54 protein-coding genes (1 of these 54 running past the window's edge) are annotated in these 57671 nt (G+C 59.3%); 10 read left to right on the top strand and 44 right to left on the bottom strand.

The genetic code is table 11. From position 1 onward, the window contains the following. From GSQ93_RS06490 to GSQ93_RS06345, 30 genes are all read right to left on the bottom strand, one after another. Window positions 1-463, bottom strand: partial view of an NAD(P)-dependent oxidoreductase gene (locus GSQ93_RS06490; RefSeq protein ID WP_158934801.1) — the 5' portion only. The gene continues 437 nt to the left of window position 1, outside the view; only the first 463 of its 900 coding nucleotides appear in the window; it begins with the start codon at window positions 461-463; its stop codon lies beyond the left edge, outside the window. 56 nt (window positions 464-519) lie between these two features. After that, window positions 520-1863 carry an MmgE/PrpD family protein gene (locus GSQ93_RS06485; RefSeq protein ID WP_158934800.1) on the bottom strand — a complete coding sequence of 448 codons (1344 nt, stop codon included), beginning with the start codon at window positions 1861-1863 and terminating at the stop codon, window positions 520-522. Window positions 1864-1892: 29 nt separating this feature from the next. Further along, window positions 1893-2672, bottom strand: coding sequence for a 3-hydroxybutyrate dehydrogenase (locus GSQ93_RS06480; protein WP_158934799.1), 780 nt, complete (start codon window positions 2670-2672; stop codon window positions 1893-1895). Window positions 2673-2753: 81 nt separating this feature from the next. After that, entirely contained in the window at window positions 2754-3428 is a 675-nt protein-coding gene (locus GSQ93_RS06475) for a GntR family transcriptional regulator (protein ID WP_158934798.1), read from the bottom strand. Between the two features lie 97 nt (window positions 3429-3525). Next, the gene (locus GSQ93_RS06470) at window positions 3526-4299 is read right to left on the bottom strand and encodes a carboxymuconolactone decarboxylase family protein (protein WP_158934797.1); all 774 of its coding nucleotides are present in this window, start codon (window positions 4297-4299) and stop codon (window positions 3526-3528) included. A 4-nt stretch (window positions 4300-4303) separates the two neighbouring features. Continuing rightward, a complete protein-coding gene (locus GSQ93_RS06465; protein WP_089161573.1) occupies window positions 4304-4693 on the bottom strand; it encodes a cupin domain-containing protein in 390 nt (129 codons plus the stop codon). Next, window positions 4693-5610 carry an NAD(P)-dependent oxidoreductase gene (locus GSQ93_RS06460; RefSeq protein ID WP_158934796.1) on the bottom strand — a complete coding sequence of 306 codons (918 nt, stop codon included), beginning with the start codon at window positions 5608-5610 and terminating at the stop codon, window positions 4693-4695. The genes GSQ93_RS06465 and GSQ93_RS06460 overlap by 1 nt, the downstream gene beginning before the upstream one ends. Window positions 5611-5627: 17 nt before the next feature. After that, window positions 5628-6971, bottom strand: a complete 1344-nt coding sequence (locus GSQ93_RS06455; RefSeq protein ID WP_158934795.1) for an MFS transporter — start codon at window positions 6969-6971, stop codon at window positions 5628-5630. Between the two features lie 74 nt (window positions 6972-7045). Next, window positions 7046-7441 carry a carboxymuconolactone decarboxylase family protein gene (locus tag GSQ93_RS06450; protein ID WP_158934794.1) on the bottom strand — a complete coding sequence of 132 codons (396 nt, stop codon included), beginning with the start codon at window positions 7439-7441 and terminating at the stop codon, window positions 7046-7048. A gap of 40 nt (window positions 7442-7481) precedes the next feature. Then, the gene (locus GSQ93_RS06445; protein ID WP_158934793.1) at window positions 7482-8912 is read right to left on the bottom strand and encodes an aldehyde dehydrogenase family protein; all 1431 of its coding nucleotides are present in this window, start codon (window positions 8910-8912) and stop codon (window positions 7482-7484) included. Window positions 8913-8946: 34 nt separating this feature from the next. Then, entirely contained in the window at window positions 8947-9831 is an 885-nt protein-coding gene (locus GSQ93_RS06440; protein WP_158934792.1) for an NAD(P)-dependent oxidoreductase, read from the bottom strand. Window positions 9832-9956: 125 nt separating this feature from the next. Further along, entirely contained in the window at window positions 9957-10283 is a 327-nt protein-coding gene (locus GSQ93_RS06435; RefSeq protein WP_158934791.1) for an NIPSNAP family protein, read from the bottom strand. Between the two features lie 41 nt (window positions 10284-10324). Continuing rightward, window positions 10325-11122, bottom strand: a complete 798-nt coding sequence (locus tag GSQ93_RS06430) for an N-acyl homoserine lactonase family protein (protein WP_158934790.1) — start codon at window positions 11120-11122, stop codon at window positions 10325-10327. A 41-nt stretch (window positions 11123-11163) separates the two neighbouring features. Then, on the bottom strand, window positions 11164-12576 hold the full coding sequence (locus tag GSQ93_RS06425) for an MFS transporter (RefSeq protein ID WP_158934789.1): 1413 nt from the start codon (window positions 12574-12576) through the stop codon (window positions 11164-11166). A gap of 1103 nt (window positions 12577-13679) precedes the next feature. Then, entirely contained in the window at window positions 13680-14261 is a 582-nt protein-coding gene (locus GSQ93_RS06420; RefSeq protein WP_158934788.1) for a DUF3501 family protein, read from the bottom strand. 24 nt (window positions 14262-14285) lie between these two features. Continuing rightward, entirely contained in the window at window positions 14286-15623 is a 1338-nt protein-coding gene (locus GSQ93_RS06415; protein ID WP_158934787.1) for a heterodisulfide reductase-related iron-sulfur binding cluster, read from the bottom strand. A gap of 208 nt (window positions 15624-15831) precedes the next feature. Then, entirely contained in the window at window positions 15832-16254 is a 423-nt protein-coding gene (locus GSQ93_RS06410) for a rubrerythrin family protein (protein ID WP_047897154.1), read from the bottom strand. 197 nt (window positions 16255-16451) lie between these two features. Further along, on the bottom strand, window positions 16452-18527 hold the full coding sequence (locus tag GSQ93_RS06405) for a sigma-54-dependent Fis family transcriptional regulator (protein WP_367889737.1): 2076 nt from the start codon (window positions 18525-18527) through the stop codon (window positions 16452-16454). A gap of 492 nt (window positions 18528-19019) precedes the next feature. Next, window positions 19020-20657 carry a molecular chaperone GroEL gene (locus GSQ93_RS06400; protein WP_158934786.1) on the bottom strand — a complete coding sequence of 546 codons (1638 nt, stop codon included), beginning with the start codon at window positions 20655-20657 and terminating at the stop codon, window positions 19020-19022. Between the two features lie 44 nt (window positions 20658-20701). Further along, window positions 20702-21484: a metal-sulfur cluster assembly factor gene (locus tag GSQ93_RS06395; protein WP_158934785.1), complete on the bottom strand. Its 783-nt coding sequence runs from the start codon at window positions 21482-21484 to the stop codon at window positions 20702-20704. Continuing rightward, window positions 21481-22500, bottom strand: coding sequence for an amidohydrolase family protein (locus tag GSQ93_RS06390; protein WP_158934784.1), 1020 nt, complete (start codon window positions 22498-22500; stop codon window positions 21481-21483). Before GSQ93_RS06390 ends, GSQ93_RS06395 begins: the two co-directional genes overlap by 4 nt. Before the next feature lie 83 nt (window positions 22501-22583). Further along, window positions 22584-22937 (bottom strand): MmoB/DmpM family protein, encoded by a 354-nt coding sequence (locus GSQ93_RS06385; RefSeq protein ID WP_158934783.1) that lies wholly within the window; start codon window positions 22935-22937, stop codon window positions 22584-22586. Between the two features lie 44 nt (window positions 22938-22981). Further along, window positions 22982-24067, bottom strand: coding sequence for a toluene hydroxylase (locus tag GSQ93_RS06380; protein ID WP_158934782.1), 1086 nt, complete (start codon window positions 24065-24067; stop codon window positions 22982-22984). A 62-nt stretch (window positions 24068-24129) separates the two neighbouring features. Continuing rightward, window positions 24130-25191, bottom strand: coding sequence for an FAD-binding oxidoreductase (locus tag GSQ93_RS06375; RefSeq protein ID WP_254073796.1), 1062 nt, complete (start codon window positions 25189-25191; stop codon window positions 24130-24132). A gap of 119 nt (window positions 25192-25310) precedes the next feature. After that, window positions 25311-26981: an aromatic/alkene/methane monooxygenase hydroxylase/oxygenase subunit alpha gene (locus GSQ93_RS06370; protein WP_158934781.1), complete on the bottom strand. Its 1671-nt coding sequence runs from the start codon at window positions 26979-26981 to the stop codon at window positions 25311-25313. Window positions 26982-27511: 530 nt separating this feature from the next. Further along, window positions 27512-27715 carry a hypothetical protein gene (locus tag GSQ93_RS06365; RefSeq protein WP_158934780.1) on the bottom strand — a complete coding sequence of 68 codons (204 nt, stop codon included), beginning with the start codon at window positions 27713-27715 and terminating at the stop codon, window positions 27512-27514. Window positions 27716-27758: 43 nt separating this feature from the next. Continuing rightward, window positions 27759-28859 carry a WD40 repeat domain-containing protein gene (locus tag GSQ93_RS06360; protein ID WP_158934779.1) on the bottom strand — a complete coding sequence of 367 codons (1101 nt, stop codon included), beginning with the start codon at window positions 28857-28859 and terminating at the stop codon, window positions 27759-27761. Next, window positions 28856-29860, bottom strand: a complete 1005-nt coding sequence (locus GSQ93_RS06355) for a GTP-binding protein (protein ID WP_158934778.1) — start codon at window positions 29858-29860, stop codon at window positions 28856-28858. Before GSQ93_RS06355 ends, GSQ93_RS06360 begins: the two co-directional genes overlap by 4 nt. Further along, the gene (locus GSQ93_RS06350) at window positions 29857-30174 is read right to left on the bottom strand and encodes a hypothetical protein (protein ID WP_254073777.1); all 318 of its coding nucleotides are present in this window, start codon (window positions 30172-30174) and stop codon (window positions 29857-29859) included. Before GSQ93_RS06350 ends, GSQ93_RS06355 begins: the two co-directional genes overlap by 4 nt. Before the next feature lie 25 nt (window positions 30175-30199). After that, entirely contained in the window at window positions 30200-31243 is a 1044-nt protein-coding gene (locus GSQ93_RS06345; protein WP_158934777.1) for an NAD(P)-dependent alcohol dehydrogenase, read from the bottom strand. Between the two features lie 543 nt (window positions 31244-31786). Here GSQ93_RS06345 and GSQ93_RS06340 point away from each other — a divergent pair. Continuing rightward, entirely contained in the window at window positions 31787-32428 is a 642-nt protein-coding gene (locus GSQ93_RS06340) for a hypothetical protein (RefSeq protein WP_158934776.1), read from the top strand. 196 nt (window positions 32429-32624) lie between these two features. On the opposite strand, the gene GSQ93_RS06335 is transcribed toward GSQ93_RS06340, so the two are convergent. The 3 genes from GSQ93_RS06335 to GSQ93_RS06325 form a co-directional block, all read right to left on the bottom strand. Continuing rightward, the gene (locus tag GSQ93_RS06335; RefSeq protein WP_158934775.1) at window positions 32625-33185 is read right to left on the bottom strand and encodes a carbonic anhydrase; all 561 of its coding nucleotides are present in this window, start codon (window positions 33183-33185) and stop codon (window positions 32625-32627) included. Window positions 33186-33226: 41 nt separating this feature from the next. Beyond that, a complete protein-coding gene (locus tag GSQ93_RS06330; protein WP_158934774.1) occupies window positions 33227-33973 on the bottom strand; it encodes an SDR family oxidoreductase in 747 nt (248 codons plus the stop codon). A 75-nt stretch (window positions 33974-34048) separates the two neighbouring features. Continuing rightward, window positions 34049-34927 (bottom strand): NAD(P)H-binding protein, encoded by an 879-nt coding sequence (locus GSQ93_RS06325; RefSeq protein WP_158934773.1) that lies wholly within the window; start codon window positions 34925-34927, stop codon window positions 34049-34051. A gap of 437 nt (window positions 34928-35364) precedes the next feature. On the opposite strand from GSQ93_RS06325, the gene GSQ93_RS06320 reads away from it, so the two are divergent. Beyond that, window positions 35365-36273, top strand: coding sequence for a LysR family transcriptional regulator (locus GSQ93_RS06320; protein ID WP_158934772.1), 909 nt, complete (start codon window positions 35365-35367; stop codon window positions 36271-36273). Window positions 36274-36311: 38 nt separating this feature from the next. On the opposite strand, the gene GSQ93_RS06315 is transcribed toward GSQ93_RS06320, so the two are convergent. The 6 genes from GSQ93_RS06315 to GSQ93_RS06290 form a co-directional block, all read right to left on the bottom strand. Then, entirely contained in the window at window positions 36312-37955 is a 1644-nt protein-coding gene (locus GSQ93_RS06315) for an FGGY-family carbohydrate kinase (protein ID WP_158934771.1), read from the bottom strand. 105 nt (window positions 37956-38060) lie between these two features. Next, window positions 38061-38789: an SDR family oxidoreductase gene (locus tag GSQ93_RS06310; protein ID WP_158934770.1), complete on the bottom strand. Its 729-nt coding sequence runs from the start codon at window positions 38787-38789 to the stop codon at window positions 38061-38063. Between the two features lie 25 nt (window positions 38790-38814). After that, window positions 38815-40074 (bottom strand): sugar ABC transporter permease, encoded by a 1260-nt coding sequence (locus GSQ93_RS06305; protein ID WP_158934769.1) that lies wholly within the window; start codon window positions 40072-40074, stop codon window positions 38815-38817. A gap of 15 nt (window positions 40075-40089) precedes the next feature. Continuing rightward, window positions 40090-40893 (bottom strand): ATP-binding cassette domain-containing protein, encoded by an 804-nt coding sequence (locus GSQ93_RS06300; protein ID WP_158934768.1) that lies wholly within the window; start codon window positions 40891-40893, stop codon window positions 40090-40092. Window positions 40894-40977: 84 nt separating this feature from the next. Beyond that, complete coding sequence (locus GSQ93_RS06295) at window positions 40978-42048, bottom strand: sugar ABC transporter substrate-binding protein (RefSeq protein WP_158934767.1); 1071 nt, start codon at window positions 42046-42048, stop codon at window positions 40978-40980. 253 nt (window positions 42049-42301) lie between these two features. Continuing rightward, window positions 42302-43306, bottom strand: a complete 1005-nt coding sequence (locus GSQ93_RS06290; protein ID WP_158934766.1) for an AraC family transcriptional regulator — start codon at window positions 43304-43306, stop codon at window positions 42302-42304. A 540-nt stretch (window positions 43307-43846) separates the two neighbouring features. On the opposite strand from GSQ93_RS06290, the gene GSQ93_RS06285 reads away from it, so the two are divergent. The 4 genes from GSQ93_RS06285 to GSQ93_RS06270 all read left to right on the top strand — a co-directional run bounded on the left by GSQ93_RS06285 (window position 43847) and on the right by GSQ93_RS06270 (window position 48411). Further along, window positions 43847-45262 (top strand): PLP-dependent aminotransferase family protein, encoded by a 1416-nt coding sequence (locus GSQ93_RS06285; protein ID WP_158934765.1) that lies wholly within the window; start codon window positions 43847-43849, stop codon window positions 45260-45262. A gap of 92 nt (window positions 45263-45354) precedes the next feature. Beyond that, a complete protein-coding gene (locus GSQ93_RS06280; protein ID WP_158934764.1) occupies window positions 45355-46389 on the top strand; it encodes a carbon-nitrogen hydrolase family protein in 1035 nt (344 codons plus the stop codon). A gap of 12 nt (window positions 46390-46401) precedes the next feature. Continuing rightward, entirely contained in the window at window positions 46402-47469 is a 1068-nt protein-coding gene (locus GSQ93_RS06275; protein WP_216857579.1) for a low specificity L-threonine aldolase, read from the top strand. Window positions 47470-47520: 51 nt separating this feature from the next. Beyond that, complete coding sequence (locus tag GSQ93_RS06270) at window positions 47521-48411, top strand: PhzF family phenazine biosynthesis protein (RefSeq protein WP_158934763.1); 891 nt, start codon at window positions 47521-47523, stop codon at window positions 48409-48411. A 143-nt stretch (window positions 48412-48554) separates the two neighbouring features. Here GSQ93_RS06270 and GSQ93_RS06265 read toward each other — a convergent pair whose 3' ends face one another. The 3 genes from GSQ93_RS06265 to GSQ93_RS06255 are packed head-to-tail and all read right to left on the bottom strand — an operon-like array spanning window position 48555 to window position 52423. Continuing rightward, a complete protein-coding gene (locus GSQ93_RS06265) occupies window positions 48555-49967 on the bottom strand; it encodes an aspartate ammonia-lyase (RefSeq protein ID WP_158934762.1) in 1413 nt (470 codons plus the stop codon). After that, window positions 49960-50991, bottom strand: coding sequence for a LysR family transcriptional regulator (locus GSQ93_RS06260; RefSeq protein ID WP_216857578.1), 1032 nt, complete (start codon window positions 50989-50991; stop codon window positions 49960-49962). The genes GSQ93_RS06265 and GSQ93_RS06260 overlap by 8 nt, the downstream gene beginning before the upstream one ends. A gap of 43 nt (window positions 50992-51034) precedes the next feature. After that, window positions 51035-52423, bottom strand: a complete 1389-nt coding sequence (locus GSQ93_RS06255; RefSeq protein WP_158934761.1) for an MFS transporter — start codon at window positions 52421-52423, stop codon at window positions 51035-51037. Between the two features lie 309 nt (window positions 52424-52732). Here GSQ93_RS06255 and GSQ93_RS06250 point away from each other — a divergent pair, with 309 nt between their 5' ends. The 3 genes from GSQ93_RS06250 to GSQ93_RS06240 all read left to right on the top strand — a co-directional run bounded on the left by GSQ93_RS06250 (window position 52733) and on the right by GSQ93_RS06240 (window position 55945). Beyond that, window positions 52733-53560, top strand: coding sequence for an AraC family transcriptional regulator (locus GSQ93_RS06250; protein ID WP_158934760.1), 828 nt, complete (start codon window positions 52733-52735; stop codon window positions 53558-53560). 75 nt (window positions 53561-53635) lie between these two features. Further along, complete coding sequence (locus tag GSQ93_RS06245; RefSeq protein WP_158934759.1) at window positions 53636-54085, top strand: cupin domain-containing protein; 450 nt, start codon at window positions 53636-53638, stop codon at window positions 54083-54085. Between the two features lie 249 nt (window positions 54086-54334). Beyond that, complete coding sequence (locus GSQ93_RS06240; protein WP_158934758.1) at window positions 54335-55945, top strand: MFS transporter; 1611 nt, start codon at window positions 54335-54337, stop codon at window positions 55943-55945. Between the two features lie 90 nt (window positions 55946-56035). On the opposite strand, the gene GSQ93_RS06235 is transcribed toward GSQ93_RS06240, so the two are convergent. Beyond that, a complete protein-coding gene (locus GSQ93_RS06235) occupies window positions 56036-56362 on the bottom strand; it encodes a hypothetical protein (RefSeq protein ID WP_158934757.1) in 327 nt (108 codons plus the stop codon). A gap of 253 nt (window positions 56363-56615) precedes the next feature. Between GSQ93_RS06235 and GSQ93_RS06230 the strand changes: the two genes are divergently transcribed. Further along, on the top strand, window positions 56616-57044 hold the full coding sequence (locus GSQ93_RS06230; RefSeq protein WP_158934756.1) for a MarR family winged helix-turn-helix transcriptional regulator: 429 nt from the start codon (window positions 56616-56618) through the stop codon (window positions 57042-57044). 136 nt (window positions 57045-57180) lie between these two features. Here GSQ93_RS06230 and GSQ93_RS06225 read toward each other — a convergent pair whose 3' ends face one another. After that, window positions 57181-57654: a VOC family protein gene (locus GSQ93_RS06225; protein WP_158934755.1), complete on the bottom strand. Its 474-nt coding sequence runs from the start codon at window positions 57652-57654 to the stop codon at window positions 57181-57183. Window positions 57655-57671: the final 17 nt, after the last annotated feature.

The following is a 57671-nucleotide window of genomic DNA, read 5'->3' as shown; positions in this document are numbered from 1 at the left end:
TATCGAATAGTTCGCGTACCTGAGCAACGGCTTCCGGCTTGCCCGCGGCCATGACGGCGAGCGTGCCTTTTTGCGCGCCAGCCGCGCCGCCGCTGATGGGGGCGTCGACGGTTTCGATGCCTTTTTCAAGCAGTCCGGCCGCTACTTCCTGTTCCGTGCGCGAGCCGACGGTGGACAGGTCGACCAGGATCTTGATTGTCTTGCCGTGTACCAGTCCATGCGCACCCAATGCGACTTCCTTGAAGATAGCGGGCGTGGGCAGGCTCGTGAAAACGACTTGCACGCTATCGGCAACTTCGCGCGCACTGCTCGCCACCTTGGCGCCAATCTCCGACAACTCCGCCAGCGCATGCTCGTCGCGATCGTAGATCACCAGGGAATGACCGTGCTCGATCAGGCGACGCGCCATGGGACGTCCCATGACGCCGATACCCACAAAGCCCAACTTCATATGCTCCGACATGATGTTTCCTCGACAGTGATGAATGGTGTGCGTGCGACATGCGTACGCTTATAGACTTACGAACAGGCGAGCTGCATGGGCAAGGACGAATCAGGCGCGCTGTCCAGCGTCCATAGCGCGGCGATCAATGGAGCAGGTTTGCAACCAGACCCGCCATATTCGGCCAACGCCCTGAGCTTGTTTTCCAGATCAATATCCGTAAGCGGCGCTTGCAGGCTGCCACGCGCTGCATCGATACGACGTGACATGGTCTCGCCCGACCGCAAGGTGAGCGTCACCTGCGCCGCTTCGACGGAATACGCGGGGTCATCGACGAACTCAAGGCGGCTCGCGAAGGCTCGCAACAGCGGATCATTCACCTCTGCATCGGTGAACTCAGCAAGACCCGCTCGACCTCTGGCCAATGCGACCGCGACGCTGTGTTGCGCGCTGACCTGCGCTTCGCGGCCGAGCGTGATGTTCGACCGGTCTGTACGCGCGCGCAGCAAAGGGTGACCCCGGAGTGTTACGCGCTCGACATCGGCGAAAGAGAAACCCGGTGTCGACGATAGTTCAAGGCACGCCTCGATGACCGGATTGAGCACGACGCCGCACGGATACGGCTTGTACGTATTCGATAAGAGCGCCCATTCACTGCCGAGCGTGGCGAATACGGAGGCGATAGCAGCGTCGGTGGCGTCGCTCATCACGTGCAGGAAGCCGCGCTCGCCTTCGATGGGCCGCTCGGGTCCAGCGAAACCTTCTTGCGCCAGCAACGCCGAGAGCAGGCCATTACGGGCCGCGTTGCCTACGCTAATGCTCTTCGACATGCTGCCCAGCGTTTCAACCAGCCCGGACGATTGCGCCGATGCATTGCCGAATGCCCAGCCGATTTGGTCAGTGTCCAAATTCAGCGCCTTCGCAATGGCCGCCGCCGCGCCGAACACGCCGCACGTGGAGGTGATGTGCCAGCCGCGCTGATAGTGCCCGGGCGACACCGCATTGCCCAGCCGGCACTCGATTTCCACGCCCAGTACAAACGCCAGCAACCATTGCCTGCCGCTCAACAGCGACTTCTGCGCGAGCGCGAACAACGGCGCGGCGACCGGCGCGGTAGGGTGAATGATGGTGGGCAAGTGGGTATCGTCGAAATCGAAGACGTTCGCGCTCATCGCGTTCAGCGCGGCCGCATTCAAAATGTCGGTCTTCTCGCCGCGCCCGACCAGCCCTGCTTCACGCGCCGAACTGAAGCGACCGTACACGCTTACGGCTTTACAGATGCCTGGATCCGAGCAACCCGCGAGCGCTACTGCGAAGTAATTCACCAGCGCGCGCTTCGCCTCATGGCGCACCTTCGGCGGAATGTCTTCCCACTGCGTCTGCCCGACAAACGAGGCCAGCGTACGCGTGATGTCTTTCATAAACGTCTCCTGCGTATCACCGGATGCGTTCAGCCCGCGAGCCAGCCGCCTTCCATCGGCATCATGGCCCCGGTTATCTGACTGCCCGCGTCGGAGCAAAGGAACACAACGAGTTCTGCTACATGTGCCGCGCTGACAAATTTGCCGGTAGGTTGCTTGCCCGTCAGGAACTGCTTGACCGCGTCACTATGGCCGAGGCCTTTCTCCTCCATCAACTTCTCGATCCTACTTTCTATATTCGGTGTCTTCACCGTTCCCGGACAGATCGCATTGCACGTAATACCTTGATGAACCGTCTCGACTGCAACCGCACGCGTCAACCCGAGCAACGCCGTCTTGGTCGTCACATAATCCACGCGGTTTGGCGTGGCGCGTGATCCATACACCGATGTCATGTTGAAAATGCGACCCCAGCCACGCGCACGCATGTCGGGCAGGACCTTCTGGATGGCGTGAAACGCAGCCGTCAGGTTAACTGCCAGCGCCTGGTTCCATCGGTCGGCGGGAAAATCCTCAATCGACGCAAAGTGCCGGACAACCGCGTTGTTGATCAGGATATCGACGCCACCTGTGCGTTCGCGAGCCGTGTTCATCAAGGTCGAGACCGCAGCAGGGTCGGTCAGGTCCGCTTGAACATACGCTGCCTTGACCCCGTATTCCTGCTCGATCCGCGCCAGGGCGTCGCTCATGGCCTCCGGTGGTTCGAGTCCATGCAGCACGACGTTGCAACCCGAGCGGGCGAGGCCTTCAGCCATTGCAAATCCGAGCCCATCTGACGACCCGGTGACTAGCGCAGATTTTCCTTTCATGAAAAGTAATCCTAATCAAATGAGAAGCTTCCAGCTTGAACTCCGCGACGACAACCCGGGCGCGAACGCCCGGGCTAACTCCTATTCGCTCCCGGTTTCGTCCAGCATCCGCATGGCCGCCTTCTCTGCATTCGCCACATGCAAGCGCGCGGCAGCCTCGGCTGTCTGCGCATCCCGCGCCTTTAGGGCTTTGAACAGCTTGTCGATTTCCTTGAGACTCGACGGCAACCGGTCGGGGTGCATCAGCGACGTCGCGCGGAGCAGGTTCACCCGCGAATAAAGACTGGTCAGTATTTCCTTCACCAATCCGTTCCCGCAATTGTCGAGCAACACGTCATACAGATCCGTCTTCGCTGCCAGCACGCCGGCCTGATCGCCTGTCATGGCCTTCGCCTTGAGCGCCTTCACGGCCTCTCCAAACTGCGCGATGGCGGCGTCGCTCGCTATGCGCGCAAACTCGCCGGCTGCAAACCCCTCGAGCAGACCGCGTATGGCATATAACTCCGACGCCTCGCTCTTCGAAATGACCGCGACCATAGGTCCTTTGTGCGGCACGCTGCAGACCAGCTTTTCGGCTTCGAGCCGGCGCAAGGCTTCCCGAATCGATGTTCGGCTCACGCCAAGTGACTCGCACAACTCACGTTCCACCAGTCGCGCACCCGGTGCAAAACGCCCGGACATGATGGCCTGCCGAAGGACCGTCTCGACTTGATGTCGCAACGTTTCCGGTCGTATCAAATCCATTTCGGCTGCCATGATTGTATTCCCGTCGGACGATTTATCAGTGAGCCATGATACTCGAAGTTCCGGCCGAAACCGCCATTCCGCAAGACTTTGCACGACCGGACGTGACCTACACGTTGCTCATTTCGAACTCATCCAAAGCGGCTTCAAGGATCGGCGCAGCGAGTACCGCGCCGTGTATGCCGATGGTGCTGACAATTTCCAGTACTTCCATGATTTCCTCTGCCGTCGCACCGTAGCGAAGTGCATTGCGCATGTGCAGCTTCAGGCCCGGCACGTAGAGGTGTGTCGCGGCAGCATCGAACGCACAGTACATGAACTCCTTGACCTTGGGTTCCAGTACGCCCTCACGCCACGGCACGGAAGAAAACGCCACGTAGGTTTCAAACAGCTCAGGATCGAGTTCGAGAAAACCTTCCCATGACGAATGCCAATACCCGCGATTCTCGATGAAGCTTTCCTTCAGCGCGGTACGGCGGGCATCGAGCGGCGCCGGGCCTTGACGCAGGCCCTCTTCTTCGAGCACTTCAATCAACACGGGCACGCCAACGTTCGCCGCATGAATGCCCACCGTGCTCGCAAGCTGGATCACTTCGACCAGTTCCGCACGCGTTGCACCCGCGCGAAGCGCCGCGCCAATTTGCTGCGCCACGCCCGGCGCGTAAAGGTGAGTGGCGGCCGCACAGGCGGTGATCGCGACAAACGCCTTTACCTTGTCCTCGAGATGATTCTTCTTCGACGGCACCGCCGAGAACGCCACGTAAGCCTCGAAGAAGCCGACGTCGAGGCGCAGCAGGCTCTCCCAGCCATCGCTCCATGTGCCGTGCACATGCGTGAATGCGTCCTTCGCCTGCTGCTGCCGCTGCGTCAGGGGAACAGTCATGACCTCAACCCACCGCGTTCTGGTACACCGCTTCGGCGACCTCTTCTTCCCACATCGTCTTTCCAAGCGACGTGGCGGTATGGACCATGTAGCTGTTGCGTCCTGCGCCGTGCCAATGACGCTCATTCGCGGGAATCCACACCACGTCGCCGGTGCGGATTGCCTGCGGCTCGCCGCCATCGACGCACACAAATCCGCTGCCCGATGTCACCTGCAGGATCTGCCCCTGCTCATGGGTGTGCCAGAAAGTACGCGCGCCCGGCGAGAAGAACACGTTCGCGATGGTGACTTTGTCGGTCGTCGGCATGATCGAGTCTGCCCACACGACCCCGCTGAACGTAGCCGAGCGTTGCTCCGACACTGCACCTTCGGCCCTGCCGCGAAACACTTTCATTACTGCTCTCCCGTTGAAGAATTTTTGACATCTTTGAGACGTACGCCACCCGACACGTCGCCGATCGCATCCACCACGCGATTACTGATCAGGTCGCCGTAACCCAGCGCCGTTGCCAAACCGAAACTAGCAAGGGGACCTGATGAATTCAGAGAAGACACCCCAAGCTCGCGCACGCGATCGATATAAAGTACGACGTCTTTCGTCATTAACTTGCTGGTCAGGCCGCCCTCCAGATAGTCACCATCGACAATCTTCGGAAAGCGGTTCTGCGTGGCGAAGTTCACGCCGCTGCTGCTATTGAGCACGTCGAGCAGGCGGTGGAGATCGAGCCCGGCTTTCTTGCCCGCGACCATCACCTCGGCGGTCGCCGACAGGCTCACTGCGTTCAGGAAGTTGTTGAGCAGCTTGGTCGTATGACCCGCGCCGCTCTCACCCATGGTCAGCGCCTTCGTGGCAATCGGCTTGAAGACCCACTGAATTGCTTCGATCGCCGCGGCGTCACCGCCCACCATCAGCGTGAGCGTGCCCTTTTCCGCTGCTGCCGCGCCACCGGAAATGCCGGCATCGATGTACTGCACGCCACGCTGCTTGAACAACGCGTTGAGCCGGATAGTGGAACTCGCTGCGGCCGTGCTCAGGTCGACCACGGTCTGTCCTTCGCGGCATGAGGCAAGGATCCCGTCCGCGCCCTCCACCACTGCTTCAACCACCTTGCTGTCCGGCAGCGACAGCAGCACCACGTCTGCGAACTGGACCACTTCAGCGATCGACGTCGCCGCCTGTGCGCCCGCTGCCAACGCGCGTTCAGGCGCGGCATCGTAGCCCAGCACTTCAATGCCCGCCCCAACCAGACGACGAGTCATGCGGCCGCCCATGTTGCCTAATCCGATGAAGCCAATGCGTTGCGTATTCATGAGTCTCTACCGTAAGTTCAAAAATCGACGTGCTTCGTTTCTGGTCCCATCAGCGCGCCGACCGTACCGATCACGCCACCGATGCACAGCAGGACCACCGGCGTCAGCCGCAACGGCATGAACGCGCCCAGCCAGTTCATATAAAACGCGTAGAACGACGGGATAATCACCGAGAGGCTGAAGCCCACGCCAAAACCAGTGGCCCGAACATCGGTCACGAAGCGCTCGTTGATATAAGTCACAATCACGCCCCACGGCGACGTGACCAGCACCGAGAGCAGCATGACCAGCAGCATGATGACCGGCAGAGACAGACCGTCAACATTGGAAAGTACATAAAGAATGACGGCGCCTACAGTCGCAATCAATGGACCCACGACCACGAAAAACGTGCGCCGCCCGATTTTCTGGCCGAGCATGCCCGAGCCGATATAGCTGAAAAACAGCACGAAATAAGACAGCAGCAGCGTAAGGGACATCTGGAAACCGGTCAGGTGCAGCGTGTGCACAAGCAGGCCCGTCGGCATGAAGATCGTGATGATGTTCTGCGTAAGCCAGAAGCCCGACATCATCAGCAGGACCTGCAGCAGGTTGCGTCCGCTCTTGCCGCGAAGCAGATCGGAAAGCGGCAGTTTCTCCGGCTTCTTTTCGCCGGTCTCGCTCTCCCAGATCTCCGATTCCGAGACTTTATGGACGTAGTACAACGCGAGAACGCCCGCCAATACCGAGCCAATCACGAACGGAATACGCCAGCCCCATTGCACATACGGCGAATGCAGGCCGTTAAGCGGAAACACGGCGAACATCAGCATGGCAACCAGGTTGATCGTCACGTAGGCCGCCGGGAAACCGGCAATGATCAGTCCGCCGACGAAGCCGCGTTGCTCCTTCTTCGAATATTCGATGGCAAGCGGCATTGCGCCCGTATAGCCGCCGCCGAGAAAAATACCATCGATAAATCGCAGGATCACGAGCAGCCAGTAGGACCCGATACCGAGCGTTTCGTAGCCGGGCAGCAAGGCGATCAGTAGCGTGACGACGCCGAATCCGGAGACCGAGAGAATCGATGCCCGGCGACGTCCCACCCGGTCCGCGACCATGCCGAACAGCAGCGCGCCGATCGGACGGCCCAGCAAGGTCGTGATGAACACGAGGGAAGCGAGGATTGCCTCCATGCCGGGCGCGAGATGCGGTGGCTGGAAGAAGAACAGCACCGGCGCGAGCACGACGACCGGCAGGTAGATATCGAACATGTCGATGAATTCGGAGAAGAACGCGCCCTTGATCGCGTTCCGGCGTTTCTCATCGACGGACTGCTCGGTCGCCGCCCTGGCTGCGCCGTGTGTTGTGACTGCTTCCATGCTCGTCTCCATTGATGTCATGTTGCATCGCTCGCGGATGCTTACTGAGCGTTGGACCCCTTGAATGCTGAAGCTCAGCCTTTGGCGGCGTCGGCTTCGTAGGCCTTGATCGCATCGGTCGCAACCCGGAAGGCCGCGAGCGCAAGCGGCGCGCCGCAGTACACGGCCGCCTGCATCAGCACCGCGCGGATCTCCTCCTTCGTGACGCCGTTCTTGAGCGCGCCTTTCACGTGCACGGACAGCTCGTGATGCTGGCTCATGGCGGTCAGCATGCCGATGTTGAGCATGCTCCGGGTCTTGAACGTCAAGGTCGGGTCACCCCAGATCTCACCCCATGCGTATTCAGTGATGAGCTTCTGTACCGGACGGTTGAAGTCGTCCGCGTTCGCCCAGGACTTCTCTACATGCGATGCGCCGAGCACTTCCTTGCGGTTCTCGAAGCCCTTGTCAAAACGTGAGTTGTCTTCCATTGCTTGTGGCCCTCTCGTGTTACGTCATTTCAGGTGAGCGTCAGGCCTGGCCGTAGCCGACCATTGCCTTGATTTCGAGGTATTCGCGTAAGCCCGCTTCGCCCCATTCGCGGCCGTTTCCCGAGCGCTTGTAGCCGCCGAAGGGCGCGGTGAAATCGGGTGCGGGATAGTTCAGGTGGACACCACCCGCGCGAAGCTGGCGGCCGATTTTCCGGGCGCGTTCGATATCGCCGGACTGTACGTACGCCGCTAAACCGTATTCAGTTCCATTAGCAATGCTGATAGCTTCGTCTTCACTGTCGTAACCCATGATGGACAGCACCGGCCCGAAGATCTCTTCGCGTGCAATCGTCATGTCGGGCGTGACGTCGGCGAAGATCGTGGGTTTGACGTAGTAGCCCTTCGATAACCCATCGGGCCGCCCCGTTCCACCTGTAACGAGCCGCGCGCCTTCGTCAATCCCCTTCTGGATCAACACCTGCACGCGCTCAAACTGGTTGCGATTGACAAGCGGTCCGAGCTGCGTGGTCTCGCTGTCCGTTGCACCCACGCTGTAGCTCAGGGCCGCTGTTTTCGCGATCTGCGCTGCGTCGTTCATCATGTGACGCGGCACGAGCATGCGCGTGGGGATCGAACAGGATTGTCCGGAATTTGTGAAGCACGCGGCCACGCCGCGCGTGACGGCATCGTCCAGGTTCACGTCGTCGAGCAGGATGTTCGCGGACTTGCCGCCAAGTTCCTGCGCCACGCGCTTGACCGTCTCCGCCGCCATCTTTGCGACCAGGATGCCCGCACGCGTCGAGCCGGTGAACGACACCATGTCGATATCCGGGTGCGACGCAATCGCGGCGCCTACGCCCGGTCCGTCGCCATTCACAACATTCAAAACGCCCGGAGGCACCCCGGCTTCGTGCGCTACCTCGGCGAACAACAGTGCGCTCAGCGCCGAGTATTCGCTCGGTTTAAGCACCATCGTGCAACCCGCGGCCAGCGCGGGCGCGATCTTCACTACTATCTGGTTGATCGGCCAGTTCCAGGGCGTGATGAGTCCGCAAACACCGACGGGTTCCAGACGCACGCGCGTGGTGCCGCGCTGTTCCTCGAATGCGAAATTCTCGAGCACACCGATCAATGCATTGAGGTGTGCCGGACCGCGCGCCGCTTGCCCTTTGCGCGAAAATGCGATGGGTGCGCCCATCTCGATGCGCATCGCTTCGGCAAATTCATCGTAGCGCCGCTCGTAAGCCTGAACGATCCGCCGAAGCAAGTCGATGCGCTCTTGCGCCGATGTCGCCGAGTAAGCGGCAAAGGCTCGGCTAGCGGCAGCCACCGCGCGATCAACATCGGTCGCATTGCCCAATGCCAGCTGATCGATCTTGCTTTCGGTGGCCGGATCGATCAAGTCGAACCAGGCCGGCGAGACCGGATCAGTCCATTGTCCATCGATGTAAAACTGAGCCGCACGAGACATGTTCGTCCTCTCTGTTTGCGGGATTATTCGTCGCTTATTCGTCGTTCACTAACAGCCGGTACATCTCGGTGTGATCCGTAGCGGGCGTCGAGCGTTGCGACACCTCGTCCCAGACCGACGTGCATGTCATGCCGAGTTTCATCGGATAGCCCACTGCTTCAGACAATGCGCGCGCGATCTTCAGGTCCTTGTTCATCAACTGCAATGCAAAGCCGGATGCGTAAGAGCCCGACAACATGAACTGCTTGACCTTGTTCTCCGAGGTATTGCTGCGTCCCGTCGATGCATTCAACACATCCGTCATGGAAGCTGGGTCAATCCCGAAACGCTCCGCAATATGCAGCGCCTCCACCGTTGCCATCAGCCCGGCCGCCGAAACGTAATTGTTCAGCGCCTTCGCTGCGTGTCCCGACCCCGCCGTGCCGATATGCAGAACACTTTTCCCCATCGCTTCGAGCACGGGCTCGCAAGTGTCCAGCACGGCTGCGTTACCACCGGCGAGGATAGCGAGCGTGCCCTCCTTCGCTTTCTTCACGCCGCCGGAAACGGGCGCATCGAGATAGTCGAGCCCCATCTTCTCGAGCGTCGAACCGAGCTTGCGCGAGCGCTCCGGCTCCGATGAACTCATGTCGATCACAACTGCGCCTTTCGGCAAGAGACGCGCCCAAGCCTTCGCGTCGCCATCGAGCAGAACGCTCTCTACGATCGCCGAATTTGGCAACATGGTGATCAGTACATCGAGCGATGCTGCGTTGTTGGCATCCAGCCGCGCCGCGCCAATTTCCTTCGCCAGCGCATCCGTACGGGCCGCATCGGCATCGGCGAGAAAGAGTTCAAACCGGGCCTTCGCCAGGCACTGCACCATCGGCGTGCCCATCATGCCCAGACCGATAAAACCAATTCGTTGCGGTCGCGTCATCTGTCCTGCCTTCGTGATAGAACCAAAAAATTGACTGGCGGCGATTACCCGCCGCATCCATTCGATAATTTTATACGATTGTATGACAATCAGTCGATAATCAATTGATGCGGGTTTTCCCTTCCCTACTTCAATGCAGAGAAAGCCGTCGGTGTGAGAAACACGTTTTCGATCCGCTCGACGATCATCTTCTCGGCCTCACTCGCCGTGCGCTTGGCGATCCACTCGGCATCGGCCTGGAAGGCGTTCCACTTGGTCTCGCGTTCGGCGAGGCTTTGCCACTTCAGTAGGTAGGTAAGCGCGTGATTGCTGGATCCGATCAGCGTGGTCCAGAAGCCAATCTGTTCGATGCCATATTTTTCAAAAAAGCCCAGCGTCGTGGTGCTGAAGCGTTCCTGAAGGGCAGGCAAACGGCCCGGCAGGCAGTGATAAATGCGCATCTCTACAATCATCGTGTTGCTCTCCGTAAGAAAAGAATCAGAGCGAAGACTGATCAGCGCGGCGCCACATCCAGGCGCGCGATCCAGCCTTCGGTTTCGCGGTCATGCGGCGCATAGACCTTGAGTACTTCCGGATCGTGACCCGGCACGACATGATCGGGCGAGTCCGCCAGATGCATGACAGTCTTGAAGCCCTCCAGCATGTCGCCGACGTTATAGACGATTGGGTACGGCCTGTTCTCGCGTATGTTTGCGTAGAAATGAGAGGCGTCCGAGGCAAGCACCACCCAGCCGCGCTCCGTGTGAACGCGTACGACCTGCAGGCCATTCGAATGGCCGCCGACCCAGTGCACGCTCAAGCCGGGTGTGAGCTGCGAATCACCGTCGTGAAACTCCACGCGACCCTCGAACACCCGGCCGACCATCGCCTTGACGTCTTCCGGTTCGAATGGGTGACTCAGTGCGTGATGACACATGCAGCGTCCGGTGCAATAGGCCATCTCCTTGTCCTGCACGTGATAACGCGCTTTTGGAAAGAGCGCGCGGTTACCGGCATGGTCGTAATGCATGTGCGTAAGAATGACGTCGTCTACCGACTCCGGCCGGATGCCGATCCGCTTCAGACCGTCTTCAACCGGGTGGGTAATGGTGCGTCCGCGCTGCTGCGCCATGCTGGTGTCGAACCCCGTATCCACAATGAACGCGCGGGACTCGCCAACGACCGCCCACACGAAATAATCGAGTGGCATGGGGACGTCGTGCGGATCGCCCCCAATGAAGTTCTCGGTGGAACGGCGCGCGTGGTGCGCGTACTTCACTGCGAAGATGCGGTAGTTTTCAGGCGTTGGCATGACCGGAAATTCCTTTCTTGACGGTTGCTTTCGAACGGAGGCTATTTGAGTGCGCTGACCGGGTTTGTATCCGCTTCGAGCGGGGTTTCGGTTGTTGCTGCCCCGGCAATCTCTTCGAGTGAGCGATTCTTGGTTTCCGGTCCAATGGCTGCCACGATCAGCGCTTGCAGCAGCAAGGTGCCGGCAATCATGGACACCACGCCGACTATCCCAAACGATGCAAACGCCATGGCGACAAGATACGGCACCAGGATGTTGAAGCCGCGGCCGACCGTGTTGCATAGACCCGAGCCGCGCAAGCGGACTTCCGTGGGAAAGAGTTCGGGCACATAGCTCGCCACGCTGAACGACGAAAGCACGTAGATGCACGCTGTTATCGCAAAACCGCAGGCCGTGATCATGACCTGCGATTGCGCGAACGGATACGCAACCGCGAACGCAATACCGACCAGCGAGAACGCAACGATGCCCCACTTTCTGCCCAGGCGTTCGGCGAGTCCGAAGGCGATCAGCGAGCCCACTGGACCACCTGCGAACATCAAGGTGGTGAGGCCCAGTGAGTTCGAGACGCTATGCCCCTGTTTCACCAGGAAGGTCGGGATCCAGCTGACGAACGCGTAATTGACCGTGAACAATCCGATCAGCACGGTGATGCCGGTGATTGTGCGTTTGATCAATCGGCGTGAAAAGAGGTCTCCCAGGCGCGCAGGCGTCTCCGGGGTGGCGTCACGCGAATGAAGATCCACGGGCACGTGCGGATAGTCTGGTGAGCCTGTGCTCACCCCACACGCCGTCTCGATCCGCGTCACGATTTCCTCGGCTTCCGTGGTTCGTCCACGCGATGCCAGCCAGCGTGGCGACTCCATCATCGATTTGCGCAGGAACCAGACAACCAGTGCGCCGACGCCTGCAATGGCGAACATCCACCGCCAGCCGTAATGGGGAATGATGAGCCAGCCGATGAACGTGGAGAAGAACAGCGACGTGTTGATGATCAGGTTCAGGATTGTGCCGAAGCGTCCGCGCCATGTTGCCGGTATGAATTCGCTGAGCGTGCCGTAGCCCACCACGATCTCCGCGCCCATGCCGAGGCCCATCACCAGCCTGAAGAAGATCAGCCAGTAGACATTCGGCGATAAAGCTGCGGCTATCGATGCAAACCCGTACACGCCGAGGTTGAACTGGTAGGAGAAGCGCCGCCCGAAGCGGTCGCCGAGGAGGCCTGACAGCCACGCGCCGGTCATCATGCCGATGAAGGTTGCGGAGACGAAACCAGCGTTGAGCTGCAGTGTTGATTCGCCGCTGTGGATCATTGCAGCGAGCACTGAGCCAGCGATGTAAATGTCGAACGAATCAAAGAACATGCCTGCGGCAACGAGGCCTAGCAGCCGCCAGTGAAAGCGTGAGAGCGGCAGGCGGTCGAGACGATACCCAATACTTGCTTCGGCTAGCATCGACAGTAGTCTCCGGGGTTTGCTGCTTGTGCGCAGCTGAGCAGTTCGTTTTTTTGGGTACGGGTTTTTAACTTATTATATGTCTGTCATACAATCTGTCAAGAAGGTGAATGTTGAGGGTGAGGTTCGGGGTGGTCGGTTCTGGGTCGGTGGTGGGGTTCGGGGTGGTCGGTGGTGGGGTTCGGGGTGGTCGGTTCTGGGTCGGTGGTGGGGGTCAATGTTGGGTTGCTGCTTTCAGTGTTGGTGGTCGCGGTCTATGCCGGGTTGGTGCTTTCGGCCGTGGTGGTCTGCGAGAGTCGGGTTTTCTCTTTATCACTGTTAGCCACTGCGCGTGGCGGCGCGTCATTTCTTGGTCCTTAGCGACAAAGAAACGAAGCAAAGAAAACGCTTTAACCGCACTACCCTAAGTGTCCACAGCGTGCGGTTCCTATTCATAGGTGCCCCAAAAGCACGGTGCTCGCCAGAACCACCGATGTTTGAAACCCTCCTTCTCGCGAATTCTGACATAGACACGCTTCGCCACCCGTGCTCTCGGGCAAGCACCAATTGCCCAGGAACCACCACGGCATCACTTGTCTTTTCTGCTTCACGGCTTGGTCGCTTAGTTGCTTGATTGGCGCAGCTATTTTTTTGGGTACGGCCTCACACATTTGCGCGACCTCGTCGCTAGGAGGCTTGTCCAAATAGTTCGTTATACGTACAAATTCGTAGAGTGGTTCACGCGGATAGCGCGGGGTGCTCCTTGGGCAGGTTCAATCACTGGTGGCGAAGCGTGTCAGAACCTGTGTTCGGAGAAGGAGGGTTTCACACATCCTTCGCTCTGGCGAGTACCGTGCTTTTGGGGCACCTATGAATCAAAACTGCACGCTGTGGACACTTAGGGTAGCGTGGTTAAAAGCGTTTTCTTTGCTTCGTTTCTTTGTCGCTAAGGACCAGGAAATGACGTGCCGCCACGCACAGTGGCTAACAGTGATAAAGAGAAAATCCGACCCACGCAGACCACTAACACCGAAAGCACCAACCCAGCACACACCCCGACCGCTAACACCAGAAACCTAGCACCCCAAACCACTCCCTCCCCGAGTGCGAACGACCCTCCCCGTTCATGTCAAATCCTTCAGCAGCGATTCCCGCGCCGGGGATTCAATCGTCCGCATAGGCACCAAATAATTCCGATGATCACATCCAATCTGCAACGCCGCCCCATCGCGCAAACGCGCCTTCATCGCGGCCGTAAATTCAAACCTGACAAAATGCACCGCTGAAGTCTTCTCAGCATTCTCGCGTTCGAGATCCTCATCGGCAATGGCATACACCGGCAACTCACCCGCTACCTGAACAAACACACGATCCTCAATGCCAATCAGCCGCGCCAACGCAGCATGCCGCTCGATTTCGTTCGAATATTCGATTTGCATCGTCGCCTTCAGATTGCTGCCATCCGGCACGAGCGGCAGGTAAGCATCCAGTTCGGCCTGAATACCCTCATCTTCGAAGATCTTCTCGATGTGAAGCATTTCCTGGATCTGATAGCGGATTGTCAGCTCGTCTTCAAACAGAAACGTGACGTGATTACCGAGCGCAACGGTGCGCTCTTTCTTGTGCTCAATCACCTGATTGCGCATCGTAATGCGTGACTTCGAATAGTTTTCGAGCGACAACAGCGAATGGCGAGTGATGCTCATCGGATGTCCTTGGAGTGCGGAATATCAGAGACCGTAGGCCTTGCGCAACAGCGTCAGCGGATGCGCAAGCGCCGCCTTCGGCAAGCCGTTTTCATCAAGCCCCTGTTCAATATGATGGCCGGCCAGCGCGCAATCCGACGAAATGTAGTCGGGCTGCGACTGCGCCATCGCCTTGAATACCGGCGTGCCAATCTGCATCGCCGTGCGATGAAACTCCTTTTTCACGCCGAACGTACCGGCATGCCCGGAACAGCGTTCAACTACGTTCACCTGCGTATCTGGCACCAGCGCCAGCGTCTCTGCGGTCTTGCGTCCAATGTTCTGCACCCGTGCGTGGCACGGCACGTGATACGACACCTTTCCCAACCCAGTCTTGAAGTCAGTCTTCAGGAGTCCATCCCTATGACGCGTTACAAAATACTCAAAAGGGTCCCAGAAGGCTTCGCTGACCGCGCGCACGTCGGCATCGTCGGGAAACATCAGCGGCAGTTCGTGCTTATACATCAGCACGCAACTCGGAATCGCACCGATGATCGCATAACCCTCGCGCGCATATTTCGCGAGCACCGGCAGGTTCTTTTCTTTTTTGTCCGCGACGCCCTGCAGGTTGCCCTGCTCAAGCAGCGGCATGCCACAACATGCTTCACTCGCAACAAGTTCGTAATGCACTTCATTGTGAGCGAGCACCGCTAGCAGATCGTGGCCAATGCCGGGTTCGTTGAAATTCACGTAACACGTGGCGTAAATCGCGACCTTCCCCGGCGTACGTTTGCCATTGACGACCTGCGACACGCTCGATTTTTTTGCTGCGCTGCGGAATTTACGCGCTGCGAAATCAGGCAACCACGCGTCCTTGTCGACGCCGAGCGCCTTTTCCATCAGACCGCGCGCTGCTGCCGTGTGATTGACCGCATTCACCGTTTGCGTAATGACAGGAATCCCCGCTAAATGACCGAGCGCATCCGTATTCGATAGAAACTTGTCGCGCAGCTTCACGTCACCACGCTTGTAGTCGACCGCTTTGGCGCGCAGCATCAAATGCGGAAAATCGACATTCCACGGATGCGGAGGCACGTAGGGACATTTCGTCATGTAGCACAGGTCGCACAGGTAACACTGGTCGACCACCTTGCCGAATTCTTGTTTGTCGACTTCGTGTGCTTCGCCCGTATCGGTTGCATCGACCAGGTCGAACAGCGTGGGAAAGGCACCGCACAACGACACACAACGCCGGCATCCCGCACAGATATCAAAGACGCGCGCCAGTTCCTGATCGAGTGCCTCCTGATCGTAGAACCCGTCCGAGAGCCAGTCGAGCGGATGCCGGGTGGGTGCTTCGAGACTGCCTTCTTTGTGGGGCATGACGCCATGCTCCTGTTGTGATTTTCTACTTTTATGCCTGGGCGCCAGATGAATACCTTGGCGATGAGGACCTATGGCGCCACGCCCTACGCATCGCGTTGGCACGAGCGAGCGCCTGCGAATCGATGCCGCATACCCGCTATATCCTCAAGCGCAATGTGTAGCAGGGGCGCCGGGGACACCGGCGCACCCGCCGGCGCGCCTCCCGTTAGTCGACTAGCGCATCGAGCGCTTTGGTGTAGCGATTTGCGTGGCTACGCTCGGCCTTTGCGAGCGTTTCGAACCAGTTGGCGATTTCATCGAAACCTTCTTCGCGCGCCGTCTTCGCCATACCGGGGTACATGTCAGTGTATTCGTGCGTTTCGCCGGCAACCGCCGCCTGCAGGTTCAGACGCGACGAGCCGAACGGCAAGCCGGTGGCGGGGTCTCCCACCGCTTCCAGATATTCGAGGTGGCCATGAGCATGACCGGTTTCACCTTCTGCAGTCGAGCGGAATAGCGCTGCGACATCGTTCTGACCCTCGACATCCGCCTTGCCCGCAAAATATAGATAACGACGATTCGCCTGAGATTCGCCAGCGAACGCTGCTTTCAGATTTTCTTCAGTCTTCGAACCCTTCAGTTGCGACATCTGAGCCTCCTTGCAAGCCTGTATTGGGGGTGCGCGTTGTAATATAGGTCGTCTCGATTGACTCGCCATGCAGTTGCGCGAAGCTGCACAGTCCCATTTAAATCTAGCAGGTGAAACGGGCTTCTCGATTGTAGTTTTCAATCCCGCCGATAGCCGTCGACGATCCGCTTGCCACCCGTTTTTCAACTCGGGAGCCGTCATTCCATAGCCGGTTTGACAATGCTTTCCAGTTGATAGATCTCCAGCTTTCTATACAACGTGCTGCGAGAAACGCCAAGTGAACGGGCAGCCTGGGCAAGATTGCCATGAGCGCCATATACCGCTCGAGCAATGGCTGCGCGCTCCGTTTCTTCCAGACTGCTTGACCGAAGCGGCACGGGCTCCGCCGTGCTGACAGTTTCTGTTTCGGCGAGCAGTTCCGCGGGCAATTCGTCGAGTCCCACCTCTTCTTCGCGCGACGTCAACAATAAGTTCTCAATGATGTTTCGCATCTCCCTGACGTTGCCCGGCCAGGAATAAGCGCGCAGCACGGCCATGACTTCGGGGTTCAGCCGCCTTAGCGGAACCGCGTGGCGAAGCGCAAGTCGCCGGTTGAAATGCTCGACCAGGAGATCGATGTCGATATCCCGCTCGCGCAGCGGAGGGATCCGTATTCGGGTGACGCTGATGCGGTAATACAGATCACCCCGGAACCGCCCGGATTTTACTTCGTCGTGCAAATTACGATTGGTCATCGCCAGCAAGCGCACATCGACGTGCCGTGGCCGCGTGTCGCCTAATCGATAGACAACGCCCTCCTCAAGCGCGCGCAGGAGGACAGGTTGTAATTCGAGCGGCAACTCGCCAATTTCGTCCAGACACAGGGTGCCGCCGTGCGCGAGTTCGAAGCGGCCGGGTCGTCCCTCTGCAGTCGCTCCCGTGAACGCGCCGTGCACGTGACCGAATAATTCGCTGCCGATCAGCTCCTTCGACGCCGCCCCGCAGTTGTACGCGACGAAAGCTCCGCCTCCTCGCTCCTCTCCGTGAATTGCACGCGCGAACAGTTCCTTGCCGACCCCGGTCTCGCCCTCGATCAACACCGGTACACGCCTGCGCGCAAGCTGGCGACCTCGATTGACGGCGGCGAGCATGACAGCGCTCTGCCCGAGTATCTGGGCGAAACAGTTGCGTTGCGGGTCGGCCTCGCTTCCGGCCTCGCTTCCGGCCTCGCTTCTAGGCTCATTACCCGTTGCATTCCCAAGCGCATTGATGCGCTCAACTGTCCGCTTGCCCGAAGGTCGCGACCGGATCGCGGGAACAACGAGCATTGCGCCGATCGTGCTGCCTTCCACCACGACCGGGCTGAACCATTCGGCGCGCAAGCCGTGGGGCAGGTGCCGCGCCCAGTCCTCCACAGCGGAGTTCTCATTCATCCCGGGGAACCGCTCTCCTATGCCGACGGGAAGCGCTACCCTGCCTGTCGTGTGTACGAGGCGGCCGCGCCGGTCGATCGCAATCATTCCCGCTGCGTCGGACGATGAGAGTCGTTGCAAGCAAAAAGCCAATAGCCGCATATGCTGGCGCGCGGACTGTTCGGCCAGCACCATTTCTATTTGTCGCGCTGCCGTAATCGCCAATGTCAGGTTATTGATCTGATAAGTCGAAGGCGGCCCGGAGATATCGAGTACACCTATGATCGCACCGGTTCCGGGTTCGCAAATCGGCGCCGCCGCGCAACTCCAGGACTTGATCCCTTCGCAGAAGTGTTCTGAGCCGTGAATATAGGTCGGCTCGCCGGTCGCGAGCGCGGTGCCGATACCGTTGGTGCCAGCCATCGCTTCACGCCAGTCGCCGCCAGTCGTCAAGTGGATCTTTTCGCCGGCCGTCAACGTGCGCAGGTCCCCTGCCGCCTTGAGGATCACCCCATCCTGGTTCGTCAGCAGCAGCATGGAATGGGAATCCGCGAAGAGATCCGCGGTCGCGGCGAAAAGACGATCGGAGGCCGCCAGCAACTCCCGATGACGCCAACGCAACGCCTCAATAGCGTCGCCATGCACCGCGAATGGTGCGAGGCTTGCAGAAGGACTAACGCCAGACTCCAGACTACGTTGCCACGATGCAATCAGCGCTGAAGGAACCGATACCGCTGACTCGCCCGCCAGGAAACGTTCCCATGCGCGCATGGTGTCGCGGTCAGAGTGGAGGACGTCGGCGCGTTGCGCCTGTGCCATCAGGCCATGCATCACCGCCTGACCGCCAGGACCTGATGCACGCTCAATTTGGTGTCTCGCCACAAGTCTCCTCCGATGCGATTGGTCAGCGCGAAACCTCTCTAAGGCAGGCTTCGTCGCGACTCGCTTTTCTGGCGTTGCGGCTGGCGCTTCTCGCTATTCAATTCCGTAAGCTGGCAGCAACACCACGGACTAGTATATGCCTAGCTTTTGATCAGGTCCGCTCGGGAAAACACGCCCCGTCCAACATGACTAACTATTCTTTGACAAGACACATCGTAGGCATAGTCTGGGCCGTTGCAGCGCAATTTCAAGCGGAAATGACTCAAGGTTTATCGACGTAATAGCCCGCTATTACACAGCGTGGCCAGTCCAGCCAGGTATTCACGTAAAGCAGACCTGATGCGTTGTAAGCCAGGGCAAGCGGGAAGCGAGTAATCTGGCAAAGCACGTTTTCCGGACTACTCCAAAATAAACAGCACTATTAACTTTGGATTACGAAATAATTATATTTTTTTGTAAACGGTCACCTCACGGTGACCGTTTACAGCACGATTATTTTCGGCCAAACAATTCAGCGCCCCCGCCAAGCGCAGGGCCGGCCGTGGGATCGATCGTCTCCGGCTTCTTGGCAATCAGGGTCTGGGTTGTCAGGATCAATCCAGCAACCGACGCCGCATTGCGCACCGCGCTGTAGCTGACCTTGACCGGATCGATGATGCCTGCCTCCACCAGATTCACGAAGGCGCCCGTGCGCGCGTCGAGTCCCATGCCCGGTCTTGATCGCACCGCCTCGGCCACGATCGCGTCGCCGTTCAGGCCGCAGTTCGTCGCGATATGAAACAACGGTTTCATCAGCGCCCGCTGCAGCAGTCTTGCACCCTGCTGGACACTCCCCTGGGTGCGTGAAACGATCCCCTCAAGTTCAGAGGACACCCGCAGCAACGCCATCCCTCCTCCCGGAACGACACCCTCGGCAATGGCCGCGCGCGCCGCGTTGATCGCATCCTCGATCAAATGAAGGCGGCGTTTCTGTTCGACCGGCGTGGCGCCGCCGGCCAGGATCATTGCGGTGCCCCCCGATAGCTTGGCGAGGCGGACCTGATACTTGTCCCGCTCAACATTCTCCGGCGCCATCTCGTACTGGCGTGCCACCTGCTGGCGACGCGCGGCAATGCCGACCGGATCGCCGCCTCCGGCCGTGATGATGGTCTGGTTGGCGGAAATGCGTACTTGCCGGGCGCTGCCGAGGTCTCGCAGTTCCGTGGTCTCGAGTTTTCCGCCCAGGTCGCGGGCGACCACCCGGCCTCCCGTGACAATGGCAATATCCTCGAGCATCGCCTTGCGCCAATGCCCGTATTCAGGCGGATGGATGGCCGCCACGGCGACCCCGCCGTTGTCTCGCCAGGCGAGCAGGCTCACCACGCAGGCGGGCGCAACCTCTTCGGCAATGATCAACAGCGGGCGTTTGCTCTTTGCTATGAGCGCCTGGATGGCGACCACCTCTTCCACCGACTGCAGCCGCTGGTCGGTCATCAGGATGAGCGGGTTATCGAGTACCACCTGCATTCTTTCGAGGTCCGTCACCATGTGATGAGACAGGTAGCCACGATCGAAGGCCATGCCGTCGACCACTTCCAGGCGCGTTTCGACCGTCGTTCCATACTCCACGTCGACGATACCGTCGGGACCAACTCGCTCCAGCGCTTCGGCCACCATCGCGCCCGTTACCTCGTCATTCGCAGCCACGATGGCAACCGCACGCACCTCCTCGCTACCGCGCAGCGGCGTTGCCGTGCGCTTGAGCGCCGCAATGACCTCAGTGACAGCGGCCTCAAGGCCCTGGACCAGCTCAACCGGGTTAGCCCCTTCCGCGAGACAGGCAAGGCCGTCCTGCACGAGTGCATCGGCCAGGACCGTCGCTGTCGTCGTACCGTCGCCGGCGACTTCATTGGTCTGCTTCGATACCTCCCTGACGACCTGCGCACCGATGTTTTCGAACACGTCTTCCAGTTCGATCTCGTTGGCGATACTCACGCCGTCGCGGGAAATGATCGGCGTGCCGATCGGCCGGTCGATGATCGCATTCATCCCGCGGGGCCCAAGCGTGCCACGTACAGCCTTCGCGAGCTTGGCCACGCCGCGGCCGAGCGCCATGCGGGCCTCATCGTCATGCAACATGATATTCGGCATGATTGCGTGTCTCCTTTTATCATTAATTCGGATAACAAATCATTTTAAGTTGATCTCGCCACGCCGACAGAACGAACGAAATGCACCGGCTTTACCTCCACTTGCGGTGCGCATCCCGCGCCATATCGGGTAGCCAGCAAACCGCGGCACAGTGCGCTGTTAAATTCAGCGTTGACGCCAACCCGTCGCAAAGCGCGTAAGTAAGCGTGGATCTGGCCGGCATCGAGCAATGCGCCATCCTGGTCTACAAAGGCCAGTTCGCCTTCCCCCGACCCTATGACCGGGCGTCGCTCCAGGTAGCGAACGATCAGGCGATGACCCGCGGTGTCGCAAGGCAGCGCGGCAAGTTCCACGACGGTTAGCCGCAGCAGCGCCACTGATTCATGCCCTTGATCGAGCAGATAGGTCAGCAGCGCTTCCTGCCTTCGCTGGAAGGCCTTGACCATGAAGGTCCGGCGAACTTCCTCCAGTTCACCGCTTGCTTCACTACCGAAAGTAGCCTGGAACGACAGCCCGGCAGCGACCCCGCGATTGATCTCGTCGGCATACATGTGCTCGCCGAGGCCCACCGTGACCTTCTCGACCCACGGCAAGGCCGCGACGGCAATACGCATGTCGTCGGCCATCAGGAACGCAAAATTGGCGGCGCACCAGTAGGTCGGCAATCGAAAATCGACCCGCACGTGACCGCCGGAATCGACCTCTACGCCGGTGACAAAACCCAGTTCCGTCACCGATTCGTCGAGTTCGGGATCGATCACGGACTCGAGCCGCGCCCATACCTCCGCGGTTCGCTCACCCGTAGCAACGGCTGCCATGATGGTCATACCGTAGCCGTCTGACGCGTGTCAGCCAGCAGTTTCTTCTGCGCGTCTATATCGATCCCATACAACCGCGCTGCGTTGAGACCAAGGATTTTTTTCTTCGCGGTCATCGTAAGTTGAACGCCGGTTTCCTTGCTCACGGATTCAGGCAATTCAAACGCCATGAACTTTTCGATCAGCCACTTCGGCGACCAGATACCGTAGTCGCTGCCGTACAGGATCTTGTCTTCGCCGATCCAGAAAAGCAGCTCCGAAATCACATGGGCGAAATACTCCGGCCGCGTGTGAATGAATGGCAGCACCACCGCAAGGCCGCCATACACGTTGGTTTCCTGGGTCGCGATCCAGCAGAAGTCGTCCAGGCGCGGCAAGCCGCAGTGCTCGACAATGAAGTTCAGGTTCTGGAAGCTCGTCGCTGCGTCGTCGACGTCGGCAACATCGAAAGCATCGCGGTTCAGCGGCAGGATGGTCGGGCCCTTGTGGACGTGGATGTTCTTGATACCCAGCTTCTCGCAGCGTTCGAAGTATCTCTGTACACCCGGGTCCGACAGCTTGTAACCCTTGCTGTCACCGCGCCATTCGGCGGTATAGAGCTTGACACCCTGGATCTTGTATTTCTCCGACAACTCGTCCAGGCGATCGAGCCCGGCCTCGCCGTCGCGAGGGTCGAACGCGCCGTTGACGATAAACCGGTTCGGGTACTTCCCCTTCAACACATAATTGGACTCGGTCGTGTTGAAGCCATTCTTGTAGAAGTCTGTCAGATACGTCGGCTGACAGATCGCCATATCGTCATAACCTGTGACGAACAGGTCCTCGTACATGGCTTCTTCACCGTACTTGTCGAACTTTTCCTTGGGCCACAAATATTCCTTGGGACTCAGGTTCGAATGATAGGCATAGAAGCAATCGATGAACTGCTGGCCGTGCACATTCTTGAGGTTGGCCTTGCTGCCGTCCCAAAGATGAACGTGCCCGTCGATAATGAAGATCTCTTCACCGTCCGTGGTTCGATACATGACATTGTCTCCATGGGTGTGCGAAAAGCGACCGGCTTCATGTCATCCAAAGTCAGTCGCGAGGTGCGGTGGGGGGCAGATCGTCACTCGTAAGCCATGGCGTCGTCCATGTTGCCGAACAGCACGACGGTGTTGTCGTCTATCATCACCATCCGCCCGTAATGGGTCGAAGTGGATATTTCGAACAGATGCGGGGTCATTTCGCGGCCAAGCGATTCGCTGATCTCGCTCATCTTGAACTCGATCTTCCCCTGCCCGTCTATGCGAATCATCGCGGGAAGATAGGTCACCGTGATGCCGGGTTTTTGCGCCATCAACTCCGCAATGGCGCGCGCCTCGACACTATCGTTCATGGTGACGCCGCACTGATGAGAAATGGTCTGCTCGAAACGAACGTCCTTCATCGACTTGAAGATGTTGTCGGTATGCACTGACATCGTGTACTCCTCTTCCCGGTTAGGTCGTGCTAATTAAGAATCTCTCAGGCTCTGATCGTCAATGGAAAATGAATGCCGATCTCGCGAGCAATCATCTCGGCGCGCTCTATCGAACTGTTCAGGCTGTCGTTGAACTGCACCACCTTGACATGGGGAATTGACCAGATCGGTTGGAGGTGCTTCGCCGCCTCAGCCGCGAGGGCACCGTGCTTTTCCAGCCACTCGCCGAACAGTTTCCGGTTGGCGTCGCCATGCTTCGGGTCGTTGGCAAGCATGTGAAATAGCTCCACCGCGTTGGCCAGGTTGCGTTCATAGTCGCCCTCGGCCGCAGAAACTACGGTCGGCGTCAGGAAGTCGTTTTGCGATGCGGCCATCTGCATGATGAAACCGCTGCGGAACAGGTCGGCCACAAGCGGCTCGAACACCACGTTCACCGCGAAGTACTTTTCAAGGAAGTCGGTTGCGCCCCCGATAGCCTCCACTGCCCGGCGCGTCTCCTGCCAGATCGGGTCGTTCAGCCAGTGAGTCTTGCCAGCGTCGAGATCGAGATTCGACGCATCCAGCGCAATTTCTCCCAAGTACAGCGTCAAGTCCTGCGCGAAACGCAGCTTGTACGATGCATTCGTGAGGATGGCGCTGTTGATCATCTGCGTCACGCCATAGCGCTGCGCGTGCATGGTCGCGGTACCCAGGCCAAACTCTGCGTGCTTGTATGCGCCAAGGTGCTGTTCCAGCACCTTGAGCCACGTCTTGTCGAAACGCTTCACCGCGCCCGAGCGCCGGGCATTGCTGATAGCGCTGCTGATCATGCCGATGATCGTCGACTGGCGCTGGTAGTGGGTGCGCTCCCATTCCTCATCGACCGCGCGGAACTTGTGCCAGTCCGTGCATTTGGCGGCGGTCCATGTTTCCGAATAGGTCGGCGTGCCATCGGCAAACGAGATGATCCAGTCCTGCAGCAGGTAGCGCTTCGGGTCCGGCTGAACGTCGACGGTCATGTCCTCATAGTGCGATGCCTTGCGCCCCTTGGGCTCGAAGTAGTTGTACTTACGACTGTCCCAGCCAGCGAACTGGGCCGAACCGGCCGCGCCTGATGCAAGCGGCGCCGGTTGCTCTATCGTGGTGCTCATGTCGATCCTCCTTCGTCTTTCGGTTAAACGGAACTTCGGGTCTGCAGCTGGCCAAGGTCCGGTCAGCGGACGGCCTGAGTGAACTTGTCGAAATAAAGCCGCTCGGGTGAAACGCCGGCCATTTGCAGCACCGGCATTACCGCGTCGATCATTGGTGTCGGGCCACACGTATAGGCATCGATCTCGCCGGCCAGCTTTTCCTCGCGCAAGGTCCGTCCGAGCACCTCGTGAATGAAGCCAGTCTCGCCGGTCCACTCATCGCCTGCTTCAGCGTGTGAAAGCGCGGGGATAAAGCGGAAGTCCGGTAGTTTCTCCGTCAGTGCGGCGAAGTCGTCGAGATAGAACAAGTCGCGACGGGTACGCGCGCCGTAGAAGAAACGCACCGGCCTTTGCTCGCCGCTCTGGACAAGATCGTTGAGGATCGACCAGAGGGGAGACATTCCAGAACCGCCGCCCACCAGCACGATTGGCCCCGGTTGCTCCTCGCGCCGGAAGCAGGTGCCGTACGGTCCCTTCGCCACCAACCGGTCCCCTGGCTTGAGGCCGTCATCGAGCTGAGAAGAGAACGCACCATTGGGATACTTCTTTATGATGAACGCGAGGCTCGTCTGCCCCCCTGGCTCGCTTGGTACGCTCGCCATGGAGAACGACCGCGTGATGTCCATCCCCGGAATGGTCAGGTCTACATATTGGCCGGACCAAAACCGCAGCGGCTGGTCCAGCTCCACCTCGAGCAACCTGATGTCATGCGTCAGCGCGGTTATCTTTGTCAGCGTCGCCCCGAACTCCTTCACCGCAATGGAACGGCGCATCAGGTCTTCGTCGTAGTTCAGCAGTTCCACCGTGAGGTCACTAAATGCGAGCGTCCGGCACAGCAGGATGTGATTCGTCTCACGCTCATAGTCGGGCAGCGCGAAGGTTGAGTACTTCTTCAACTCGACGTCGCCTTCGATCAACAAGGACTTGCAGCTGCTGCACTGCCCTTCCTTGCATCCGTGCATCACCGAGATGCCCTGGCGGAATGCGGCATCCAGCACGGTCTCGCCCTCCGCGACCTCCATCTCGACGCCGACAGGCTCGAATCGCACTATATGAACTGTCTGGTAGTCGACTGTTTCCGGCATGGCATCCCTCTTCCATTGCATATCGGTCATGCTGCTCATCGTGTCCTCCTGATCCGTCCGGGAGCAGTAATGCACTCGCTCATTCACCTACTCAATCACTCCCGGACGGCATCGCTGCTTCAATTCACCGGGTTAATCTTGAAGCCGGCTCGATATTCAGCGATGTGCTTTTCGCGCTGCTCCGGCGTCATGCCCCTTATCAGAACGATTGGGCTCTGGATGGTATGACCGCGAACATGGTCGAGCGTCCACATGTTCCTGTCGTCAAACTGCAGATGCGGCTGCGGCACCAGGGTCTTGCCGTCGCTGCGCACGAAACCAAGATCCTTGATGCAATCAGCCAGATCCCAGCCGTGGTAGCACTCTTCCCATTCGCGGCGTCCGCTGAAGCGTCCCATGGCCGGCGTCGGCCGCCCCTCGTATTCGGAGGCGAACGCTACCTTGTGGGTCCAGCGGCATAACTCCGAGCAATAGGTGTAAAGCTGCCCTTCCACCTCATCCACTACGAAGTCTTCCCGGATCAGGCACGGCACCAGACAACTCCAGCAGCGGTGCGGGTACACGTAACCGTTCTCCTGGTCAAACAGCATGTTGGTTTCGCCCGGTATGCTCTTCTTCGCGTACCACTTCCAGTAGTCGCCGAATTCCGCGTACCAGCCCGGGTATTTGTGTTCGAACCACTCGAAGTCTTTTTCGGTCTGCGCCTCGATACGCCAGAAGTTGACCGGCCAGCCCACGGAGAAGAACTGTGCGACCTTGTGAACGTAATTCTTCTTGACGAGCCGATCCCAAGCCGCGCCAACATCATCGTGGTGAATCTTGATGCCGTATTTTTCCAGCGGGAGCATGTAAGTACGGTAGTAATCCTCATAGATCCACCGGTGCCACAACTCGACATACGATTCCTTGTTCTTGTCGCGGTCAGTGGTGCCGTACTCGATGAACGTGCCGATCGCCGCATCGACAATGGCGTGGTTTTGCCAGAAGGCGTAGCGAAGATCGCGCTCCAGCAAAAGATGATTGTCCGGATCATTAATGACCGACATCACCAGCGAATGGCCGTTGCCAATATGCCGGCTTTCGTCGGACTGCACCGAGAGGAACACGGTCGGCAACGCATAGTCGCCGTTGCGCGCGGCTTCTGAAGGCATGGCGACGAACAAGGTGTTCGTGAATGCCGTTTCAGCAACCACCTGCAGGAACACGTTCGCGGCGGTGACGGCGTCGCCCGTCAGGAACCCTTCGGCAAACTGACGGCCGATCGTCGTCGCGTAGCACTTGCCGAACGCCGCCTCCGTTATATCGAACCCGGCCGGGTCGATATAGTTCTCCATGTACCACTTCTTGAGGTTCATCTGGATGGTCGAGTGCCGGAATTCGTCCACCATCTGCATCGTGAAGCCGGTGCGCAGTTCTTCGCCAGGAGCGAGGCGGCCGAGCATCGCCATCGACCGCGCTGCCGAGATTTCCGGGAACGGAATGATCGCCAGGAACAACTTCATCCATTCGACCCAACGCGGCTGGACGTTGCGAAACATGTCGCCGCGCAACGCCGCATCGAGCGCACCATAGACGCGGTTATCCTTTTCCTCCTGCATCGGAAAATAGGAGCGCAGCACCTGTTTCATCGGGTCGCGTGGCGCCTTGCTGATCTTGTAGTCCGTCGGGAAGGTCATCGCTTCCTGAACGTAACTGGGCGTCCAGCCGAGATCGGCGACGCGGCGTGCCGCCTCGCCAATGCTGATCCCGCGCTGGGACGTGATCTTGTTGAGGGTTAATCCGTCGGACATTGAGCTCTCCTTTTCCATTTCATGAGTCACCGTCGTATGTCACATTTCACTGTCGTACGGCGGCACTACGGGCAGGGCCGGTTGATGCCACGGCCAGAGTCAACAATCAACAACACAGGCCGGTGGTCACGGTCGCGAACAAAAAGTGGCGCGGGAACGTAGAACAAACTGGCGTCCCGCTCCCACCTTCACGATCCATGCCTCCTGTCGTTTTTCTTGGACTTCGGATCATCGACACTTGGGTCTCGATCTGTACTCAAGAGCGATTAGCGTGCCAACGAGCCTCATGTCCCGCCTCATATGGCTGTGCTCCGCATGGCTTCGTTTCCGAAAGACGTGGGCACCGCATTCTGTTTTGTTATGCGACATTCGCATTCTGCGTATCTGTCCGATATTGGGACGATCCTGGCTACGGTTCGTCACCGTTCAGAAGGCATCAAGTGACGACGCAGTGGCGTGCATAATTTTTAATCAATCAGGATATCAAACTAATTATATGAAGATAGCGACGAACTTGGCGACACGACCGACTACAACCCCACGCCTCCACGCTGCTCCCCCGTATAGATCACGCTCTGCGCGCCCTCACCATTCGGCTTTCTTTCCGCGATGAATCGCGCCGCGAGCACGAGAGCGCCCATCGCGAAGTCTTTGCCGTACGCCTCGATCATTTCGTCACCAATCGCTCCCAGGCGCTCGAAGAACTGGTCCTTTGAAAGGTGCTCATTGCTCATGGTTGTCTCCTTCGTTGTGTAATGGATGTTGCCCGTCTTTTCATCATGGGCTTCCGAAATGAAATAGCGCCTCCGGCAACGACACCAGGCCAATCTCACCGGCTTCCGTGCCCATTGCTAGCCGTCCGCCATCGGGTGACCAGGCAATGGCGCTAACAGGACTACCGTCAGCCCCTTTGACAAACAGGACATCTGTGCCGCCCGGCGTGCCGCCCGGCTGGCACAGCAGTACCGCGCCATTGTGGTAACCCACGGCAATCAATGGATGCGTGGGATGGCAAGCTACTTGAGTGACCGGCGTCTTGCCGGCAATGCCGCATTCTCTCGGCTGCTCGTCACCTCCGGGCGGGTCGAATCGCCAGCAAACCGCGCGCGGACCGCCGCTCGTGACCAATACACGGCCGTCCGCCGAAAACGATAGCGACCGGGGTTGCCCGGGATAACCGCCCATTTCGATGTCGCCGCCGTCCGGCAACCGCCATCCATGCAGAGCGTTCTCCTCCATGCCGCTCACGAGATAGCGATCATCAGGACTCCATGCAACACTGCGGTGATACCCAGGCCATGCAAGCAGGCGAGGAACATGGGCGGCTACCGGCCATAGCGTGACGCCGCCGTGATGAGCGATCGCCAACTGATCGCCCGCGGCATTGAAAGCAAGGGCGGTTGCCGAGCCCGGTAAGGGAAGACTCGCCGGCTTCGCTCCCAGCCAGTGAACCCGGCGGCCGGTTGCATAAGCCCGTCCGGCCGCACTCGTTGCCACGAGGTCGATCCACTCACCGTCGACGTCGACCAAGACCTCGCTCGTGCCGTCGGCCTTCAGGTGGACCAGACGTCCGTCGTCCCCACCGCTGAGAAATCCTCCGTCAGGATCAGCAGCAAGCGCGAGGCAGGTTCCTTCATGCACACTGAAGCGGGCGACCGGCGCCGGGGGTTCCCGTGCTTGCTCGAACTCGACTCCACCGCCCTCCCGGGGCTTGAGCCTCGGGCCGCCAGGCCATTCACCCGTGGCGAGCGCTACCGTACCGTCACCCAGCGCAAATCCCGCATGGCGTCCGTCAACGTCCCACGCAAGTGCGACAACGGGCGCCTCCGTCACCCATCGGGCCCCGAGCATTTCGATCAAGGGTGGAGGCACATTCATGAGTCAGTCTTGCAGTATCCGATACTCTCCCGCAATCCTCGACGATCGAGATTGCGGCCGATAAACACCAGCCTGCTATCGCGTACTTCGTCCGCTCGCCACGGCCGGTCGAAATCCGTGTCCATGGTCATATGTACCCCTTGAAACACGAAACGGCGGTCCGATCCTGCCAGGTAGACGATCCCTTTGGCTCTCAACAGATCCTGGCCTTGCTCGACCACCAGTTGCTGCAGCCACGAAAGAAAACGGCTGCGTTCCAGCGGCTTATCGACTAGCAGCGACACGCAATCTATGCCATGGCTATGACGCCCGGGACTGACCGATATATGGCGAAAGGGTCGCTCATCAGAGAACGACTCGTCTGTATCTCCGGGCGAGGTAGCAAGATGGAGGCGCTTGAGATCGAACGCGCCTCGATCGAGCAGCGCAGCGAGCGGCACCACGCAGCGGACACTGTGCAACAACTCCGCGGTGGGATTGATGCCTCGAATGGCCCCTTCTACCGAAGCCAGACCACTCGCATCGACAAGATCAGTTTTGTTAAGGAGTACGATGTCCGCCTGCGCCAGTTGCTCCGCAGCCTCACGACTGTCAGCCAGGCATCCTCGGAGATGCAGCGCGTCGGCCACGCAGATGACGCTATCGAGCCGCGTGCGCTGCCGGATGAGATCGTCGACAAAGAACGTCTGAACCACCGGCGCGGGGTCCGCCAATCCGGACATCTCGATCAGGATGCCGTCGAAGCCACCCTTGCGCTTGATCAGTCCCGACACCACTCGGATCAGGTCGCCGCGCACCTTGCAGCATACGCAGCCGTTATTGAGCTCGATCACCTCGTCTTCAGCGCCCACCACCAGCCCCCCGTCGATGCCGAGTTCGCCGTATTCATTGACGATCACTGCATATCGCCGGCCATGTTGCTCGCGCAATATGCGATTAAGCAGCGTGGTTTTGCCTGCGCCAAGAAACCCGGTAAGAACCGTGACCGGAATTCGATTCATTGAAAAGCTCCGGGCTTTTTGCCAGACTCAACGGTGTCGAAATTTGCCAGCGCGTTCTCAAGCCAGTCACGCTCGGCTTCAATAGCCAGCAACTCGTTTTCCGATGCGTTCAGCCGCGCCCGCAATTGCACAATGTCCTGTGTCCGCTCCGGCGTGGCGCCGTCGCGCTTCTCGCAGGCCAGCGCACACGCCAACTCGATCTCGGCTCCGGCGCAACGGTTTTCGCCGCGCAAATAGCGGGAATTTACCTCGGTCAGTGCAATGACCAGGCGCACGCGTTCGGGAATCGGCATTGGATTTTGCTGCGGCGCCACGGCGCCCTCCTGGTCGGATCCATCGCTATGGAATCAGTACCGCGCGGCCCCTGATCTTGCCGTGATGCAGGTCCTTGAGCGCCTGGTTCGCCTCGCTCAAGCGGTATTCCTTCGTCGCCAGATGAACCAACCCGCGATCGGCCAGCGCCATCAGCTCGACCAGCTCGGGGTAAGTGCCGACCAGATTGCCGACAATGGTTTTCTCACTGGTGATCATGTCGATGGTCGGCAACTCGATTTTCCCGCCATAGCCGACGATGTAATAGAACCCGCCGTTGCGCGTCATGGCTAGGCCTTTGGCGACCGCGTCACCTTCGCCGACGAAATCGATCACGGCTTCCGCACCGTTACCACCGGTCAACGCAAGCACGCTTTGCACTTCGTCGTCGCCGCCCTTGACGGTATGGTCCGCGCCGCATTCCTTGGCAAGTTGCAACGCGGTTTCCGAGCGGTCGACCACGATGATTTCCGCCGCGCAAAGAGCCTTCAATACCTGAATGCCAATGTGCCCCAGGCCACCGGCGCCAATCACAACCGCGAACTGGCCCGGTAGCAAGTGACGAGACGCCTTCTTGGCAGCCCGATAGGCGGTCAATCCGGCATCGGTATAAGGCGCGACGTCCTTGGGCGCCAACGATTTCGGCAACTTGATCAGCGAGCGTTCGCCCGTGAGTATATATTCGGCATAACCGCCATTGGCATTGATGCCCGGGAAGCTGCTATCGGTTGCATGCATGTCGTCGCCGCGGCGGCACGTCAGGCAATAGCCACTCGTCACGAGCGGATGGCAGATCACAGCGTCGCCCACCTTGACGCTCTCGACAGCAGAGCCCACTGCCTCGACCCAGCCGGCGTTTTCGTGGCCCATGATGTAGGGCAAGACCACGTCCACCTTGCTGCGCCAGATGCCTTCGACAACATGCAAATCCGTGCGGCAGACACCCGCGCCGCCAATGCGCACGATCACGTCGGTGGGCCGCCCGATCTTCGGATCAGCGACCTCCTCGTAACGCACGAACTCGTCACGGCTCAATGATTCATCGTACTCATGCAGCACTGCAGCTTTCACGTTTCGTCTCCTGGTGAACGGCACGACGGCTTGCATGGGAACTTGCCGGCCTTCGATGCCGCAAGCAGGCTCGCCGGTTCTTCCAACGCGTTTTTATTGGTTTCGTTTATGCAATGTCCATGCCGGTGACGCGCACTCCGCCCAGACAAGGCCTTGGTGCCTGACAGACAACAGGATTTAATTGGATTGTTAAGCACCCGGGCCGGCTTCGGAATTCGGCCCACTGTCGCAGAATCGGACGCTTGTTCGAGCGGCCGCTGCCGTACGTGTCGCGAAATGAGACATGCGCTGCGCGGATTTGGCGGCGGCCCTTCGATTAACGTCCCTGCAGGTGACTTTAACGTGGTCGCAACCGAACGCTGCATCACGCGCCAGATGACGCGGAATTGAATTCGTTGGACTTGCCAGATTTATGACGCGAATTCGTTACCCAAACGTGTCACTTAAGCTTCCGGTTGTTCCTGCCGATAACCATGTTGACCACTGTGTCTCGTCGGGCTTTGCATGCGTGGCGATTGTCGAAAACGCGAACCTGGAATCTCCATGAGACGAAGAGCCGGAATGGCGATGCTCTGTGCCGCATCGATCATCGCGGGCTGCGCGAGCGGCCCTGTGGTGCGTACGACCGCGAATGGGCGACAGGAGCCTACGCGTGTGCGTAGCTTACTGATCGTCGTGGACGATTCCCTGTTCGGTGAGGCGTCGCGCAAGCGTGAGGGTAATCACTTTGCGAACTCCCTTGGCAGCACGCTCAGGGCTAACGCAGGTTCGATCCCGGTGACGCTATTGCAGATCGACTCAGAGGCAGATGCACGCGCTTTGCCCAAAACGATTCTGTCGTCTCTTGCAACGCAAATCATGGTTGTCAAAGCCACACGCGTTACGACAACCTCGCGCGGTGACGCCGAAGCCGTTTGGCAGCTCGCAATCTCCGACGTCAATGCGTCAATCGTTCCCAACGAACACGACCCTTCCCGGCCCAACACGCGCGTAGAGATGAAAACGTTCTATCGGGAACAGATCAGCGCCGTCGTTATAGCGGGCTTGGACATCTTCGTCGGCGGTATCGACAAGAATGCAGAGAAAATGGGCTTGGCGATCGCCGCGCGCCTGCGCGAGGAACATATGCTAACGCCCGATCCATCAGCCGGCGCGACGCCCGTCGTGACGTCGGAGCAGTCCTGATCGGAAGCCAAACGCGAATAGTAAGTCAGCGCGGACAACGTGAGCGACCGTTCTCCGGCAACGCGGCGCGTCTGCAGGCGCAACCTTGTCCAAGCGCTGTGCGCCCCGTTTGCAAAGGGGCCACCTCCTGACTGCGTTGCGTCAGAACCTCAGTCAACGGTGTAGCGTTTGTTGAACACGGGTGGCAGGAATCGGCTCAAGTCAAATGGCCTTGATCCAGTTCAGGCCGCAGCACCGTGGGCGGAACGACTGTCTCTACAAGGCCCGTCTTCACGTCATAGACGATACCCGTCACCGTAAACGCGCCCGGCAGATTCGGGTTGGCTTTGAGTGCCGCTACGTCGATTGCTACCGCCTTGTACGGATCGGTGATCGCGAGATCGTCGAGCTTGTCATCGGCGACGCCCATGTACTTCGCCAGCAACTTTGGCGCGTGATGGTAGCAACCGTTGATTCCACAATCAGTATGCTGAAGCACGACCAAATTCCAGCCAGGGCCGACTGCTTCTCCCGCCGCTCGCGATACCGTACCAAGAATCGCCATCGTTTCGAACAGCGCCGGATTCACGCGTCCGCCCACGTTGCGGATGATGGCCGCTTCGCCGGGTTCCAGCTTCAATATGTCCATCGGATCGACGCGCGGATCGACGCAACCAATGATCATCGTGCGGCGCGACGGCAACATTTTCAAATCCGCGTTAAAGCCGGTTTCTGCGAATTCGGCATTGCGGCTGGCGAGCGTTTCCAGGAAGTCCATGATTCACCTCTGTAATTTAACTTGAAAAATAGGGAAATGGGTCAGGCGCGTTGCGGCAGCCGGGTGGACATCTTCGCCTGCAAACCCTTCGGGTCAGCGGTGAACGCCGCGTGAATGACGCGCGTTTGATCACCGGCGACGATCTCGTCGTTGATGCCGGTTTCGATGGCGTCCAGCGCTTCAGTGACGACCTCCTGCGGCGTCATGCGAGGCTCAGGCAGCTTCGCGCCCATTTCAGTGTCCGTCTGAACCGCGAGGACGCCGACCACCTGCGTGCCCTGTGCGCCCAGTTCAGCGCGCACGCTGCGGGTGAGCGACAGGCTCGCAGCCTTGGATGCCGAGTAGGTTGCCGCCACCGGCAGACTGATAAGCGACAGCATCGACAGCATGTTGATCAATGAGCCGCCGCCCGTCTTGGCGAGTACCGGGGCGAACGCGCGGGTCAAAGCCAGGGTGCCAAAATAATTGACGTCCATTTCACGGCGTGCGTTGTCGATGTCGGATGCGGAGATGGCGCCTTCGAACGCGGCGTAGCCGGCGTTGTTGATCAGGAGCGTCACGTCCGACGCAATCACTGCCGCTGCGGCGACCTGATCAGGGTCGGTGACGTCGAGCGGCATGGGAACCAGGCGGCGGTCGCCATTCTTGAGAATATCTTTGAGCGAGGTGGTATCTCGTGCCGCGACGTACACCTTTGAAGCCCCCCGCTTGAGCAGTTCTTCGACGAATACGCGGCCAATGCCGCGATTTGCACCTGTGACGAGTGCGACGGAATGAGCAACTTTCATGATGATGTCCTTTTGGGTTTGATAAGTGGTGAGGGCGGTTCCGGTGCTGTGCAAGCGAGCCGTACTCCGCGAATGTCATGCGCCGTTGAGCTTGTCGGCATGAAGGCGTGCAAATTCACCGACGGTCATCGATCTATGGCCGGTCAGCTTTTCGACGTTGTTATCCGCGCCGGACATATGGCCGTGCTGGTAGTCAGCCATTGCGCCGCTGAGATGCTGAACGATGTACGCCGGCACGCCCATTGCCTCGATCGAGTTGCAGTATTCGTCGATAGGCAAATCCTGGAAGACGATCTTGCGGCCGAGCGCTTCGGACAATTCAGCCGCCATTTGCTCGTGGTCCATTTCGACCGGGCCCGAGAGCGGGATCGTGGTGCCAATATGCGCTTCCGGGTTCTTCAGCAATGCAGCGATAACCCGGCCTTGATCGTCAGCGGCAATCGGCGAGTGACGGCCTTTGCCAACCGGCATGCGCAGGACCCCTTGCTGCAGATAAGGCAGTTGCCACGGATAAAGCAGCCACTCCAGGAAGTAAGTAGGACGAAGGTGAATGACGTCCAGGCCCGACCAGTTGAGTACTTCCTCAGCAATGTACGTGTCGCGGCAGGAATCGCTGCTCGACTCACGGTTGGCCGAACGCTGCGAGAGGTTGATGACCGTCTTCACGCCGCTCTCCCTGGCCGCTTGCGCGAAGTTCACCGTTGCGTTGATCAGGCCGGGCTGAACGGGCCACACCAGGTAGGCGGCGTCAACATCCTTCATGGCATCGCGGATGGTGTTGATCTCGAGCAGATCGCCAACCACCACCTCAGCGCCCAGCGCTTCGAGGGCCTCCGACCGGGCATCCCTGCGCCGCACCATCGCACGTACATTGAGACCGAGCGCGATTGACTCGCGAACCGCTGCACGACCCGTGTCGCCGGTGGCGCCAGTAATTAACACTTTCTTTGACATGATTAACATTCCTTATTAAATGAGTTTGGAAGGCTTCGAACCATTACGTTGTGACTTACATAAAAGCGTGCGTTGCTGGGACCACTCCGGCGAAACGCATCTGGGAGTCAGCTGCGCTTTCGTTGTTACCAATATCGTTTATTGCAGGGTTGAGCGGTAGTCCTCGCTTCAATCTATGACTTATCACGGAACAGCATGGACAGGTGCGACCGGTAATTGTCAGAGGGTTGTCTATCCGGCCACGCTGCACCAGAGCAAAGCGCTGACTCTTTCAGCGGATAGTTGATAATCGCTGCCGAACCACATGCGTAATGTGGCGCGGCGGCGTTTATCTCGGTAGTCCCCGAGTTCGGCTAACATTTATGCTGAGTCAGCATGGAAAGCGTGGTGGAGCGCCGGTTATTGATTGCCGATGGTCGCTGGAAAAGGAGGCAAGCTTGAAGGACGTCCTGACATTCAGGCTTTACACCCGGGTCGCCCGGCTGGGCAGCTTTTCGGCCGCCGCGCGGGAAAGCGGGCTGGCGCAATCACAGGTCTCGAGGATGGTCGCCGAACTCGAAGCGGGCCTCGGCGCCCGCTTGCTCACACGGACAACCCGGGCTGTCGTGCCGACCGAAGCGGGGCTGGAGTTTCTTGCCCGCATGGAGCCGATTTTGGCCGCAATCGACGACGCGGAGAACAGCGTTCGCGAGACGGGAGAACTACGTGGCGTGTTGCGCCTCGCCATGCCTTCAACGATGGCCACCCGTGTGATCATGCCGCGCCTTCCGGTTTTCACCGAACGTCACCCATTGCTCAAGCTCGACATCATGCTCGACGATCGGTGGCAGGACATGATTCGCGAAGCAGTTGATGTCGGCATCCGCGTGGGCAGTCTGCCGGACTCTACGGGCACCGCCCGGTTGATTGGGAAAATGCATCGTGTGGTCGTGGCTTCCCCAGCCTATCTTGACCGGTATGGCGCGCCAGCGTGGCCGGAGGAGCTTACGGCGCATCGGGTCGTCGGCGGACCAGCGGGCGCGCATGCGACTTCATGGCAATTCGAGCGAGATGGCCAGACCACGTCGATCGACCTGCAATCGCATGTTTCAACTAACGACACGGCTGGCGCGCTTGCCGCGGCAATAGCCGGCCTTGGGATTGTCTCGACGACTTCATGGGCCTGTCAGTCTGAGCTCGACGTTGGGGCGCTCGTGCGTTTGCTGCCCGAATGGAAAATGGCCGAGCTTCCAGTACATGCTTATTTTCCGATGGGGCGAACGACCCGTATGGCGGCCCGCGCTTTTGTCGAATTCATCGAGGCAGAACTGGACAGGGAGCCGCCTCAACGGTTTGCTTCAACGTAGCCATCAATGCCGGGCCGTCGTAGGTCTACCGCGTGAATCTAACGAATTTCCCTCGCCACGCTCTGCAACTGCTTGAACGCGCGAAACCGCGCTTCATGCAGTGCCGCGATATCGCCTGCGTCCGGCTCGTAGGTCTTGCTGATGTGCGACATCCTGGTCATCGCCGAGCGAACATCGTCGAACAGGCCGCCTGCCACTGCGCCTAACATCGCGGCACCCAGCAGGACGGGTTCTTCCGCTTGCGTGGCAAGCACGGGCTTTCCCGTTGCATCGGCGAGCAGTTGCCGGACGAGATCGAGTCGCCCCGCGCCGCCGCTAATGACCACCCGCTCGATCGGGGCGCCGGCCAAAGTCTGCGCTTCGATAATCTGGCGAAGGCCATAACCAATACTGCAAATGCCGGCGATATAAAGAGCGACCAGACTGTCCAGGTCATTCTCCATTCCAAGGCCTGCAATCACAGCTCGCGCGTGCGGGTCGGCGAGCGGCGCACGATTCCCGAGGAACTCCGGCACGACATGCAAGCCCTTGGCGAGCAACACGGTCCCCGACAAACTGTCCGCCGCCTGAGCCGCGAGACTAGCCAGCAACACGGGTAGAGACTGGTCCGCTTGCTCCGCTTGATGTCGGGCATCGGGCGTCGCGGGGTGCATCGAAAGCAGTTGTTCGATCGCGGCGCCCGCCACCGATTGCCCGCCTTCGTTGAGCCATGCATCGGGCACCATCGCCGAAAAATAGGGCCCCCACACGCCGGGTACGAAGACCGGACTGCGGGTGGTGGTCATCGTGCACGATGACGTGCCGAAGACGTAACCGAGGTTGGACTCGGCTTCACCATCGGCGCCCACCGTACCGATTCCACCGGCATGCGCATCGATCACGCCGGTCGCGACCGGCGTACCGGCTCGCAGGCCGAGCTCCGCAGCCGCATCCGCTGTTAGCCCGTTCCCCAACGGCGTTCCCGGGTCGACAACAGACTGGCCGATGCGCGCAAAAGCCTCGTCCGCCAGCACGCCCAGGCCGACGCTGCGAAAGTAGCTCTCGTCCCAGCGCCGTTCGTGCGCCAGGTAGGTCCATTTGCAAGTAACCGTGCAGGTGGAGCGCGACAGATCCCCGGTCGCGCGCCAGGTCAGGAAGTCAGTCAGATCGAAGAATTGCCACGCCGCCGCGAAGACGCTCGGCCTGTTCTCGAGGAGCCACAGCAGCTTTGGCGTCTCCATTTCAGGCGAGATCTTGCCGCCGACAAATTTAAGTACATCGTGGCCCGTCGCGTTGATGCGCTCCGCTTGCTCCAGCGCACGATGATCCATCCAGACGATGATGTCGCGTTCAGCTTGCTCCGAGGGACCCACGGGCAAAGGCTGCCCGCCGTCACCCAGTACGACGAGCGAGCAGGTCGCGTCGAACCCGATCCCCGCCACCTGATCAGGCGACACCGCGGCCTGCGACAGTGCATCCTTCACAGATTGACAGACGGCGTTCCAGATCTCGCTGCTCGACTGCTCGACGATGGAGCCGCTCGCATGGAACAGGGTGATGTCACGCTTGGCCGTGGCCAACATGCGGCCTGCCAGGTCAAAGATTCCTGCCCGGGCGCTGCCCGTGCCTACGTCCACGCCAACGATGTAACGTGCATCGTCCTTGCTGCCTGTCGCCCCGGTGGTCGGGTTATCTGAGGTCATAGCTCACTGCCTGCTCAATGCTTGTTACGGGAGGTGTTTCAGGTAAACCGCGAGCGGCATCAGGCACAAATCACGCGCAAACCGAACTCGCCCCTGTCACGCGTTTCAGAGATCAACGCTGTTAGGAAGGATCACGAGATCGCGGATGGTCACATTACGCGGCCGCGTCAACATGAAGAGTACCGCGTCGGCGACCTCCTTGGGCTGCATCAGGCTACCCGAGGCGAGCGCCTCGTCCATCTTCGCCTTTGGCCAGTCGTCGAGCAGCGCGGTGACGACCGGGCCCGGAAGCACTGCGCCCACGCGCACACCATGTTTGGAAAGCTGGCGCCGGATCGTGTGGACGAAGGCCTGCACCGCGAACTTGGAGGCGGTGTAGATCGGCTCCCATACGACGGGCACGACGCCCGCGATCGAACTGGTGAAGATGATATCGCCCGATTTCTGCGCGACCATGTGCGGCAACACGGCGTGGACCGATCGGAACGCGGCGTTGATGTTGAGGTTCAGCATGCGATCCCACTCGTCTGGATTTCCGTCCAGCACGTCGCCGCCAACGTAGGCGCCAGCGTTCGCATGGAAGATGTCGAGGCCGCCGGCAAGGTCGAGGATCTTAGGCAGCAACGCGGAAACTTCCGCCGGCTGCAACAGATCCACGACCAGCGGAAACGCGTTCGGCCCCAGTTCTGCGCACAGTTGCGTGAGCCTGTCCTTTGCCCGGTCGATCAACACGACCTTCGCGCCTTCCGCGAGCAGAGTGCGCGCGCACTCGAGGCCAATACCCGATGCTGCGCCCGTGATGGCGGCAACCTTTCCTTTCATCGTGTCAGTCATTTACTGCTCTCCAGAGTTGCTGAAATTACGCGCGGCCGTGCGAGACGCGGGACTGCCGGGCGAGCGAGTCGACGATCACCGCAATCGCCAGCACCGCGCCGGTGATCATGAAACGCAGCGAGGACGACAGGTTCAGCAACGTCAGGCCGCTCGCGATCGACTGGATCACGATAATGCCCAGCACTGCTGAATACGCGCTGCCTCGGCCGCCGAACAGGCTCGTACCACCGATCACCGCCGCTGCAATGGCGTTCAGGTTCACGTCGCCGCTGCCGGCCTGCTGGCTGGCCGAGGCAAGCCGTGCCGCTGTCAGCACGCCGCCGAGCGCCGCAAAACTGGCGCACAGCACAAAGGCACTCATGTAGATGGCGCCGACATTGATACCTGCTCGCCTTGCTGCCTCGTGATTGCCGCCGACTGCGTTCATCGACCGGCCCCAGCGCGTCCTCTTGAGCGCGTAATCCATTGCCACCGCGAGGCCGAGGAAGACGCCGAACATCAGTGGCACGCCTCGTCCCTGGTTAAGGTAAGCAACCACGATCTCCAGCAGTACGGTGATGGCCAGGCTCCGCACGAGCAGGCTGCCCACCGACGGCGCAGAGAGATTGGACGCGCGACGGCGCTCACGGGTGCGCATCCCGAGCAGCAACATCACCGCGCCCGGCGCCAGCGCGAGGAGATACGAAACGGCAGCGGGGATGATGATGAGTTGCCCGAGATTCACCAGCGCCGAGTCGTAGGGCAGGTTGATCGACCCGGTAGCGCCCAGCACGTATAACTGCATCCCGAGGATAGCGAGCAACCCTGCCAGCGTCGCGACGAAGCTCGGCATGCCGAGCCGGGTGAGCAGCAGCGCGTAGATGGCGCCGACCAGCGCGCCAACCACGATGGCAGCGGCTATGGCCAGCAGCACCGGCCAGCCATGATTGACCCAGAGCATGCCTACCATGGCCGACGCAAAGCCGCTCATGGAACCCACTGACAGGTCGATCTGTCCCACCATCAGCACGCAAACTATGCCCAGCGAAATCACGCCGACCGTCGAGCAGTCGAACAGCAAATTCACCAGGTTGTTGGCTGAGAGAAATACAGGGTTCAGGCTCGTGAACACGGTCCAGATAATGACCAGGCCCGCGATGACCGGCAGAGATCCCAGATCGCCCGAGCGCACCCGTTCGACGAAGGCGCCAACGGCGCCGCTGATCCCCGTCGCGTGCTTGACGCGGATATCGCTGCGGTCGAGCAGCGTGGACGGCTTCGGCGCGTCTTGCATTTCATTGCTCATGATCGTTCCTTGGGTCTAGACGCTCTGTTCGGCCTGACGGCGGCCGGCGCGGCGCGACACAGCGTTTTCGGTGGCGCCAGTAATCGCGGCCACCAACTCTTGATTCGATGAGTCGGGATAGAAGATGCCGTTGTTGCGGCCGAGACGCAGCACCACGATCCTGTCGGCCACGGCGCGCACGTCCTCCATGTTGTGGCTGATCATGATCACCGCGTGACCGCGGTCGCGCACCCGCTCGATCAGGTTCAGCACCTCGGCGGTCTGGGCCACGCCCAGCGCCGCCGTCGGCTCATCGAGCATGATCAGCTTCGGGTCCAGCAGCAGCGAGCGTGCGATCGCCACGGTCTGGCGCTGCCCGCCCGAGAGCGAGGCAACCACGTCGCGCACGCTTGGAATGCGAGCCGACAGTTCGTTGAGCAGCGTCCAGGCCTTCACCTCCATCGCGACCTCGTCGAGGCGCAACGGATTCATCTCGCGCCCAAGGTAGATGTTCGCGACGACATCGAGGTTTTCGCACAGCGCGAGGTCCTGGAACACCGTGGCGATGCCGAGATCGAGCGCCGCGCCGGGATTGGACAGCGTGACCTCCTTGCCGCCGAAAGTGATCGTGCCGGTGCTGGGTTGATGGACGCCGGCGAGTACCTTCACCAGCGTCGATTTCCCGGCGCCGTTGTCGCCGACCAGGGCAACCACTTCGCCGGCGTGCACGTCGAGATCGATGTCCGTCAGGGCTGAGACCGCTCCGAAGTGCTTCGAGACGCCGCGCAGGCTCAGCACCAGTTCGCCGCGCTCGGATCGTGTTGTGGGGTTGTCAGTCATGGGACGGATACCTCATTGAAAGTAGAGAGACCCGGCGCGAGCCGGATCCCGTCCAGCATTGCTGCTGGATCAGTTCGTCACGGTTCAGTTCGTGATGCCCAGTTTCTTGCAGCCTTCGGCGTAGCGGTCGGTGCACAGGTCCTTGGCGCTCGCGAAGCCCTTGTCGACGACTTCCGCCTTGAGGTTCTGCGCCGTAATGACCGCGGGCTTGAAGAGCTGCGACGGCGTGTTGAAGAGCGTCGTTTCACCCTTCGGGGTTTGGCCTGACAGGAAGCCGACAGCCACCTTCGCCGCAGCGGCCGCGACGATCTCGCTCGGCTTCAGGATCGTGTTGTACTCGTCGCCCGCGATGATCAACTGGAGTCCGGCGAGCGTCGCGTCGTTGCCGGTCACCGGCGGCACGGGGTTGACGCCCGCTGCCTTGAAAGCCGCCACAGCCCCGCCGCCCGTGCCGTCGTTCGCCGCCACGACACCAACAATCTGCGAGCCAAAGCGCGTGATCTGCCCGCTGACCCATTGCTGGGCCTTCGGCGGCGCCCAGTCCGGCGTGTCGTACTCGGCCAGCGTCTTGTAGCCACTGCCCGCCAGGCCGGCATGGATGCCCTTCTTGATCAGTCCCGCTGCCGCGTCGGTCGGTGAACCATTGACCTCAAGCACGCCGCCCTTGGCTGTCGACACGCCCGTGTCTTTCAGGTGCTGGACCAGCGATTGCGCGATGGACTTGCCGATGCCTTCGTTGTCGAACGACACGTAGTAGTTGGCCGGTGTCGAAGGCACAGGCCGGTCATAGGCGATAACCTTGATACCCTGGCCCTGCGCCATATGGACCAAAGACGCGGCAGCAGTGGAATCCACCGGATCGAGGACGATCACTTTCGCGCCTTGCGCGATCACCGAGTTGAACTGCTGCTGCTGCGTCGAGACGTCGGCATTGGCGTTCTGATAGAGCACCTTGCAGTCCGGGCAGAGCTTCGTCATTTCGGCCTTGAAGCCCGGGAAGTCGTGCTGTTCGTAGCGTGTCGATGCCTGGTCGGGCATCAGGAAGGCGACCGTGCCGCTGGGCGCAGCCATGGCCGCCGTGCTGTTCAACAAGCTAAGGCTAACGCTCAGGCCTAGCACGCTGGCGCCAATCAGTTGGTTCGAAAGTCTGGTCATCGAATGTCTCCGTTTTTTTAAAAATTCCGGCGCGGATGCTGCCGTGGTTGGGCCTTGCTTGGGCCTTGCTTGGGCCTTGCTTGGGTTTTACTTAGGTTTTACTTGGACTTTATTTTGGCCGCGGGTGAGGCTTCTTGTTTAACTTCGTTCGTTTTTCTATTGGTGCCGGCATCCCAACCAGTTTCCATATACTCTGTAGTACACAATACATTTATTGAGGCCGCTCTCTACGGTCTGCCTGCGAAAACACGCGCTAGCCGAGCGCTTCCAAAGCGGGCTCAGCATCGGACGATTCAGTCGCGCTTGCAGCATTGAGCTGCTGGTATGCGCGCCATCGCGACGGCGACATCTCCTTGAGCAACAGGAACTGACGGTTGAAATTCGAGAGATTATTAAAGCCGACCTGATAGCAGATATCAGTAATAGTGAGTTCGCCCGACATCAGCAATTGGCAAGCGAGGTTAATGCGCAGCCGGTTCACATACTGCACGAACGGCACACCGGTATGGCGGCGGAAATATCGCGAAAAGGCGCTGGCGCTTTGTCCGGCGAGTTCGGCCAACTCTGTTTCGCGCAACTCTTGCGACAGGTTCTTGCCAATATAAGAAAGCACATGATTGATGCGCGTCTCGGCATAACGCGTCGGGTCCGCACGATAAGCGGCGCTCGCAAGCTTGACTTGTTCCGCGCTGTGCACGAGCAAGTCAAGCAACTCAATAAACAGCGTGATGCGCCGCATGCCTTGCGCGCCCAGCATCTCGCGCATGATTGGTTCGGCGGCCGCGCCCGTTTTCGGTGTGAACAGCACGCCCCAACGCGATGCATCGAGTAAGGACTCCACGCACTTGAGCTCCGGGAACACCTTGATGGCGTTCGCGACAACCTCGGCATCGAATTGCAGGATAAGACAGCGTTCGTCCACACGCTCGCCCGGCGACACATTGCTCACCCAGTTGTGCGGCAGATTCGTTCCGGTCATCACGAGATTGCCGGGCGCAAAGTTGCCGATGTAATCGCCTACAAAGTATTTGCCCGTTGTCGACGTAATGACCTGGATTTCGTATTCGGGGTGGAAGTGCCAGCGCACCGTGCGATAAGGATAACCGTGCGACCAGACCTTGAACGACTCATCGCGCGGGACGGCGACCAGTTCGAGGTCCGGCTGGACAATGTTCGCGCGCCGGGCGTCCGTGCGCGCGGCGCGGCAATAGGCGCACACTCCGCATTGACACACCGTGGCACTCTGAATGCTGTCCATCTGTCTTCCTCCTGACCGCTTCTTTTTTTGGGCGGTTCGCATAAACCGGGTTGCGCCACGCCATGTATGCAAGTTAGCCCTGTCGCGGATATTTCACCACTGAAATTGAGACCGCAAACTGATACTAATTTGCATTCGGGTAAGTCCGTAGGGTATCAAGAGTCAACTTTTGTGCAACGCAGCAGCTACGCGGACATGCAAATTAAGGCGCGGATATTTAGCGAGCGGTGCTTGTGAACGCAGCGACCATTGCGCGATAGCGGACATGAAAACGGGCGTCAACAGTCACCCGGCAAACAAGATCGATCGCGATCTGTTCCAGCGTTATTGCCGATGTCTGTTTATAGCCAGAGAATTCGCTGCAGAGCAATATATTGGCTTTAGTCCGCCACAACCCACCTCAAGCACGAGGCCAGGAGCCATGGCGCCCCTTCAGGCCAGTATCTCGAGTTGCGCCAATTTTCACGCCGCGTTTCGGCTAGTATGCGTTGAAAACCGCCCTTAAGCCCCGTCGCAAGTCTCCCAAAACCGGTCATCTCCATGCCCTCTAGTGACGAATTTCTGCATGTATCGCTGGCCGCCACGCTAAGCGCCGAGATCGCGCGAGGCTTGTGGTCGGGTGGACAGCGCCTGCCCTCAGTCAGGCAACTGGGCAGGACGCACGGCATAAGTGTCACCACCGTCCTTGCGGCTTATCGGCTGATGGAGGACCGCCGGCTGATCGAAGCCCGGCCGCAAAAAGGCTTCTACGTGTGTTCGAACGCCCACCGGCTGACCGCTCCGGAGGGCCTGATTCTTCGCGCGGAGCAGGCAGACGAGTCCTTATCAGTTGAAGCTATGCATTGGTTGAACGAGTCGCCGGGGTTCGTGTCATTTGGCACGGCACTGTGCGGAAAGGACCTATTCCCCGTCGATGCGTTGGGCCGCAGTATTGCGGCCACTGCACGCAGACATCGTGATTTGCTGGTCGAGGTATCGTTTTCACCGGGATCGAACGCGTTGCGTCAAAGCATTGCTTCCCATGCGTCCACCTGGAATTGCCAGCTTGCCCCCGACGATCTGTTGATCACCAATGGCTGTGTTGAAGCGTTCGGTCTCTGCCTGCAAGCCGTCGCCAAGCCGGGAGATCTGATCGTCGTCGAGTCTCCCGCTTACTACGGATTTTTATCGACGATTGCACGGCTTGGCATGATCGCGATGCCATTGTCATTCTTTCCCGATCCCGTTGCGGCACTATCCGCGATTGCCAGAGTTGCCGCCAACCATCTCGTGGGTGCATGCCTTGTCTCGACCAGCGTCAGCAATCCCAGCGGTCTCAGCATGACGACCGAGGCCAAGGAGACACTCGTTGATTCCCTGGATCGTCTTGGCGTGCCGCTCATAGAAGACGCGACTTTTTCTGATCTTCATTTCGATGCGGTCCAGCGGGCGGCCAAGTCCTACGATCTGACGGGAAACGTCTTGCTTTGCAGCTCCCTGACTAAAACGCTGGCGCCCGGGTTGCGAATCGGCTGGGTTGCCGGGGGCAGGCATCAAGACACGCTGGTGTCGCTCAAGCGCACCATGAGCATTGGACAGCCGCTTCTCATTCAGGAAGGGGTCGCGGAATATCTTCGCACCGGCGGGTATCACTATCACCTTCGTCAACTGCGAAAGAAGTGTCAAAGCCAGGTCGAGAAAACCGCTCAATTAGTACTGCGGCATTTTCCGGCCGGCACCCAGATCTCGATGCCAAGCGGTGGATACCTTCTATGGGTTCAACTACCGGATGCGGTATCAAGCATGGACGTCTACCGCCTTGCACTGCGTGAAGCCATCACCATTGCACCCGGAACCCTGTTTGCGCCTGACGACCGGTTCGGCAACTACATGCGCCTTAATTGCGGAGGGGAAATCGACGGTGCACGCTCGGACGCGCTTGTCCGGCTGGGCGCAATCGCGTGCAAGCTTGCTTGAAACATGACTGCTCCAACGAATTCGCCTGGCTCTGTATATCGACGCCGAACGAAGGCAGTTACATACTCGGCCATCAACGACCGAGAATCACTATGAAAACTTTTCCAGCATTCCGCGCTGCGGCGTGCCACGTTGCGCCCTACTACTTCGATACCCCCCGCACCATCGACAAGGCTTGCGCACTGATTGCGGAGGCAGCGGGAAATGGCGCCGAACTGATTGCGTTCCCCGAAGCGTTCGTCTCATCGTTTCCTGTCTGGTCCGGCGTCTATGCACCAGTCGACGTGCATGAGTTTTTCGTGGGCCTGGCCGGCAGTGCGATTGAAGTGCCGGGTCTTGAGGTGCGGCGCCTCCAGGAAACCGCGCGTCGCCACGGCGTCTTTGTTTCCATCGGCATCAACGAAGGAACGCCCATTACTCCGGCATGCGTGTGGGATACGAACTTGCTCATTGGCGACGATGGAAGGTTGTTGAACCGTCATCGAAAACTGGTGCCCACCTATTGGGAAAAACTCACATGGGCCAATGGCGACGGTAGCGGACTGCGTGTAGTCGATACCCGTATCGGAAAAATCGGCGCACTCGTTTGCGGCGAAAACACCAATTCGCTAGCCCGTTTTGCGCTGCTGGCTCAAGGCGAAAACGTGCACATTTCGTCGTTCTCCCCGCGTTGGCCCACGCATCCCCCGGGCGAGGCGGCATACGATCTGGAGGCTGCCATCCGCCTTCGCGCGGGCGCCCATTCATTCGAGGGAAAATTGTTCAATATAGTGGCGTCCGGCTTTCTCCCGCCAGAAGCTATCGACCTGATTTCTCGCGACAACAGCCGTGCCCGGCAACTGCTTGAAGAATCGCCCAAAAGTGTATCGATGATCTTCGGCCCCGACGGTCGCGTGATCAGCGACACCTTGCGCGATGAAGAAGGCATCGTGTACGCGGACATCGATCTCGCAAAATGCGTTGTCCCCAAGCAGTTCCAGGACGTCGTGGGCTACTACAACCGCTTCGACGTATTCCATCTCAATGTGAATCGACGCCCGCTCACACCGGTGGAATTCAGCGATGCTGGCGCGGTTGCAGATGATGCGGATACGTTGTACGGTCCTTATATTCCCGCCATCGAGTGACGTTGATCCACCATGCCGACCCATGAGAAAGCGCGCATTATCGATTTATACAGCGACACGAAAACTGTCCCGACCGCCGGCATGCGTGCGGCCATGGCGGCAGCGGAAGTGGGCGACGAGCAAGCCGATGAAGATCCGACGACCCTCGCGCTATGTGCGAGGGTCGCAGAGGACCTGGGCTATCCGGCCGCCGTCTTCATGCCTTCCGGCACGATGTGCAACCTCGTGGCCACGCTCGTGCATACGCGTCCGGGTGATGAGATTATCGCGGACTCCGAGTCGCACATTTGCACCACCGAAGCGGCGGGCGCAGCGGCTATTGCCGGTGTAGCGCTCAATCCTGTTTTCGCCGAAGACGGCGTGTTCACCGCCGATCAATGCCTCGCTGCGATTCGTTTTCCCTCACGCACGGCACCGCGCTCCGCGATGGTCTGCATCGAGCAGACAACCAACTTCAGCGGCGGCGCCGTATGGCCTCTGGACACGCTGCGTGGCGTACGCGACGCCGCGCTCGGCGCGGGACTCAAGACTCATATTGACGGAGCCCGCCTGTTCAACGCGACGTGCGCAACGGGTATTCCGATGCGCGACTATACGCAAGGATGGGATAGCGCCTGGGTCGACTTCACCAAGGGCCTGGGATGTCCTGTTGGCGCGGTATTGTGCGGCAGTGCTGATTTCATTCGCGATGCATGGGTGTGGAAATATCGTCTGGGCGGTGCGATGCGTCAGTCTGGCGTGCTGGCGGCTGCTGCGATTTATGCGCTCGACCATCATGTCGACCGCCTCGCCGACGACCATGCGAACGCCAAGTTGTTCGTGACACTTTTGTCGGCCGAGCCATCGTTTGTATTCAGCACGCTGATTCCTCAATCGAACCTGGTGCTGTTCAGCTTGCAGGGCCTGCTGGCCGATGCAGCCACCTTTGCACGTCGTGCAATCGAGCGAGGCGTACGGATTCGCGCGCTGCCCAATGGGAGAATCCGTGCAACGACCCATCTCGGCGTCACACGTGAAGACGTTGTCGCTGCTGCGGCAATCTTGATTGCCACAGCGCGTGAACTACGGTCGAGCGAGTGAACGAGAAACCACGCCATTGCGCCACGGTCCTCACCAGACAGGAACTTCATCTTGAACAATAACGCGCAACTCTACCTGGTGGACGTGTTTACTCAGGATTCCTTCCGAGGCAACCCGGTCGCTATCATCATCCCCTCAGTGGAGCCGTCACCTAAGCGTATGTTACAGATTGCCCAGTGGCTTGGCTTGCCGGAAACGGTGTTCATTCTCCCGCGCGGCGTGGAAGCGAAGGCGGAAGCGGACTACGCCGTAAGAATCTGGTCAACTATTCGCGAGCTTCCGTTTGCCGGACATCCCTCTATAGGCGTCGCGCATGTCTTGCTAAGCAAAGGAATCATTTCAGCAAGAAACGGTAAGTTCATCCAGCGCAGTCCCGCAGGGTTGGTGCAAATGCGTGTGGAAGTAGTCGAAGATCAGCATCGAATCTTTTTCCAGACTCCAATTCCCGACGTGCGGAGCGTGAATCGCGTTGAGGGTGCCGCGGTAATAGCCGCGCTAAGGCATCCATCCGGGACGGATCAGATATTCATCGTCGACGCCGGTGCGCGCTGGCTAGTCGTCGAACTGCCCGCGGCGTCGGATGTAGACCGGCTGCGTCCCGACTTCGACGCGATCAACAGCCTGAGCGATGTTCATCAGGTCTCGGGTATTACCGTTCTCGGATCAACGGGTTTGAGCGACGTGCACTATGAAGTGCGTTCATTCGCTCCTGCTATCGGTGTTCCTGAAGACGCCGTATGCGGTGGGGGAAATGCGTGTGCCGCCGCGTTGGTTGCGTATCGGAATGATTGGCGCGTGGGGTCGGCAACGCACGTTGCCGGTCAGGGGAAGCAGGTTCATCGCTCTGGCCGAGTGTTTTGGGAAGGTCCGGACGCCGACAAGCGCATCGAAATTGGAGGATTCGCTGTTACCGTTTCCGAAGGATACTGTCTTTGTTGTTAACACAGCCGGGAGCATCGCGCACCACATTGACAGTACTCAAGTAGTCCGGGTCGAAGTCGCTTGAGAACCGCGCGCCCGTCGTTCCATTTCGCTTGCGCGCCGCAACTGGGCTCGCAACAACGCGTGCCCGTGATCACTCTCGCTTACACGCCGAAAACCGGATGCGAGGCCTCTTGAATAGCGGCCAACGCATCGTCTGCGGCAAGCAGCCCGGACTCCTCCAGAATGGTCCGCAGCGGGCGACCTTCGGCCACGGACTGGCGGGCCAGTTTGCTCACGCGAGCGTAGCCAAGTTTTGGCACGAGCGCGGTTGCCATCGCCATTGAATCCATCAGGTGTTGCTCGTTTCGCGCGATATCGGCCGTGATACCGGCAACGCATTTCTGCCCGAACCGTTGGATGCCATGGGTCAGCAGCATGATGCTGTCGAACACACGGGACGCCACAACGGGCTCGAAGTGATTGATTTCCAGTTCGCCATACTGAACCGCCTGCGAGACAGCCACGTCATTCCCGATGACAGCAAAACTCAACTGGATCATGGCCATTGGCAAGACCGGGTTAACTTTGCCCGGCATGATCGACGAGCCGGCCTGAGCTTCAGGAAGCCGCAATTCTCCCAACCCCCCTACCGGCCCGGATGACAGCACGGTCAGATCCGACGCGACCTTCGCGAGAGACGCAGTGCAGGTACGCAGTTCGCCTGATACGCGAGAAAACACGTCCATATTCTGCATCGCGTCGAACGGGTTCGACGGTGCCACATAGTCCACGCCGGCGATGCTCGAGAGATGCTGATACACAGCCGATCGATATCGTGCAGGCGCACCAAACCCCGTACCGATCGCAGTACCGCCGAGCGGAAGCGTGCGCAGTTTGTCGCGTACGGCCGCGAGCTCTTCCGCCAGACGCCGGGTAAGCGACGCGTAGCCGCCAAAAACCTGCCCCAGTCGCATCGGCTGCGCATCTTGAAGACAGGTACGGCCAAGATGGAGGATATCGGCGAACTCTGTCGCCTTGGTGTCGAAGTGCGCGGCAAGTTGCTCTATCTCCGCAACGAGCGGTCCGAGCATGGCGTACGTCGCAATCTTCAGAGCGGCCGGATAAACGTCATTCGTCGATTGCGAACGGTTGACGTGGTCATTGGGATGGATCACGTCGTATGACCCGGGTGCGTGCCCTAAATGCTGCTGCGCCCGATTGGCGATGACCTCGTTGAAATTCATGTTCGTCGAGGTTCCGCCGGACCCTTCCATCAGATCAATGATGAGTGAGTCATCAAACCGTCCTGCAATAACTTCCTGACACGCGTTCACGATCGCATCACACTGCTGCGCAGTCAGCACGTCGTTGTCACGATTAGCCAACGCCGCAGCCCACTTGCATTGTGCAAAGGCGTCCCGGAACTGCGGATAGTGCGCAATGCTGAGCGGCGAGATACTTAGATTATCAGCACCTCTTACCGTATTGACGCCATACAGTTTGTCGCCCGGGATGGAGACTTCACCAACGTAGTCGCGTTCAGTGCGTGATTCAGTGTGAGCAAGCTTATTCATGTGCGTTCCTTTCGCCAACAGTAATCAGTTCTTCAATGCCCTGCCCGAGTGCTTTCAGCCTGGGCAGGAAAGACGTTTCAATCACCTCGCGCGCCGTGTCGCACGCGTCCTCAAAAAAGGCGCTGTATTCGTCACGGCGCGCGACCAGATAAAGCGAGCGTTCAAGTCCCAGGTTGTCCACCACATGCGTGGTAACCGCGCTTGCATAGGCTGCGCCCTGCAGCAGGCACATCGGCGAAGTCACCGCCCATCCGATCCCCTCGGCAACCATCGAAGTCAGGGCATCGGCGTTATCCAGTTCCAGACGGATCGGCATACGCAGATCGATCCGGCGCAGGTAGCGCTCGATCTGCATGCCAACCTGCGAGGTCCGGTTGAAGCGTACGATCGGCAGCGAGTTTGCGAGGACACGAATGTCCTCGACAGTCCGCACGGACCTGTGCTCGTCCTTTGGCGTGATGACAAGGTATCGCTCTGAGAAGAGCTGGTACCGCACCACGTCGTTGGCATCCATCAGCGCGTCGCTGGTGACGATAAGATCCAGGTCCCGCCTTAGCAATGCTTCGCCCTGCTGAGGACTTAATCCGGTTCGTATGGATAGCTTTGAAACCTTCCCCAACAGGCGCTTGGTAAAGACCGACCCGCAAGTCGCTGCAAACGAGTCGACCAGTCCGATACGCAGGTCGGGCCTGATCCCCTGCCCTGCTTCAACAACTTGGGCCTTCAGGTTCGCGATTTCCTCGCTCAGTATTGCGCCGCGGTTTCGCAGCGCTATACCGAACGGCGTCAGCGCCAGCGGCCGGGTGGTTCGATTGACGAGCACTACGCCGAGTTCATCTTCGAGCTGCCGGATGATCTGGGAGACACCCGATTGAGAAATCCCCATTCGCGCCGCCGCACTCGACATGCTGCCTTCTTCCGCGACAGCGACGAATACTTGTACCGCGTGCATATCAATTGGCTTCGGCGACATGGTGTGTTTTTCCAGAACGTTGTCCTTGCATGACACCGCAGGATAAGTCATCTTGCGCGTCGCGTCGGAGCATCAACCGAGCATCAACCGTTTCCTAACTCCGGTTGCCGTCCGAAGAAGCGGCAAGCACGACACCCTGTCCCCCTCTGGCTGCAGACTCGCTTTCATTACTTTGATCGGGTTTCATGTCCGACAGGTTTTCACCGCCTGTTTCCGGCGCAAACACATGGCAGAAGATGCCACCGAACACCAATACACCGACGCACACGCCGAGTGCCGGGTGAATGCCAACGTGCTGCACCGCCAACGGAAGAAGGAACGTGCTGATAGCCGAACCAAACCGGCTGGAAGCGACGACCAGTCCAACTCCCGATGCACGCAGGTGCGTCGGAAAGAGTTCGGGTGGATATACGAACTCAAGGTTGGCGGCCGCTGAGAGAATGCAGGCGAAGAGACCGAAGGCGACCATGGTTCCTATCGGCCCAAACCCCGCGTAAGCAAGTATCGCCAGGGCCAGCGCCGCGAGGTAGAACGTTCCAATGAGGAATGCACGGCGCGACAGCTTGTCGACAATCAAAAGACCAATGATCGCGCCAGCAAAGAGCAGGACGTTATAAATAAGGCCGCCCACAAAGTTGTCCTTGACCTGTAGGGCCTGAAGCACCTTCGGGGAAAACGTGCCTAGCGCAAAGTACGGGACGACCTGACAGGTGTAGAAAACGCAACCGACCAGCGTGTTCTTGCGCCAGCGCGGCGAGAGCAATTCCGACCATGCGCCACGCCGTTGCGGAGACATGGCTGACGGTTCAGCGAGGATGACTTCAGGCCCGAATTTACGACGAATAATTGCAAGCGCCTCTTCGCGCCGACCGCGTTTCATCAACCACATCGGCGACTCCGGCACGCCCAGCCGGAATGGAAGAATAAGCAGTGCCGGGATCCCGCTCGCAGCAAGCATGACCCGCCATGCATCGGGTCCAATGTCACGAACAACGAACCCGATGAGGTAGGCGCCGACATAGCCCGCAGCCCATGCAGCGGCCAGCACGCTGAGCAAGCGGCCTCGGTAACGGCGTGGCGAAAACTCGGTCACGAGTGATTTGCTTACGACGTAGTCGGCTCCAAGAATCAGTCCCAGCAGAAGGCGCAGGACCAACAGTTGTGCCGGTGAAGTCACGAAATATTGCGCCGCCGAGATGACCGCAAACAACAACATGTCGAACGCGAAGATGGTACGGCGGCCGTACTTGTCGGCGATCGGACCCGCGAACATGCTTCCAAGAAACAGGCCCGCCAGGGACGCCGCGCCAAGCAGCCCCATCCAGAGAGGAGTCAAATGAAGGGACACGGATGCCATGCTTACCGCGATGCCGATGATCCCCAGCACGAAGCCGTCGCTAAACTGGCCTCCTGTGCCGCTGAACGCTACGCGCAGATGGAAGCGGCGCAGAGGAAGATCCTCCAGCAATATCTGTGTGCTCACTTTTATCTCCCGAAACTTTCGTTATCACGGCGCGTGGTGGGTCGCCTCGGAAACAAGTGTAGAGAGACAAATTCAAGAAAACAGCATGTCTGATGGCAGTATCAATCAATCTAATACTATGTCATGCAGCGGCTGAAGTTGAGCGCGCGGTCGCGAGTGTTGGCATCAATCGCGCGTGGGCTGCCCCGTGCGACAATTCAGGTAGCCGCTGCGTACCCTACCGCGCGTGAGCGCCCGTATCGCCGCGCGACACCTCAGGCCATCAAAGGCCATCAAAGGCCATCAAAGGCCATCAAAGGCCGACCCATCATGAACCGACAAGCCCCGCTCTCATGCCCCGACTGGGTGAAGCGCGCCGAGCCGATAGAAGGCGTCGAGCGTATCGAAGCATGGTTTCACGGCAACGCGTATGCCATGCATCGGCACGACACCTATGCGATTGGCCGCACGCTGGCTGGCGTCCAGAGTTTCAGTTATCGGCGCAGCCAGCAAAACAGCTTGCCCGGCAACACGATCGTGCTGCACCCCGACGAGGCTCACGATGGTCAGGCGGGCACCGACGAAGGGTTCCAGTACCGGATGATCTACGTTGAGCCCGCGCTCTTCCAGGACGTGCTCGGCGGACGCGCACTGCCGTTCCTCGAAGGCGGCGTGACGACCGACCCGCGTCTAGCAGCGGCAACCTCGACATTGCTGCAGCACGTCGGCTATACGCTCGAGCCGCTCGAGCAGAGCGATGCACTCGCCGAACTGGCGCACGCGCTTGCCGCCGCTGCCGGCACGCCCGCACGACGCGCAAAAGGCGACTTCCTCGCGGCGCGGCGCGCACGCGACTATCTGCTCGCAGACTGCGCACGCGTCGTTACGCTCGACGAACTCGAAGCGGCGACGGGTCGCGATCGCTGGAGCCTTTCGAACGACTTTCGTACGTTCTACGGCACGAGCCCGTATCGGTATCTGACTATGCGGCGCCTTGATGCGGTGCGCCGCATGCTGCTCGGAGGCACCTCACTCGCTCACGCCGCTGCGGCCGCGGGTTTTGCTGATCAGAGCCACATGACGCGGCATTTCGCGAAGACATTCGGACTGACGCCGGGGCGCTGGCTCCAGGTCGCGGGCGGCGTCCAGCGCGGCTGAAACACCCACAATCGTTCAATACGGCCGCAAGGAGCCTGCGTATCCTCGACGCATTGCCCCCTGACGGAGAGAACGATGTCCCAATCCCAATCCCATTCGCAATCCCAAGCTTTAAACCACACCACCGCGCCGGCCGAGCGTGGCCAGTGCGAGTCCATCGACCTGACGGCCAAGATCGCGCTGATCGACGGTCACTGGCAACCGCGCGTTGTCGCTGAAATGAACGACTATCAGTTCAAGGTAGTGAAGGTCGAAGGCGAATTCCAGTGGCACCGTCATACCGATACCGACGAAACGTTCATCGTGCTCGAAGGCGAATTGCGTATCGATTTTCGCGCGGGACCTTCGGGCGACGGCTCGATCGTGCTGCGTGCCGGTCAGATGGCGGTGGTGCCAAAGGGCGTCGAGCACAAGCCCTGCGCAAACGCGGAAGTGAAGATGCTGCTGATCGAGCCGCGAGGTGTAGTGAACACGGGCGACGGCGCGACGGACGAGCGTACTGTTGAAAACGATCAGTGGATTTAAAGCGGCCTCCGGCCGCAGTAGCTGCCGGGCTGTGGCAGTGACTCACAAATGCGTCGCTGCTAAGCGGCAGTCAGCGATGCAATCACGCCCTGCAGCAGGTCCTCCATTATTCGTGTTTCCCGACAGATGAATTCGCATTGTCTTTCTTTATCCATAACGCTGACACCCCTAGGATTGATGCAAGCTCAAAACCGGGAGAGGCGCAGTTGCGCCATTCCTGTATTGCATGAACCTTAGGGAATCTTATCGATGCTCCAGCGCACCACGAATGCTTCCCCGACAGTGCCGCGATCCGCGCGCGCCAAATCCCTTGTTCTCATTGCGGTGATTTTGGCCTGCATCAGCTTGCCTTTAAGTCTTTCGGCGGGACCCGCTGCCCAAACGTATATCAGTCGTGACCTTGCAGGAGGGACCGTTGCCCTTTCCTGGATCACCAATGCCTTCATGCTCGCCTGCGGCAGTACCCTGATGGTGGCGGGTGCGCTTGCCGATCACTACGGCCGCAAGAAAATCTTCTTCGTTGGCATGTTGGTCATGACGATCGTTTCGCTGTTGATGCCGCTCGCACCCAGCGTGTTGTGGATTGACTTCCTTCGCGTTCCGCATGGTCTTGCGGCTGCTTGTGCTTATGCCGGCGGCGTGTCAATGCTGGCCCAGGAATTCGAAGGCCCGGTACGCGTCAGGATTTTCAGCCTTATCGGCATCGCGTTTGGCGCAGGCCTCGCCTTCGGCCCGACTCTGGCCGGCATTCTGATCGCTTTTTCCAGTTGGCACGCGGTCTTTCTCAGTAGCGCGCTGATCAGTTTTATCGCACTGATACTGTGCATTTTCTTCATGACGGACAGCAAGAATGCTTCGGTGCATGGCCTCGACTGGGCCGGCGCCGGCACCTTCACCCTCATGCTGACACTCTTCACCTTCGCGGTGGTTGAAGCCCCGGTATATGGATGGACGGGCCCGCTTGTCTTGGGACTCTTTCTGGCAAGCGCTCTGGCACTGGTCCTGTTTGTTGTGATCGAGACGAAAGTCTTGAATCCCATGCTCGATCTCAGCCTTTTCCGCTATCCGCGCTTCGTGGGCGCACAGCTTCTGCCGCTCGCGACCGCGTATTCGTATATTGCGCTGCTCGTTATTCTGCCGTTGCGGTTTATCGGAATTGAAGGGCTCAATGCCCTGGATGCCGGGATACTGATGCTGTATTTCTCAGCGCCGCTGCTTTTTATTCCGTTCCTTTCGGCAATGCTGACCCGTTTTATTCCGGTTGGCATCCTCTCGGGTTTGGGCATGCTCATCTCGGTCTCAGGGCTCTTTCTACTCACCCAGGTGCCACTCGGAGACGATGGCATCCTGATGCGCGTGGATCTGCTTTTGATTGGCCTGGGCGCCGCCATTCCATGGGGGCTGATGGACAACCTAGCCGTGAGCGTTGTCCCTAGCGATAAAGCCGGGATGGCTGTTGGTATCTTTGGCGCTCTGCGCGTCTCGATTGATAGCACGGCCATGGCCATTGTGGGTTCGTTGCTGGCGTTTTTCGCCCGGCAAACGCTGACCGACATCAGGCCCGATCAGAATCCGGATACGCTGGCATCAGGTGCGGCGCAACTCGCAGCGGGAACGCTGGCGAAAGCCGAATCGATCCTGTCGGGCTTCGATCACGTGCACCTGCTTATGGCCTATGACCTCGCGTTCAAGAAGCTTCTCTGGGTCGCGATTATTCTGACCCTGGCTGCTGCCGTTCTGGTCTTTGCCTTGCTTGGGCGGGTTCGCTCCGACCACGGAGAAGTTGGACAAGAAAAGGAGGACGACACGCCTCGTGAAGTATCGGCACCGTTGGCGCAAGAATCCCCGGCCCTGGACTAGTGATTTCCTGATTTGCGTGTTCTATGCCGGCCAGTACTGTCGCTTGACCTTCACGTCGTGGCCGACACGCTCAGCGAAACACATCGCCCGTTATCTGTTGACGGGGAAGCCACCATGAAAAGGCCCGAACGTCCGGGCGGCGAAGATTCCCATGAACAACGCACCAAGACCGGCGGTGCCAGCGTCCGCCGTGACACGTATGTCGAAATTTCCAACCCGGAAGATCAGAAGGTAACCCACCGCGACGTTGAACGCTCCCCACAACACATTAACGGTTGCAGAGGACAGTCCTTTTCCCCGCGGAGTGGCGAATGGACTCTGAAAAGACCGACCCATCATTCCACTGACGAAGTGTGGAATCGCGTTGGAAAAAACCGCTCCGCCCAGGAAGTAGGAAAGGTACTGATGCCAAGACATTTGATGGTTCTCCAATCGTCATCACAGTGTGTATTGAGGCCGCCTTGTGCCGCCAAGCGGGTGGTCAATGTGTTCCGTAGCACGTCTGCCGATTCGACACGGCAACGGCAGGCCAACGCATGGTTAAAGATTCTCACTAACCAGCTAAACTTGCAAGTTAACCTTTTAAGTTCATCTTGCAAGATAGGCTTGCGAATTTAGCTGATGACATTCATCATTGACAGACGCTCAACCCGACCGCGTTTGAAAAATCATGCCTACGAATACTTTCGAGCAAGCTGTCATCGATTTAATGCAAGCGGTGGGACTGCTCTTGCGACGCACGCGCAACGAATCCGATGCCGGTGAGCTCTCGATGACAGAATCGGTCGTCGTGGCGCGTCTGGCCAATGACGGGCCCGCCACTACCGCGGCACTCGCGCGCGCCGAAGGGATGAAGCCGCAGTCGATGGGAACGACCGTTACGTCGCTTGAGAAAATGGGCATCGTAAAACGCACGCCGCATGTTACCGACGGGCGGCAGATGCTTATCGCGTTGACGCCAAAGGGCGTTCAGTTGCGCAAAAAGAATCGCGAGGCGAAGCAGATGTGGTTGTCGCAGGTGATCGCGGAACTCGATGCAAAGGAGCAAGCCACGCTGTTCAAAGCCACCGCGATCATCAAGAGGCTGGCCGAGAAATGAGCGATCGGCGTTGGGGTCCCTGAAACGTATGAGATGAGCACGAGCTAAGCACGAGCTGCTCATAAGCTAAGCGTCGGCTGAAAGCGGAGAAGGTTAACCGACGCTCTATCCTGCACACGATGTACGAGGTGTTTTGTTAATCCGTCGTTTCCGAATAAGCGGCTGTCAGCGCAGCCACGTCGAACTTCACCATTTTCATCATGGTTTCGGCAACGCGCCGTGCCTTGGCTTGATCGGGGTCAGCCATCATCCCGATGAGATCGTGTGGAACGATCTGCCACGAGACACCGAAGCGATCTTTCAGCCAGCCGCATGCGTCGGGTGAACCACCGCCCTCGAGAAGCGCGTTCCAGTAATGGTCAAGCTCCTCCTGATCCTCACAGCTGACCATGAGGGATATCGAATGATTGAACGGATCGGGGCGCCCGGAACTCATGGCGATGAAGGGCTGCCCAAAGAGCACGAACTCGACGACCTTCGTGGAACCGGCGCTTGACACAGCGGTGACCCGGGTGACGCTCGAATCTGGAAAGATATTCACATAAAAAGCAGAGGCCTCCTCAGCGTCCTCCGAGTACCAAAGAAAAGGCGTGATCTTTTGAATCGTCATGGCAAATCTCCTGTCAA

Origin of the sequence: Burkholderia sp. S171 (genome assembly GCF_009766085.1) — a bacterium.
Lineage (GTDB): Bacteria > Pseudomonadota > Gammaproteobacteria > Burkholderiales > Burkholderiaceae > Caballeronia.
Note: the sequence above shows the minus strand (reverse complement) of the source record. Positions and strands in the feature narration are given on the sequence as shown.

Bases quoted from the DNA above. Each gene is read 5' to 3' on its own strand.
- GSQ93_RS06385 (WP_158934783.1), bottom strand. From the start codon at position 22,937: ATGTCAGTGCATACCGACAACATCTTCAAGTCGATGAAGGACGTTCGT.
- GSQ93_RS06245 (WP_158934759.1), top strand. From the start codon at position 53,636: ATGTCCCAATCCCAATCCCATTCGCAATCCCAAGCTTTAAACCACACC.
- GSQ93_RS06240 (WP_158934758.1), top strand. From the start codon at position 54,335: ATGCTCCAGCGCACCACGAATGCTTCCCCGACAGTGCCGCGATCCGCG.
- GSQ93_RS06465 (WP_089161573.1), bottom strand. From the start codon at position 4,693: ATGAAAGTGTTTCGCGGCAGGGCCGAAGGTGCAGTGTCGGAGCAACGC.
- GSQ93_RS06330 (WP_158934774.1), bottom strand. From the start codon at position 33,973: ATGAAAGTTGCTCATTCCGTCGCACTCGTCACAGGTGCAAATCGCGGC.
- GSQ93_RS06310 (WP_158934770.1), bottom strand. From the start codon at position 38,789: ATGACTGACACGATGAAAGGAAAGGTTGCCGCCATCACGGGCGCAGCA.
- GSQ93_RS06290 (WP_158934766.1), bottom strand. From the start codon at position 43,306: ATGGACAGCATTCAGAGTGCCACGGTGTGTCAATGCGGAGTGTGCGCC.
- GSQ93_RS06360 (WP_158934779.1), bottom strand. From the start codon at position 28,859: ATGAATGTGCCTCCACCCTTGATCGAAATGCTCGGGGCCCGATGGGTG.
- GSQ93_RS06280 (WP_158934764.1), top strand. From the start codon at position 45,355: ATGAAAACTTTTCCAGCATTCCGCGCTGCGGCGTGCCACGTTGCGCCC.
- GSQ93_RS06415 (WP_158934787.1), bottom strand. From the start codon at position 15,623: ATGCCCCACAAAGAAGGCAGTCTCGAAGCACCCACCCGGCATCCGCTC.
- GSQ93_RS06260 (WP_216857578.1), bottom strand. From the start codon at position 50,991: ATGACTTATCCTGCGGTGTCATGCAAGGACAACGTTCTGGAAAAACAC.
- GSQ93_RS06265 (WP_158934762.1), bottom strand. From the start codon at position 49,967: ATGAATAAGCTTGCTCACACTGAATCACGCACTGAACGCGACTACGTT.
- GSQ93_RS06395 (WP_158934785.1), bottom strand. From the start codon at position 21,484: ATGACCATCATGGCAGCCGTTGCTACGGGTGAGCGAACCGCGGAGGTA.
- GSQ93_RS06440 (WP_158934792.1), bottom strand. From the start codon at position 9,831: ATGACGCGACCGCAACGAATTGGTTTTATCGGTCTGGGCATGATGGGC.
- GSQ93_RS06340 (WP_158934776.1), top strand. From the start codon at position 31,787: ATGAGACGAAGAGCCGGAATGGCGATGCTCTGTGCCGCATCGATCATC.
- GSQ93_RS06370 (WP_158934781.1), bottom strand. From the start codon at position 26,981: ATGTCCGACGGATTAACCCTCAACAAGATCACGTCCCAGCGCGGGATC.
- GSQ93_RS06250 (WP_158934760.1), top strand. From the start codon at position 52,733: ATGAACCGACAAGCCCCGCTCTCATGCCCCGACTGGGTGAAGCGCGCC.
- GSQ93_RS06375 (WP_254073796.1), bottom strand. From the start codon at position 25,191: ATGCCGGAAACAGTCGACTACCAGACAGTTCATATAGTGCGATTCGAG.
- GSQ93_RS06475 (WP_158934798.1), bottom strand. From the start codon at position 3,428: ATGGCAGCCGAAATGGATTTGATACGACCGGAAACGTTGCGACATCAA.
- GSQ93_RS06235 (WP_158934757.1), bottom strand. From the start codon at position 56,362: ATGTCTTGGCATCAGTACCTTTCCTACTTCCTGGGCGGAGCGGTTTTT.
- GSQ93_RS06425 (WP_158934789.1), bottom strand. From the start codon at position 12,576: ATGCTAGCCGAAGCAAGTATTGGGTATCGTCTCGACCGCCTGCCGCTC.
- GSQ93_RS06365 (WP_158934780.1), bottom strand. From the start codon at position 27,715: ATGAGCAATGAGCACCTTTCAAAGGACCAGTTCTTCGAGCGCCTGGGA.
- GSQ93_RS06285 (WP_158934765.1), top strand. From the start codon at position 43,847: ATGCCCTCTAGTGACGAATTTCTGCATGTATCGCTGGCCGCCACGCTA.
- GSQ93_RS06455 (WP_158934795.1), bottom strand. From the start codon at position 6,971: ATGGAAGCAGTCACAACACACGGCGCAGCCAGGGCGGCGACCGAGCAG.
- GSQ93_RS06355 (WP_158934778.1), bottom strand. From the start codon at position 29,860: ATGAATCGAATTCCGGTCACGGTTCTTACCGGGTTTCTTGGCGCAGGC.
- GSQ93_RS06480 (WP_158934799.1), bottom strand. From the start codon at position 2,672: ATGAAAGGAAAATCTGCGCTAGTCACCGGGTCGTCAGATGGGCTCGGA.
- GSQ93_RS06380 (WP_158934782.1), bottom strand. From the start codon at position 24,067: ATGAGCACCACGATAGAGCAACCGGCGCCGCTTGCATCAGGCGCGGCC.
- GSQ93_RS06230 (WP_158934756.1), top strand. From the start codon at position 56,616: ATGCCTACGAATACTTTCGAGCAAGCTGTCATCGATTTAATGCAAGCG.
- GSQ93_RS06335 (WP_158934775.1), bottom strand. From the start codon at position 33,185: ATGGACTTCCTGGAAACGCTCGCCAGCCGCAATGCCGAATTCGCAGAA.
- GSQ93_RS06315 (WP_158934771.1), bottom strand. From the start codon at position 37,955: ATGACCTCAGATAACCCGACCACCGGGGCGACAGGCAGCAAGGACGAT.
- GSQ93_RS06485 (WP_158934800.1), bottom strand. From the start codon at position 1,863: ATGAAAGACATCACGCGTACGCTGGCCTCGTTTGTCGGGCAGACGCAG.
- GSQ93_RS06435 (WP_158934791.1), bottom strand. From the start codon at position 10,283: ATGATTGTAGAGATGCGCATTTATCACTGCCTGCCGGGCCGTTTGCCT.
- GSQ93_RS06305 (WP_158934769.1), bottom strand. From the start codon at position 40,074: ATGAGCAATGAAATGCAAGACGCGCCGAAGCCGTCCACGCTGCTCGAC.
- GSQ93_RS06400 (WP_158934786.1), bottom strand. From the start codon at position 20,657: ATGCCGAATATCATGTTGCATGACGATGAGGCCCGCATGGCGCTCGGC.
- GSQ93_RS06390 (WP_158934784.1), bottom strand. From the start codon at position 22,500: ATGTATCGAACCACGGACGGTGAAGAGATCTTCATTATCGACGGGCAC.
- GSQ93_RS06300 (WP_158934768.1), bottom strand. From the start codon at position 40,893: ATGACTGACAACCCCACAACACGATCCGAGCGCGGCGAACTGGTGCTG.
- GSQ93_RS06420 (WP_158934788.1), bottom strand. From the start codon at position 14,261: ATGAGCATCACTCGCCATTCGCTGTTGTCGCTCGAAAACTATTCGAAG.
- GSQ93_RS06445 (WP_158934793.1), bottom strand. From the start codon at position 8,912: ATGTCTCGTGCGGCTCAGTTTTACATCGATGGACAATGGACTGATCCG.
- GSQ93_RS06325 (WP_158934773.1), bottom strand. From the start codon at position 34,927: ATGTCAAAGAAAGTGTTAATTACTGGCGCCACCGGCGACACGGGTCGT.
- GSQ93_RS06450 (WP_158934794.1), bottom strand. From the start codon at position 7,441: ATGGAAGACAACTCACGTTTTGACAAGGGCTTCGAGAACCGCAAGGAA.
- GSQ93_RS06295 (WP_158934767.1), bottom strand. From the start codon at position 42,048: ATGACCAGACTTTCGAACCAACTGATTGGCGCCAGCGTGCTAGGCCTG.
- GSQ93_RS06410 (WP_047897154.1), bottom strand. From the start codon at position 16,254: ATGTCGCAACTGAAGGGTTCGAAGACTGAAGAAAATCTGAAAGCAGCG.
- GSQ93_RS06470 (WP_158934797.1), bottom strand. From the start codon at position 4,299: ATGACTGTTCCCCTGACGCAGCGGCAGCAGCAGGCGAAGGACGCATTC.
- GSQ93_RS06275 (WP_216857579.1), top strand. From the start codon at position 46,402: ATGCCGACCCATGAGAAAGCGCGCATTATCGATTTATACAGCGACACG.
- GSQ93_RS06225 (WP_158934755.1), bottom strand. From the start codon at position 57,654: ATGACGATTCAAAAGATCACGCCTTTTCTTTGGTACTCGGAGGACGCT.
- GSQ93_RS06460 (WP_158934796.1), bottom strand. From the start codon at position 5,610: ATGAATACGCAACGCATTGGCTTCATCGGATTAGGCAACATGGGCGGC.
- GSQ93_RS06430 (WP_158934790.1), bottom strand. From the start codon at position 11,122: ATGCCAACGCCTGAAAACTACCGCATCTTCGCAGTGAAGTACGCGCAC.